Raw genomic sequence first — 57,671 nt, forward strand, 5'->3', positions numbered from 1 at the left:
CTCCAGTGCGGTCTAGGACTACGGTACTCTGCGTACCAGTATCTAAGCGATAACAAATCTTAGTTGTTGTATTCGCCTTAACCTGGCTATCTAAAATTTCTGTTGTTGGATATTGAGTTGAAAAAACTAAGTAAATCCCTAAAGATGCTGCTTCACATGCAATCATTTTCATCCAAGCCTTACATTGTTCATAGAGAAGTTTCGCTTGCTCAATATCTTTTTTAGTTTTTAACTCCATTCGTCTATAATCCAGATTACTTGCCTCGTCAATGATAATGTAATGCCTAGTCATTGGTTGCTTTATATCCTGAATTTTTTCAATTCCCAACTTTTTAAATAAAGCTTTTCGGCTTTTCATTTCTTGTAATACTTCTTTAAAACAGCTATGAGCGCTTGTTAAATCTTCAGCCATATTTATTACTTGTTTACAATCTTTATAGCGCTGGAAAGATAAACCCGACTTTAAATCAATTAAGCTAAACTCAACTTCATTAGGATGTAGATATATAAATGTATTGATCAGCAGATGCATAAAGGTTGTTTTGCCATATCTAGTGGTGCCAGCTACAACCGCATGACCATCATCCAATTGAATAAAATAAAGACCTTCCTTTGTTTCACCTATGGGAATATGCCACTTTTTACACTGCTCCCATACGGACTCTTTAAACGGCAGATACTTCGGCATTGCTCGATCATAAACTTTGATCTTAAGCATCCCATCAAAGCTCATTTCAATACTTTTACGGATTAATTGTTTTTCCCCGAATATACGTTTAAATTGCTCAGGCAACTCTTTGAGTGAATTGATTTTACGCAATTCTTTCCAATCAATCTTCTTTAAATCTTTAAAGCTTAGAAAATAGTTCGTTTGCTTATTGTTCAATCCATCTTCAAACTTCTTATGCTTTTCTTGAAAATCTTCTAAAGCCAAACCTAATGGAATTTGATAAACATACTCCGTGTAATGTTTGTTTTTAGGACGATATTTGCGATGGATACGAATGGACTGACCGTTCTTTTTCAATCCAACAGTATCAGCGATTTGTTTAATTTTCTTTGCGTCATCCCCTGGAGATCCTTCTTTTTTTAACTGAGCAACACCTAGAATACTGGCAGCTGTTAAGGAAGTTGCAATTTCGATTAACACACCCTCACCCCTTTTTTAAAGTATCCGTAAGGATAGTTCCTTTTAAAGCGAATAAGAAAAAATCCAATAAGCCTCATCGCTGCGCAATTCTCTTGTTCGTTTATGATGCATGTGTGCGGATTTTAATACGACTACCTTTAACGCACTTTATTTCGTACACTTAAAGGAATTTTGCTTCGCACGTTAAATAGTATTAGGTACCGAATGTCTCATATTCCAAAATCTTTTAGAGAGTTTTTTAAAAGAGTTGTGAAAGTTTTGTATTAGAATTGCGAAGGTTGGGGATGATAAGAATAAATCGAGTATATGAAAGGGATGTGTAAATAGTGGCTAAGACAAGAAGCTCACTAGGAAAGTGGTTAGATAAACGCGGAATAAGCCAAGAGTGGCTTGTAGAAAATGCGAAGGTATCTAGGAATACAATCAGCTCCATTTGTTCTGGAAGACGCACTCCTACCACTCCAACACTGAGTAAACTCATGAAGGCTATTCGTAAAGTAGATCCTAATGCTAAAGTAGAAGATTTTTTTGATATATAACCCTCCTATCCAATTAGAAAGGAGGGTTATATGTACTTCGTTTTAATTTCAAATGCTCCAATGGTAACTAGTATGATAATAATTCTCCGTTTGTCTATTGTATGTAAAAGAAGAACATTGCCACATATTAATTTTTTCTTCTTGTCCAATAAAATTCTTTTTAGTTACAAATTTAACATCATCATTTAAGTTATTATAAACATATTCTGAGATACATATCTGACGTGGTGATTTAGCTAAATCACTAATTTTAACTGATTTATTTACAGCATTTCCTGCCCAAAATAAACCTTTATTATTTGAATCTCCACCAATACCTATTTTAGTACAAAGTACCTTACCATCATCTAATCCAATGCCAAAATCAATCGCAGAATATTTTTTTAATGATTTATTGATCCCACTTTCTTCATCAATAATCATGTATTTCATGTTCATAGCTGCTTTGACTGCTTGGCTTAAAGTTGTTTTCGTTGTTCCAGGAAAAAAAACCAACATGCTATCCCCATTGAAACTCCTTACATAACCTCCTAGAAAACCAGCAATTTTTACAATGGTATGAAAATAAGCCATATGAATCTTGGCTACAATTGCTCTATTATGACTGTTTAATATTTTAGTAGACCCTCTCATATCAATATGCAATACAGTAGCTTCAAATCTCAAGCCCTTATTACCAAAAGTAAGTTTAGAATCAGCGATGTCCGGAACATAAGCTATGTCTTCTACTTCGAACTTGTTATCCATAATTTCATTAACTTTTTTTATAATGTCTTCTTTTCTCCCCATTTATAACCCTCTTTTTTATACAATTTCTGAAAATAATATAAATATTAGTAAACCAATTATAGTATACGGCAAACACCTCATAGTTTTCTCTAAGTAATTTGATTTCTGTTCCATTATCTTAGAGACCTCAAATACTTGTTCTAATACCTCTTTAGTAAGTTCCTTATCTTCCATATCCTCAAATTTCTGTACAAAATTCGATTTCCCCATTTCAGAGATATGCCCATAGTACATCACTGACAAATGCTGAGGATTATAATGCATAGATTTTCTAGGTTTTAAAATAAATACAACAATTAAATACAACTGGTATGCCATATAAAAAATTAAAACTGTTCCAATCAAAAAGGTAATGCTTGATAGAATGATTTCTCCGAAACTATCCAATTCAAGCAAATTAACAAATTTAAGCCTTTTTGAGAACTCTACAAATATAGTAATTATAAATCCATATACTACAAATAAGGCTCCAGCTTTCTGGTCCATAAATTTAATTAAATCCTGTATATTCCTAAGATTCTCAAAGGCCGCTGTGGTTCTATCCATAATTCTCTCCTTTTTTCAAATTGTGAAAAATATGTATTTTATTATAAATGATAACAAACAAAAAGACCTAATTTTTTTAGGTCTTTTTGTTTATATATTCTTTTTCATTCCACAATTCGTACATTCACGTAGAAACTTGCCGCCACCTACGCTGCTTTTGAATTTAACACTGCCGCAGTAATCACATCGGCCCGCGATTTTATCCGGTAAATCTTTGTATTCATAAATCTTGTTTAAATCAATATTTGCATACTTGTCTTCTGTAGTTTCCATTACTGATACCTCACATTCTTATCTATAGTACCATTATAGACAAATAAAAAAGACCCCACTCATATGAGTAAGGGTCTCACCTTTTCTGCCATCACACAGAAAAGGATTTGCAAAGGGGATTGTTTGTTATCTGGGGGATAACAAAGGGTCTCGACAACATTACATTGTCAAACAGTAAAGTAATGATAGTGAAATAACTATCATTGTAAAGTGTACTCCTGTAAAATACACCTGTCCACAATTCTGCTTCAGATAATTGTTTCGCTGTTAGATTCTGATTGGAAGAAGGTTCGCTTTTATTAACAGTAAAAATATTGAAGTTCGATCCGATATAACAAGTGTAATAAAATGCACATATTTTTTGGAGGGGTTAACGTGATTACTTCGTTATCAGAACTAGAACGTGTAAAAAAGGAAGCTAAAAAAATGGTAAAAAAAAGAGCTTCTCTTTCAAGTGTAGCAGCAGCTATACCTTTGCCAGGAGTTGATATTAGTGCTGATGTAGCAATAATGTTCGAATTGATAAACTCAATTAATAAAAAATTTGGTTTGACCCCAGAACAAATTGATGAGTTAGATTTAGAAACTCAACGTATATTGATAGTTATTATTACCTCATTAGGGAGTGAGTTAGCAGGTAAGGTTATTACAAAACAATTAGTAGCTCAACTGTTAAAAAAAGTGGGCGCCAAAGTCGCTACTAAATCAATAGCTAAATTCGTTCCTATCGTTGGACAGGCTGCAGCTGCAGGAATTAGCTTTGCCTCTATGAAATACTTGGGAGACTCTCACATAGAAGAATGTTATGCAATCTCTAAGAAGTTTATTAACAATCGAAATGCAAAAGAAAAAGTAAATATTTAAAGCATATAAAAGCCCTTATGTTAATCATAAGGGCTTTTATATGCTTTAAATATTTTTTTTATTTCACAATTTGTACATTCACGTAGAAGCTTACCTCCACCTACGCTACTTTTAAACTTTACGCTGCCGCAGTTATCACAGCGACCAGAAATTTTATCCGGTAAATCTTTGTATTCATAAACTTTTGTTACATCTATATTTGCGTATTTGTCATCTGTAGCTTCCATGACGAAATCCTTTTAATTAAAATTATTCAGAAGGTTGATATAGACCCGAAACGAACGGTGTTTCTTCAGTCAATGTATCATCAAAAACAGAGAAGCGAAACCTTTTACATTCAGGACACTCAGCTATTCGAGCAGACGATCGTGGAGATTTTATTTCTAAATCCGTGCCATTTCCTCCTATGTCTGCGGACATACCTACAGGGTTGGATTCCATGCCTTCCGTATCGTAGTTAATAGCATAAGTTTGGTTCTTTTGCTCACCATTTTTTAAATAACTAATTAAAATTTCCCCTTCCCATTCATTAATTATGCTAAATTCCACAGAATAATCTTTTATTTCATCCAGGGAAGTAACCGGGCCAGATTCAAAATCCTGATCTTCTTCAGCTTCAACTAATATCCATTTTTTCCCGAATTTTGCTGTAACAGGGTCGACTGCTCTCCTAAATTGTTCAGCTTCATTTTTTTCGTATTGCTCTATATCATATTGTTGTTGCTCTTGGATAGACTCTCTATAGGCCTCATGGCTTTTCTTTTCCATCTGAATAAATATAAGTAATGCAACGCCTCCTACGACACCAAAGATAAGTACCTTCTTACCTAACTTTTTAGAAATCCCTCTTATTAATTCACTCGTAAAATCATTTTTGCCAAAGATCAATCTAATCAATACTAGAACTAATAATATTCCTATAACCATTAATAATCCCACAACATTTTACCTCTTCCAATTTTATGAGTCTATAATACTAACATTTTACATATTTTTTCAAAGATAAACAATAGGTTTTAAATAGTTATGAAAAACAGCATGACATTAATGAAAAATGCCCTTCTTCGTTTTTTCTAGTACGTTTTACATCCGTGGGAAAAATAGTGATCATTTAATATCAATAAACTTGAGATTTCAAAACAGCTTGTAATTTACTTATTTCTTAGTAAACTTCACATATTTCGTTGCAGCTGTGATGTATGTGCCACTAATTAAATGGTACATATAAGCGGTATTTACTTTGATTTTATTAACAACTGTGAATACATCACCCTTTTTAACTTTCCCTACCTTTGCGTTCCAGTCAGGCTTGTTGTAGTACCATAGATCATCGACTAGTACTTTGACTGTACCAATAGCCTCCGATTTTGCTGGTAACTGAACAGATGTTGGTGTTTTTTGGGGTACTGATTTACTTGGTAAATTAAGAAATTTAGCAACACCAATTGCATGTGCCTGCCCTACTGCTTTTAAAAATTGTTCATTTTTTAAATACATAGAGTCAGATGAATCGATATATAAATTTTCTGTTAATACAGCAGGTGCATTTGTATTACGTAATACTGAATAGTTAGCCTCTCTGACCATGTCTCCACCATGCGCTTTGATATTCCCAAAATTACGCATTGCACTTAATATTGCATTATTTAAATAGTTTTGAAGAGAAATAGATGCTTTGCTTGCTTTAGTAGTATGAACATAACTTTCATATCCACTTCCTCCACCAGCATTAATATGCACACTAACAAAAACATCTGCATTCCAATCATTTGCCATTCTGGCACGCTCTGTTAAGGATGGATATGTGTCACCTGTACGGCTTGTCTTTTGTATAAAACCTGTGTAGTTAGATGAGAGAAAATCCATGGCATATTCAACAATTTCGTGTGTAAGCTGTTTTTCCTCCAGTCCATTTCCTACTGCTCCTGAATCTTGTCCTCCGTGCCCTTTATCCCAAAAAATGCGTTTTGTCATTGTCTTTTCCTCCTTATATTAACTAAGCTATGAAATCCTATTAAATTTGCAACTGATAATTGCCTACTTAATAGTGTTTTAGACTTTCTATAAAAAAGTACAGTTCTAAAAACTAGTTACAATTCATTGCAAAAGTTTTATACTGCAAATTATTTCAATAGGTGAAATTGACTAATTAGAAGCAAGGGTAATTTGAAAAAGGAATTGTTAATTAGCACAATAGATTTTGGCTTGTTTTTAGCGGGATGCGAAAAAGAGAAATGTTAGATACAGCAAGAAATAATTCATTTAATATTGTTCAACAGAGAATATATTTACATAAGAACCATTATGAGGTATATTTACCTAAGTCTATTTAAGGAGGAAAGTATTTGCAACGTTACAAAAACAACTTAGCAGAAGAAAATCGACAGAAAATTGTAGGACAACTAGAGGAGGCAATGAATCGTTTAAAAAGATTGCAACAAGAAGAGAAAACCATAAAGGACATAAATCAAAAAATTGCTGAAGAGAGAAACAAACTCGTTGGGGCTAACTGGGAGAAAGAAAAAAAGAAACAGCAACCTACACTCTTCAGCCGTCTAGTTATTAATAAGGAAGGTAGAATAAACCCTGTAACCATACCAGGTGTTATTGGGTTGTTTATAGTGAATTCATTCCCTACAGGGTATAATTTGTTCGAGAATTTTATTGTATGGGTAGCAGTGTCTTTTGTCTTTGGATTTGCTATTTGTTATCCAATTCTTTACCTAATCATTAGTATGCCGATTTCGAAAAATTTGGAGAAAAAAGAACAGAAACGTTATTATCAAGAAGTTGAGGTTCCAGTTAATAATCTTAAGGCACAATATCCAATTCTATTTAACAAGAGTCAAGATTCAAGAGAACAAATAGCGGCAGACTTTAGGAGGATTTTACCTTATGATTTAAGTGTTTATCAACTTGATAAATGTCTTGAAAGTATGTATAGATCCTTTTTTAAATATAAGGTAACTTCTCTTGAAAAAGCTCATGAAAGATGGAATCATGGCCAATTAATAGCAGCAGGGTATTCTCCTTATACATTTGAACCGTATGACGATTCTTCAGATGAATATGAGTCTAATAAAGACACTTTAGTAAAAGAGAACACATACACAAATACATATAATAGTTTTACAAGTAATGATAGCTTTTCTAGGCATAGAACAGATGATGACGAAGAAATCGTTGACCCTTACTCAGCAGAGGGAAGGCGTAAAAAATGGGAAGAAGAACAGGTGAGGCAACAAAAAGAATTTGCAGAGGCTGTTGCTCATAGTGCACGCAAATTTGGTGAAAGTAGAGATAAAGTTAACTACTACGATGATTTGTTAGGAAGAAGCGCTGAAGAAAGAAAATTAGAAGACCGTCAATGGGATTATCATAAAGATAAAGATAAAATAAGAGATCCCATAGGATAAGTCTATAGCTATCAATACGATATGAATATTTTTAAGAAATGAATATAAACTAAAATTTTGAAAGCATCAAAGCATATTGTGGAAATAAGCTTTGATGCTTTTACCTATTTATAAAGCTCTATACTTTTTAGAAATACTAACGATTTTCTGCTGGGCTTACACAAGTAATTTATTAAATGTATTTCTTCCAGCAATTCCATCTGTAGAAATACCGCTATTCTTCTGGAATGCTTCAACCGCTTTCGTTGTTCCGTTGCCAAATACGCCATCTACACCTTTTGTGTCATAGCCCAAAGCATAAAGAGTAGCTTGCAGGATCCACGTGATATTTCCACGAGCACCGTGACTTACATTTACAACGGCCGCTGCAGTGCCACTTCCAAAAATACCATCCACAGCTAACTTAGCTCCATATTGCTTATTTAGTTCTGTTTGTAACCCTTTTACTAGGGCTTTCTTTGTGGCAGGACCATATAAGCCGTCTACAGCTAAACCAGCAGCATAGCGTGTGTTTAGTGTGACTTGAATAGACTTCATACCGCTGTCACCTGTAGCTTTTGGCTTTTCAATAATTACGCTGTCTACTTTTTCTGCAGGCGCTTCAACTACAACTGGCTTTGGTTCAGCAGGATCATTTGCTCCGTCTTTCTTGCTTAATCCTAAGAATTTAGCAACTCCAACGGCATGTGCATGGCCCACAGCTTTTAAAAACTCTTCATTCTGTAAATAAACATGGTCAGATGAATCGATATATAGGTTTTCAGTTAACACGCCAGGGATAGGATAAGAGTTGCGTAAAACAGATAAGTTAGCCTCACGTTCCATATCTCCTCCATGCGCTTTAATACCACCAAACTTTCGCATAGCTGCTAGAATTTCAGTGTTTAAAGAGTCTTGGAGTTCTCTCGATTCCTTAGTTACTTTTTTGTTATATACATAGCTTTCATAGCCGTTTCCTTTGCCACTAGCTGCATTAATATGAACACTTACAAATACATCAGCATCAAAATCTTTTGCCATTTTAGCTCGTTCAGGCAAAGTGGGATATGTGTCACCTGTACGACTTGTCTTTTGTACAAAGCCTGTATAATAAGCCAATAAAAAAGCCATCGCATATTCTACAATCTTGTGTACCAATACTTTCTCTTGCAGTCCATTATCAGTTGCACCTGGATCTTTACTGCCGTGTCCTTTGTCCCAAAAAATACGTTTCAATTTAGCCATGCTAATTACCTCCGATATTTTAAAAATGTGTATATAAAAAAGCCGCTATCTAAGTAGCGGCTTGAGTTTTATTCAGCTCTTGATGTGTCGTTTTTTAATTCTGTAGAAATTAATGGGTTTTCAGGAGTTTCTATTGGCGCTACAGGGGTAGCAGGCGTTAATGAAGGTGATTCTATTGAGTTAGGGCTAATCGCTTCTCTACGACCCTCTGAGCGTGTAATCTTAGCCTCTATTTCAGATGCTACAGCTTGAAGCATCTTATTTGGAATCCATTTTTCAAAACCAGCTCTAGCAAAGTTAGCTGTCATACTCATAAAGTTGTGATAAATTAAGCCCCCTGTAATAAATAAAAAAGCCACATTTGGAGTACCAATAACTAAATCCATTAAGCGACCAATTACAGGGAGGACTAAAATAACAACTGTGCGAATAACGCCAACTTTTCCATATTCGCTAGAATAGGTGCCATCTTTAATAGCAGCTGCAATAGCCCCAGCCCAATCTAAACCTACGATAGAAAATAACAACAAAGCTGCCATAACATTAATTGTGTTATCACCATAAATCATTCCTAATACGACTCCTACAGATCCACCTGTAATGCCAGCGAAACTAACCGCTGGTGTAGCTAAATCCTTTAAATCAAATACTTCTGCTGATAGTTTCATAATCAGCCTCCTTTTTTGCAGAGAAAAAGAGGGCCTAAGCCCCCTTATCTATGAATGGAATATACTATTTGTGCTGCCCATGCAACCACTTGATCCAAATCCACTTTACTATCACAATAATAAAGTGTATTACCACGCAACGTTCGTAAACTTTCAAACCTTTTAATACCTAGTTCTTTATAATCTAACTCTGTATTAGTGTTCAAAACACTTGAGTCCAAAATGAATTGCCTTTTAGATTTTGTGGCCCAATCATCTAATTTAGCATCAAAGTGTTCATAAGCATTTCTTACCTTCCTTAAACCTTCAGGTGGTTTTTCAGGAAGATTTGGCCACTTATCGCGAATTAGAGCTACTCGTTTCTTTACACGGGACACCTCGTGATCTCTTGCACCAATTGCATTTTTATCGGTAATACGGTCCATGACAACTGCATTGCTAATTAAATCCATAGCTTCTTTTATTATAAGTTGTTCATTATTTTTACCGTTTTTACGCAATGAGGAAATATGTTCATGTGCTTGAATAACCCAACAAGCACGGATATTTAATTCTTCTTTAAATCTATTTAATACAAACTCTTTTTGTTCTTCATCTTCATACCATTTAATTTTACTCAAATTAACTTCCCCCTTATATTTTTAATTATAAAGGGGGAAGTAATTTATTCCCATAAAAAACAACGCCTATTCAGCGTTTACCACAGGTTGTTCATCAGTTGTCTGTTCTTCTGTAGGTGTTTCTTCTGGGTATACACCCACTTTTTCAGGATATCCAGCGGCCACTACCTCCGCTTTCACTTGCTCTTTATAAATAGATGGCACGCGGTCAAATGAAAAGTCACGTAAAATAATGCATGTTGTGTAGAATGTAATCATTGTTTCATTGCCTCCAATTCTGCTTTTAGTTCTTGATTATCTGCTTTTAATTGCTCCATATCCATTAATAACGAACCAACCATTTCAGCTACAGCTTGGCTATCTTCCATGTTGATAGCTACCATTTCGCCAATATTACTCATATCCTGTGTAGGTGCGCTATCGTCTTGAATTTCTGCTATCATTTGTTTTTCTTGAGCCTCTGTAATTCCTAGCTTTTGACGATAATACACAAGCAGTTCATCAACACTCATCATAGGTGCATTCATACTTTACACACTCCATCCATTTGCCTTAGCAGCAAGTAGTAATTTATATAAATAGCGGTCATGGACACTTGCTAATGTTTTAACATCAGCAAGCTGCTCATTCATTTGATTCACTGTTGAGCGGATGCTTGTGTTATAAGTAGCAAGTACATTGACCGGATTTGTTGTAACCGTTTCTTTTTCCTGTATCAAGTAAGTAATGTAATAATCAGCAGTTGGATCATAATTGCCTTTGTGAATAGAAATACGATACTTGCCATAGGCATACTTATCACTCCACTTATTAAATAAAAGAAATGGAATACCATTTTCATATACAGCTAATATATTTTTAGCCTTATTTTTTAATTTTGCATCTGGGATAGTAGGGTGATTAAAAAAGTTAAATTCAAAGTAATCTCCGTTTATAGTAGGAGTAACTTTTTCTCGAATAACAACACCGCTATCTGTAGAGATTTGAACTTGGCCACTCACACTCAGTGCCCCCTCAATTTTATCTGTCACATCAATTACTCCTGGAGAAGCAAGTTGATAGAGAAGGCGATAACCTGTATAACCAGGTGCCTTATTTATTTTCACATAATCAAGGGCTTGGGTTGGCGCATCTGTTCCATCTACTACTGAAATCCATCCTGTAGGTTTATTGTTCCCATCAACTGTTTTAACTTTCCAACCGTTAAAATAGGCAGCAACCTCTAATCCTGTAGGTGTATAAGCAGAATTAAATCCTGTATCAACGTCTGAAAGTGTTAGATAAAGCAGCCCACCACTCATATAACTCTGATCCTTATCAAAACCTGGATAAGCATGATTGATTTTCTTACCGAATGGATTAATCACAATTTCTGTATCTTTCTTTTCATTCCAGACTGTAGAACGAACTGTTTTGTATCCTTGATGATTTTCTGCAAAGTCCCAACTTTTTGATCCATCTAAAATATCTTCCTTGCAGTTGTTTAAAACCTTCCACCGGCCGTCCGCTTGATACAACAAATCATTAACGCCATTAAAACCACGAAGAGTGGTTTCTGTATACAAATAAGCGGGATTACGTGGGACAAATGCTTTTTCTTTATCACCTAATGTAAGCATTGGCTCTGAAAAGATAATCTTACCGTTAGGAACAGTAATGTCGTTTGTAATCCGAACACTCGCGTATTTGGCATTTGAAGGTGTTGTAAACCCACCAGTTATAGGAGCAGCGTTATACAAGATATCGCCCTCTAAATAAATATGCACACGAAAAGGCATCGCAATATCAATATTAGGCTCTAGATTTCCGGTGTAAAAATACTTTTGGTTAGGTAATAAAGGAATAATAATTTCTGTGAACTGGTCACGTTCTGTCGCGTTTAACTCTAACTCATAGCTTCCTGTTACCTTTGAGGTTTGACTTGGGTGAAGTGCCCATTCAGATAAAGGAGGTAGTAAGTTTTCTCCTTCAATTGAAACAACAGGATTTTGCAAGGACTGAATACCTTCTACTGACGGATAACGCTTTTTAACAGCGGCTGCATCCCAATCAACTAAAATCTTATCGTACTCTGTTTGGGGTACCTCATATAAAGGAATACGTGATGTTTTAAAGGTAGCTGATGGTTTTAATTTAATATCAAAATCTACGTAATTCGTATTGACTGTAGACGATTTGATTCCATCCGATGCTTGTGAATAGGCAAGAAAACTAAGGATACCTTCGTTGTTAATTCCATTAATTAAATTAATGCCATATAAAACAACTGGCATTTTCGCTGTTTCTGAAGCTAAATGACCAGACCACGGAGTCGTCCAAGAGGATAAAACATCATTCCAAGGAACAATATCTACTCTGTATCCTTTATATGACTCGCCATATCCCCACCAATTAAAACTGACTTCCTCAACATAGTCTTTTAACCATTGAACCTTATCGGGTAGCGATTCTTTAGGGATAATACCCATTTTCCGCTCCACTTCGGCAAGTAAGTTAAGTTGACCCAATTGCTGAGCAATTTCGCCGTTACCACTTCTTCCACCGGCATTTACCAAATTGTCATCTAATTTAGCAACGTTACCATAGCCATCCCACGAACTACTTTTAGTTAGCTCTTGAAAATCAGGGTGATTGGGGGGAGCTAGTTCTGACATTCCTACAGACAACCATTTAAAGACATGCGGACTTTCGTAAAAATTCCCATCTGCTTTATCTTTAAAATTGGCTGTTCGAATAATTGTTGGCTTCGTATTTTTGCTTTCAAACTTTGATACACCTTGATAGGTCGTTCCGTCTACAATAGCAGTGTATTGCGGATCTGATAGAACATATTTTTTTCCACCTTCAAGCGGGCTATTTCCTAGACTTATTAAAGTTTGTCCCTGAATCTCAATATCTAGCGGTGATCCGTCAGGCGAATTCAGTACATTTAACCCACAAGATAGCAAAAAGGTTTCTTTTTCTTGCTCTGTTAGTAGCTCATGAGCAGCAGCAATTCCGTTTTCCATATTATTTAAATGACCTGCAGAAACTGGTGTGCCTTCTTGTATGATGTTGCCTTGAGAGTCTCGTATTCTATCTTTCCAAAAAGTTTTTTGATATGTCATAGAGTGTCAGGCCTCCTAAATCTTTTTTAAGGTATATTGAAATTCAATTAACAACCCGCGTATTTCCGGCTTTGAAATGTTATCTGGAGTGTCATCAAATGTATCTCCATCTTTATCTAATAGCTCAAAACGTGTTAGATTACCCACAACCGTTTCGTCTAGATATAAATAAAATTTGATTACATCACCTATTAGCTCTACTTTATACAGCGGTGTTTTGTATTGCACACCGTTCAAGGTATAACGCCCTTCTTTTACTAGCGTTTTAATAAAATTCTTTGTCTTCGAGTGTCCAATCGTTGTAATAGCCATTTATCTCACTCCTTCCGCATTAGTTTCTCCGCAAATAGGATAAGGTTGATCCAACGCAAAATAACCACGCTGACAATCAATGCCTGCCTGGTACTGTGTTGCTTGATTTTCTTCTAATCCACCGCAAAGTTGATAATCATTTTGTGTAGCAGCATAGAAACGACTCAAAGTGAGATCCTGCCCTACAAATAAGGCTATATTGTCACCCATAATCGTATTTTCACTAGCAATCACATACTCATTAAACGCGGCTACATAAGAGCTGCTTATACCTAACGACTGCTGATAAAGTCTGTTTTGGTTTGGAATAACTTCTTCCGTACCAGCTACCATTTGACCAGTAAAGTTTTCGTAGGGGAATACCCACCGCTTATAGGAACGTTCTGTTAATAACGCACGTTCAAATACATAATTCCATGTCGTTCCTATCCCGTCCCCTACAATGCGGGATGTATGTTCAAAAGGTATACCGTTTAAGTTCCCATCACCTTTTACCGTGATAAATAGCATAGCCGCTTGTCCGTCAAAAGGTGTCCCTTCTAACTGCCAGCCTTCCTCTACACTAACGAACTGATCACCTAAATAAATACGAAGCAGTTGATTAACGGATTCAATATCGCCTACAGATAAGTTAGAAAAGATTTTCGTTTTAATCAGCAAGCGAAATTGTTCATCAGAAGAGTTGTCACGCATCTGCCCAACATTTTCACCAATAAGGTCTAGTGTGGTTCCTTCTGCATCGTCAATATCACGCCATTGCTCCGTCTTTTCTAGAGTTGCTTGAACCTGTTCTAATTCATCAGAGAATACCCGTATGATTTTACCGATGTTACTATTCTCATTTTTCGTGAATAGATCCGTTAGCTTAGAAATCATGTCTTTAAATAACGTCACGTGACCACAACCTTGTCTAGACTTGTGCGCGCCACTGAATCTGTTCCTATCGCAATGTTTTGAACGTTATAGCTGATTCCATCCGTTGAAAGAACAATTTCTAAGTCGTCAATGCCCTCTATTGTCGAAGTGATACGAATAAGCTTTGATAACACTACATCATCACCAATCGACAAGTTAGATAAGTAATCAACTATGGTTTGTTGTAGTAAAGACTTTCCGTTTGAAGGGAAGGCAGCGCCTGGTGTGACTTTTACTTTTACATAGATATCAACAAAAATAGGTCGGCTAAAGCCAATTGAATGAATAATCCCTTGAGAATCTGTTATATCTACAATCGTTGTCCCAAAAGATTGGATTCCTCCGGCTTTTTTTCGAAAGATAGCAGCAGCCACATCTAAATCATTTCCACCAAAAACAAAGGGCGCAATCGCATGAGGAGGTATTCCGTTGTGCTCAGTTGCATAAACGTTTTGGTTAATTAATGCATAACGTACTCCTGGCACTTCAAGAACTTCATCAATTAAAGATGTACCTTGAGAACCGGATTGAAAATATCTTTTCCTAAATTCTGAGTCAGTTTCCTCTTCTTCACCGCCAAATGTAGCTTCTAAATTAGTTACCGCTTCTACTTTATCGCTTGGATTTACAATAACGATAATTTCATTAGACCCTACATTCCCAATTCCGCCCGCTACAGTGCATTCTATCGGTCCTATACCAAACGTATCTGAACCAATTTCAACGTTGTCAGTGAGGTCAAACACTACGTCTCGTTCCGTCTTAAACTGATTCCCCGCTTCTACTACATGTCCAGGAGTTCCTTTTATGCGAATTTCACCATAGGCTCGCGTAGATCCATTCCTTGAAATACCTATATACGGTCCTAATCGGTCTAATTGAACGCCTGTAGCCTTGCTTACAAATGCTGAATTGTAGACACGTTCAGCTAATTCCCAAACAAGAGATAAAAACCATGCAAAAATCATAAGTAAAATGCCTAGTGGACTCCTAGCGGAAAGATTAATGTCTGCTCCAAATCCTTCTTTGAATTTCTCTTCCATATCACTTTTTAACTCTTGATAGGTCTTTCGTTTAAAACCGTTTTTATCTAGAATCGAACTCACCTCCATCTAAAGAAAGCTGTGTCCCGTTTGTTTTCTCAATTGATAGGCTAACACTCCGCTTTCGCTTGGCTTTATCATCGTCAAATACGACAGAGGGAATAGAAGCCACGCGCTCTTCCTGCATCAATGCCTCAATGATATCGTCTCGCGCTAAATTTTGATTAGCAGGCTTCCCTATTACATTGTCATGAGAAAGACCATGAGTAGAATCTAAAAAGAACTCGCCCTTCCGTGTGCCTAAAATGGCTTGTACGGATTGAACAAGTTCTTCATCACCATCAATCATGACTAATTCGCCATTTTCAATGATTAAGTCACCGTTTAGTAATTTAGGAGCTTTTGGCATGAGTCACACTCCTTTATAAATTATAGATACCTACAATCACAGCGTCATTTATGCTATGCCTTCTTGTAAGCTGCGGATCAAATGGCTTTTTACTTAAGTAGTCTAATGCACGGTCGGTAAAGTTTACGTGTACAATATCGCCTTTTGCTACTGCACCTACATGCTTCAAGATGAGCGCATCTAAGATAACCGCATGTTCTACTCCATCTTCTTTAAATAGAGGCTTAATATCTGCTGTTTTACCATGTACAGCTACGACTTGAGCAGGAGCACACACTGAAATTTGAGCACCGATATGTTCCATTAACTTTTTAAAGAAAGCTGTATCACGCGCCATCAAATCACCGTCATTTCTGTTTTGAAATCTGTGCCAGAAGCAACATGCTTCCCTTTCTTGGCTCTAAATTTACCAGTTGCTGTTTTGCTCTTAATTTCGATAATAGAAGCGGTAGAAATACGATGCTGCAGCAAACAATTAGCCGTATATCCCTTATAATCATCTTCCTCAAATCGATCAGGTGAAGCTAATAAGCCAGTTGCCTCTTCCAGTACAAACTGCTCGTCTGTCCCTTCTTTAATGGAACGTATAATCAGCGTTCCTTTTCGATAATAAAGAGCTGCTCCACAGTCTTTTACTACTTCTTCAAGGTTATTAAGAATATTGCCCGTAACGGTATAACTGCTTGGATATGAAATATTCTTAGGTAGCTTCATCTCACCAAGTCGTATACCTAAAGCACTCACAAGACGCTTAATAATTGCATCTGCCTTTGTTCTTTTTGCAAAAGCAATCTTTAAACTCTTCTTATCCGTACTCGTAGCGGCTTTTACCTTTACTCCTGAGTAATCTTGTCCTTCTGTCATATACATAGTCGTAATTTTATTTACTCCATCATGCTTAGTTAAGACACTAGAAATTTTGCCTTGTGACAAAATACCATAATCCGATTTATAACCAGCTTGAAGAATCAATGTATTACCTTTTTTAATGTGGTTGATGGAGGCACTTGATAAATTAAAAATAGATACTGTCACTTGATTAGGTGTTGCATCATCATCAAAAGGTACTTCAAACTCAATGTGAAAATCCTCGTTTGAAAAATCCGCTTTATAATCACCTTCAATATGCACTTTGATTACACGGCCAAATAACTGACTAGTCATCCATCTTCTCCTAATATAGGGGCTTCTTCTACAAGAGCTACGTCATCAATATAAAGAAAGGTTGTTACCATGAAGTTTTCATAAGTAATCCGCTTTTCCTTATCCGACTCATCTAAAACAACTAAGCTAGGAGCTGGCAGTCTTGAATCAATTGAATCCTGCCAGAGCGGTTCATTTAAAACAAGCTTTTCTCCTAGAATAATAGGCTTTCTTGTTACATCGTATAAATCAATAGTAAAGAAATCACCTGTTTGATTATATCTGACTTCAAACACAAAAATTTCATCCGCTAACTCAACTTCAAATTGCTCAGGTAATGCACCTTTACTAATAGGGATGTAATCACGCATTTCTTCACCTCAATTTATTTGACTCTTAATTTTACGCCGATGGGAATTCTACGATCGGGGTACTTATTCCATGCTCTCAATTGTGGAATGCTAGTACCATACCATTTCCAACAATCCCAGTATGTATCATTCTTCTTTACAAGATGATAAACAGGCGTATTGGCTGGTTTTGTAGTGACAGGCTTCTGTTTTCCACTATTTTGTACTTTCACCCATGGTGTGTTTGCTATCCTTATTTCCTGTAGCTTAATAGAAATAGCGGTACCATTTGCAATATTTGCGTCTACATCACCATCTATACTGGTAATGATGACGTTTTTCGCAACATTGCGCCCTACATAAGTAAACATGGTACCTTTATTCATTTCGTTTTGTAGGTACTCTTTATCCGCTTTATAATTAGGACCAATAATATACCCGGAAAGCGATAGCTCTCCGGGCTTCTTTTCAACGTGATCCGTCATCGCTACACCTTTCTCCACTGGATAAGATGTAGCTTCAATAGACTTAAAATCACTTTCTTTTTCGATTAAAAGCTGAACTTTTCCTAAACGTGCCATGAGGACACCTCCTAATCATCTAATAAAAGCTCCTCTATTTTTTTATAGTGCTCATCAAGCATCTGCTTAAATTTAGCTTCAACGTCTTGTGCATCGTCTTTCCCAGTTACTTGAATTGTAATAATTGGGCTATATACAACACTCTTCTGTGAAGAAGAAATAGAAGGCGTATCATTAAATTCACTTACAGGAGGTGAATCACTACCGGGTGGCCCGTGATCTGTACCTTCATCACCTTTACCTTTTGGTTTAGGGAACGGATTGTATTGTTTAAAGAAATCCGTAAAGCTTGACCATACCATTGTACCTTTAGGTAAATCAGGGAATAATGTAGGAATATTAGGACTTAATCCAAGTTGTCCATTTGGAAGCATAAACGGCTCATTTTTTCCTCCGTCTCCTAAAACAGCAGGCCCGTTTTGCGGATGGCCACCGATACCAGTCCCATCTTTATACCAGTTATGGCTTCTCCACCATTTCATTGCACCACCAATGCCCTTGTAGCGGCCCTGAATATATTTAATCCCCCAATAGATGTTGTTAGCAGGATTAAATGGATCACCTTCATAGTTAAAATGCTTCAGCTGCATTAAACCTTTTGCTGTACCGTCAGACGTAGGAGCACCGACTGCTCTAGGATTACCTGAAGATTCTTTTTGAATAATCCAGTTTAATCCTGTACGCCAAGCATCACCAGATACACCAGCTCTAGCCATACCTGCAGAAATCCATTGTGCAAGGTTTCCAGAAGGAGCGGCACCAAATGAGCCTCCTCCATCTCCCGCTTTTCCTTGTAAATAGGATAGCGGATTGATATAAGCGCCATTACGCTTAATTTTCAAATCAAGGTGAGGTCCTGTAGAGAAGCCGGTTGATCCGACTCGGCCAAGTAATTGCCCTTCTTTTACATGTTGCCCTTGTTTAACGAAAGGAGCGCTCATCATATGGATATAAGATAATAAATCTGAACCGCTTTGAATACGCACACCATTACCAGCGGTACTAGATCCTATAAGGACTTGTTTAACAATACCATCTGTTAAAGACTTAATTGGCGTACCTTGAGGGGCTGCCAAATCAAGACCGTGGTGGACACCGCCCTTATGAACCTTATCATTCTTATTTCCACCCGGTGTGAATCTTGTTGTAATACGGAATGGATTACCTAAATAGTAGCTACCAATACCAGTACCAGAAGCACCGTCCCCACCAAACATAGACATATACTCATTCATTTTTTTGCCTACAAATTGAATAGCACCGTCTTTTACTTTCTTTACAGAACTAGAAGCAATTTGACCAAAGAAACCTGAGATATTAGGAAGCTTGAGATTTAAGCTATCAAATATCTTGTTCATAAGCTTGCTAGGTTCTGAAGCATAATCCCATACATCGAATGCAAGGTCTTTTGCTTTTCCAGCTACATCCTTTGTCTTATTAAAAACTGAATTAGTCACCTCTTTACCTGTATTAATCGCTTTGTTTGCCCCGCCCTTAATTGAATCTAGGGCACCGGATGCAAAGTTCTTAATATCAGAATTCCCATTCTCGTAAAACGGTAAATTAGGCATTACCTTACGTGTATTCGTAGCAGATAGCACTTGTGTACCTTTAGGTAAGTTCATTAATGTATCAGTAGCAGGACTTAAACCCATTCGTCCGTCAGGGGTACGGTAAAGTTCAGGGCCTGCATTAGATCCTCGTCCGTCTCCACAGTTATGTTATCGTAAAGGAATTTAACCTTCACTTCTATACGTTTCCGCATAGCTCAGACTATATCTTCACCTACAACCTTACTTGTTTAGGTGGTGGGCGCTCGTGGAAGGATTATTGGTTTCAATGTCCTCACCTTCTAGTCGTTGCACCTTCAGTAGTACACTAAAAAATTGATTCCTACTGCTTGGCTCAGAGTTACCATGGAATCAACGGTTATAAAATGGCACATAAAAAAACTACTCATAAATGAGCAGCTAATATTTTTTCTATATTTTCAAATTCGGTATATGGTATACGCAACAAATTGATATTGTTATTCTTACAGTAATCATTTTTAATTGCATCTCGTATTTTATTTTTTTCGTAATATTCTTTTCCTCCGTAATATTCAGAAGGTTCAAAGTGCTGCCTGCCATCATATTCAATTAAACTAACAAGATTGTTTAATTTATCAAAAATAGCAAAGTCAAAGCGTAAAGGAAGTTTTAATCTACAATCCTCAAATGTGTATTCTTCTTCATATCTAATATTATTCGATATCAAAAACTCCCTAACTCTTCTCTCACCCTTTGATTCATTGCATCTAGGGCATCTTTGACCTGCATTAATAAATTTATAAGGAGTTACTTTATACTCGTATCCGCACACATTGTGAACTACTTTCATTTTAGTATCCACACCGCTGAATTCCCCGAAGAAAGTATATTCAACACCAGTTGCACTGAAAACCTCTTCTAAAAACTCTTCATTTGTCCTTTTGTACACACCTGAACATTTAGCACACCTTTTACCAAAGCTAAAATCCGCCCAAGCCATCTCAAAGGTATGATTTTTGCTACATTTCCATTTCAGTTTAGGTGAATTTCCTCGATACTCAGATGACAATAATTGAAACCCTTTTCCTTCATCTCTTAAATATTTCCCTATATTTTCGATAGTGTAAGGATTAAATACAGAAAATGCAGATGGTTTATCCCCTCTTCTTTTCAACTTATCAATGCAAGCTTGGACCTTGTAGCCTTCTTTATTTACAGCGGTTAATTTTTCTTTAGCTTTAACTGTTCCTTCAAACTCCTCAAACAAAGGAGTTAAATTGTGTTCTAAAAAAAGTTCAATTGTTCTTTTGTAGTCCCACTTAGTAGGTGTTTTTATATTCCGTCTTATCTTCACGTTTTTAGCACACTCTTTGCATTCTTTCCTAAAAGTGTTAGAGTCTTTTCGGAAGTAAAAAAAATCACTCGTTTCAGATTTTTCAACACCACATATACTACATGTTCTTAGATTCATTATTAACAACCTCCCCAGATTGTTCCCCTAAAATAAAAAGGAACAGGGAAGTGGGTGCTTCCTTTTCGCCTGTACGGGGCTAGTTCCTAATACCATTATACCGTATATGCCATTTTATAACCGTTTATTCTGTAGGTTTCCTCTGAATTCACCCACTTTTTTATGCTGCCGATTTCTCGACAGTGTGGCTGTACAATTCAACCACTGCTAATCCTCCTGGGTGCCGACCTGTACCGTGAGCATAACCAGGAATATTTAGTCTAGGAATAAGGTGATCCGTAACCCCTAACTTTTTCAATACTCCGTCGTTAATACCATCTTGAGTAATTTTATTAACAATATTTTCTAGACCGGTAGCAAGTTTACTTCCAAGGGCATGTACTCCATCCATTGCTTTACTAGCCATCGACTTGATACCTTGACCTATTTTTCCTGGTAAAGCCTTTGCCCCGTCAACAATGTTGTTAAAGGTTGTGGTTATATGATTTTTCATATTGTTAAAAATTTCAACTGTTTTATCCTTGGCTGTAGTCCACCCAGAGCGGATTTTCCCAACAATATTTGAAACAAAACCAGCTATACCATTAAAAATAGTAAGCCATAAATTACGCAAAAAGCTCCAAACTGCATTAAAAATTGAGCTTGTCACACTAGATACCGTAGTCCAGCTTGAGCGGATTGTAGAAACTATAATGGAGACTCTTCTAGCTATCTCATTATAAATCCACAAAAAAACTGATTTTAGGAAGTTCCAAATGGCATTAAATACGGAAGTCGTTACGCTAGACACTGTATTCCATGCTGTACGAAGTGCTGAAAGTACCGCTGATGCTTTTGCAGCTATCTCGTTATAAATCCAAAGAAAGACCGATTTCAAGAAGCTCCAAACTGCGTTAAATACTGTCGTTGTCACGTTTTGCACTGTAATCCAAGCTGAGCGCAAGGCTGTCAGAACTGCGGTTGCTCGCATAGATAATTCATTATAAATCCATAGGAAAATAGATTTTAAGAAATTCCAGACCGCATTAAAGACCGTACTCGTTACACTCTGTGCCGTGGTCCAAGCTGAACGCAGAGCTGTTAGAACCTCTGATGCTTTTCCTGCTATATAGCTGTAAATGGATAGAAAAATTGACTTCAAGAAATTCCAAATCGCCGTAAAAATTGTCGTTGTCACAGAAGATACAACTGACCAAGCCGCTTTAAGTACCGAAACGATAAGGTCTAGGGCTAACTTCAGGACTGAAGCAATAATATTCCAAATTGACTTCAGAATACCAAGGACCGCTGACCACATTCCTGACCAGTTTCCAGTAAAAAGAGCGACAAAAAACTTCAGGACATTAATGACAATATTAAGCGCATTTTGAATAACTGAAACAACTACTGGAAAGACCATTTGTACAATTTTTAGAATGATTTTTATCGCTGGAATGAGTACAGTCGTTATAATACCTGTTACTAATTTCAGTAATCCTACAACTATAGGGATGACAGATTGGATAATCCCTAGAATTAAAGGGAACACCAACTGCACAGCCGATAGAATTAAAGGAATAATTGTCGTTGCCAACTTCAGAATAATTGGTACTAGCGTTTGGATCAGCGTAATGACAACAGGAAGTACAGACTGCACAATTTTTAGTACCAGAGGAAATGCTAACTGAACCGCTTGTAAAATGAGCGGGATAATCATTTGAGCAATTTTAATCACTACTGGTATTAAAGAAGTCAGAAGCCCTGTTACAATAGGTAAGACAGTTTGTATGATTTTTAGAATCATAGGGAATATCTGTCCTACTGCTTTTACAAGCATCGGCAGAACTGTCATTGCAACAGATAGTACCACTTTTAAGATACTTGACTGAACTTCAAACCAAGCTTTAATAAACTGTCCTAGTAGCGGAATAATAGTTGCTATAACACTACCAATAGCCTTAAACAACTGTCCTGCAAGTGGCGCCAGTTGAGATAAAACTTGCACATAGGCTTTACCTAATTCTTTAAATACTTGACCTAGCTCAATAAAAGTAGGTTTTAAAGAAGATAGGCTTTGTGAAATTATGCTGCCTGTTTTTTGGAACTCTGGACCTAATGCCTGAGCTGTTTCCTTAAACGACTGCACAAATACATCAAATATCGGTTTTAAGGCTCCGAAAATGGAAGACAATACATTTTGGAATCCTGACCAAATTGAAATGAGTGTATTTCGCACATCTTCATTTGTTTTAGACAAACGGTATAAGTAACCAATGAATCCAACAACCGCTGCAATTGCTAATCCTACAGGACCAGATACACCTAAGAAGCTTAAGCCAATAGCTGTAATCGTTGGGGCTAATAAAGAAACAATACCCCCCGCACTAGAAAATCCAGTTTTCAACTGATCAATAAAACCATGTATAGCACCACTAGCTTTATCCTTCAGGCCTTGACCGAAAAGCCCAGCAATATTGCTTCCGATATTAGCAAAGAAAGATCCCGCTTGTTGGACAGCATTTTGAAATCCTTGTGCAATCGCTGGACCTAGCTCACTAATAACCTTTACTACATTTGCTCTGAAGCCTTCCGTAGATTCCAGTGCCTTATTCCACATTGTAGAAGTAACGTTAGCAATAACACTCACAGCCGTTAGTACAGCATTTTTTACGACTAACCACGTATTGTTAACTACATTACGGAATTTTTCAGATCGGTCATAAGCTAATACCAGCGCAACACCAATACCCACAATAGCGGCTGCGATAGCTATATAAGGATTAGCAAGTAAGCTGAGATTTAACGCTCGTTGTGCTACCGTCCATGCTTTCGTTAAAACAGTCATTATTTTTGTTTGAATAGCAGCCATTTTTTGTGCATTGGTGAATAGCTCTATAGCTGCTGTTGTAACAGCAATAATTTTTAACGTAGCAAAGGCAGCAGCTAAGCCTAAAATAACAGGAGAAAGAAATTCCCACCCAGCAATAGCACTGACTACGCTTTTAGCTAGATCCGCTACAGGCTTTAGAACAGAAGAAACTCCATTAAACGCACCCGTAATAATGCCTCTAAATGTTTCTGAATGCTTCCATGTATCTTGTAGAGCAACACCAACAACTACTAATGCTCCAGCTAATAACATGGCACTTCCAGCTACTGAAGCAAAACCAACTACAAACGGTCCAATAATCGGCCATAATGCAGCAAATGCCGCTCTTACACCTCCTGCATAACCAATACCAATAGCAAGCGGAGATAAAAGCATAGTGAAAGTTAATGTTAAATACGCAAACATGCCAATCATCTTTGTAATGTTTGGACTGATTGAGTTTAATGTATTAACGAAATCTCCTACAGCTGTACCAATTTTTACGATCACAGCCGCTATTTGTCCCCATGTATTAACGAATGGCGCTAATGCAGAAGCCCAGGTTCCTTTGAAGTCCTCAAAAGCAAGACCTAAAGGCTTTAACTCACCTTGCAGCTCTTTCACTTTCTGCTGAGTTTCCTGTTTGAGCTTTTCTAATTCTGTTACAGCCGCTTTCCTCGCTAGTTGATGCTTTTCTTTCCATAAACCAACGTACTTATCTAGTTCTGGACGAGACATTTTATTTAGTGCTGCGATTTGACCGGCTGCTTCTGGTCCCATTTCACGTAAACTACTAATAAAACCTTCATCTAAGCCTTTTGCTGCCAACTGACTAAGGTTTTTCGACCAGTCCCTCATTATCTTTACTTGGCCTTGCAAGTTAGAGAGTAGCTTTTGAGGACTTGTCTTTTCTATTTGAGCTTTTTCAAATAAGCTCCAGGTATTCATAATTTCCTGCGTTCGTTTTTGAACAGCATCTCTATAGTCAGTCCAAGCTTGGGCTTGAGCATCGAGGTTATCAGATACATCTGCACCCATCGCTGAATGAGCTACAATGGCCGTAAATCCAACCCACGCAGCACCTGCAGCTAATAAAACAGACTGTTGACGCATAATCCCTTGGGTAATAACACCAATCATATCCTGAAGGTCTTTCATCTTCGCATTAGGGCCAAGCATTTCAAGAGCAATTTGGGCGGCGCTTCCTTGGCGTGCCATACGTTCTAACCCGCTTGTGATATTTAATAGCGGCTTGTTGGCTCGTGTTAAAGAATTACCGAACTTATCATAGTTCTTAGAGATTTTTTCACTTTGACCACTCATTGCACTCATAACAGCAACCTGTTGGATAATACTTTGTCGTCCCGCTATATTGGAGTTAATCATGGCATCTGTGACTTTCTTGTGCTCTTTCCCTAGTTTGTATATCTCATCCATGAACTCACCTGTCGTACCGGTGTAATTCCCCATTTGATTACCAAGCTTGAACATGTTCATTTCAACATCCATCAAATCCCGCTTGTGTTTCATTAGATTATTATGGTTTGAAATTAAGGCTTGGCGCATTTCTACAGACATATAAGACCACTCTTCAGCTAAATGAGTAGCTGATGTTCCCATAGTGCTGGATAGCTTACGCGCAACATCACTTTGACGACTTATGTAGTCTGTAAAAGCTTTCGATTCGTCAATCATCCTACGCATAGCCTTCTGGTGTTCAGTACTCATTCTTCGACCTTCAGCGGCCATTGATTGTGTCGTATTGCGGTATTGATTGTTCATACGCTGTGATTCACTCTGAATGGTATTAGACTGTTCACGGAACGTTTCGCCCATCGCTTCAAACCCTTGAGTTGTAGAACGGCTATTGTTCTGCATTTCACGAGACATTCTCTGTACGTCGTTACTGGCAGATCTAGTCTCTCTGGCTACTGTGCCGCTCATTCTTTGTACATCACTAGCGGCTGACTGGCTATACTGCCTTGATGCCTGCCCCATTCGCTGCACTTCACTAGTAGCGGATTGAGTATAGAAGCTAAATGTACGACCTAGATTTTGGATTTCTCTAGCTGTAGTTTGAGCTTCCCGCTTAAACTCATTCATCGTGTCTGTGACTTCTCTTATGGGACTATCATCTGCAGAGAGATCAATAGATACGGAGAGATTACGAACATCTTCCACATGTTTTCCTCCTTTCCTCAAAAATTAACTATCAGACATAAAAAAGAACACCGCTTTACTTCGTTTTGGTAGCGGCGTTCTCTTTATCTGTTTGTACATCAATAGCAGCATTCACCATATATAACTGTAATTCTGTCATTTCAATTGCTTCTGTATAGGAAATAACCTTAGCCACAATAGGCCTCCAGAAATTCCAATCTTTTTTTACTAATTGCTTATAGAAATTAAGATTCTGTTGTGGTCTTTCCTGTTCTAAGAAAGGTAGAAGCCTCTTTAATTAACTCTTCATAACCTTCATGCGCTTCAATTCCCTTGTCTTCGTTGCCATCGAAATAGTCCCAGCTTACTTTTGGATCAACTACAACATGCTTAAAGATTTCTTCAGAGAATTTCTCACTAGAAAAACGACCTTCACTCATTTGGCAGCGGTCTTGAATTTGAGTAAATCCGCGTTGTCCAGGGTGTTGCAGTGTATATGTTACGCCTTCGATTTCAACTTGTTTTTGAGTTCCTAATTTAGTAGCCATTTTAAAAATCTCTCCCTTGTAATGTAAATACAAAGAAGCGGCATAATTGGACCGCTTCGTTGTATTATTATTTTTTTGTTTTTTATGATTGTTTGATTGATTCTTAATCATTAAGCCTCAGTATAATCAAACACCTGGAACTCGTACTCACGAGATCCTGACTCTTCTTCATATTCTTTACTTGGTGCCTTCTTAATAAGGGCTTGTGTACCACCAGATTTCTCAGTTCCTCCTTGACCATTAGGAGCTGTTACCCAAATAGGGAATGGAGTTAAAGACTTAGCCTTTTGTTTCAAGAAATTATTCGATGGTGATTCCTGTTGTACAGTAAGTGTAATTGTTCCAAGTGGATTGTTTGTTTTAGAGATAGCTACATCTCCTTGAGCACCAACCTTTGAAGAAAAAGACTCCTCATCCTTTTCTGAGCTCACAAAAGAACCATCAGCAAAGCCCGTAATAAAACGACCATCTACAGTAACAGTAACCAATTTAGCATCATACATGTTGTTCTATTCCTCCTTCTTAACCAGCAATTTGCCCTTTAATTTTTGCTTCATGAATAGCTCCTGCTAACTCTAATGAGAAAGAGAGACCATTGTACACACGAGCAGCACGATCTTCTGCAGGTGTTTCAGTTCTTGATACAGTTTCTACTGTATAAATTGGATTATCGTCGTCATCAACTGCGATAATCCCCTGCTTAAATCCCTTTTGAAGTACTGTTGTTACGGCACCGTTTAATAACGCAATTCCTCGACTATCAAATGATACTTTTCCGTTATTTGCAAAGGCTTGCTGCACACTATTTTCAATGTTTACTTTAAGCCATGATTTGCCGTGAATAACGTCAATGTACTCGCCGCTTGCTGTAAGCCCTTCGCTGGTCTGAGGCGTTCCGGCCTTCGTTACGTATGTGTTACCACCCGCTTCATGAATAGCTTCTAATTCATCCGCGGTCATAGCAACAGGTGTAATTCCAGCTAATGTTTTAAATTTCCATGTAATAGAACCAACCTCAAGGCTGCCTAAAGCACCTACAGCGGCTGCTTCTAATTGATCCGTAGGGTGATAGAAAACAAATACATATGCATAGTTCTTCACCTTGAATGCATTTAAATCATCAACATCCGTTACTTTTGCTGCGTAGAACTTTACTTTCTTTCCTTCTACATAATCAGCAACAGCAATTTCATCTTCAAGCTCTACACCAGCAGTTAAGACAAAGAACCAATCATTATCAAAATACTTTCCTACTGCATCCACGGCACTCTTAACTGCTGTATCAGCTGGATCATACGTAGCGATAGCAATAGAGGCTGGACGGTTTTCTTGTCCTAAGATAGCGGCAGCTTTTTTATATGCCTCTGTTGTGGCAGCAAAGTCAGGCTTCACATCTTCAATATCGCTGTAGTTCTTAATCGTACTAGCACCGGTCTTTTGTGTAATGATAAGCGGCTTTCCTAGCCCTACTAGACCAGATGGCTTTGATAATTCAATACTTACGGTTACGTCTTGTAACGCCATATTTCATACCTCCTATATAGGTGGGATTTGAATAGAATCAATGTAATCAATTTCTTGACTAAACTGCTCCGCTACACGGATTTTCACATCAAACCCTTGTTTGTAGTCATAACTCTCTAATAAGAAAGTCGTTCGATCTTCAATATTTCCTACCTTTAACACAACAATTTGCTGCTCTTGTAAGAATGTTCGGCCAAAAAAAATAAACCATTGATGAATGGTTTTTGCGTAATTTAAAGCCGCTTCTTCATTTTCAGCAAATATATTAAAGGAGAGAACTTGCTTATATCGCTCATCCCTTACTTGATAGGACTTTGACTGAATATCTTGTATATATTCAATTCCTTGCCCTTCTCCATCCCTGATCATGGAGGAAATGAGCTTAATTGTGCCATATGGTAGTTCAGGTATTGCCTTAGTAGTATCAGCAGGAATAAGTAAAAACTGCGTATCTTTTAAAATCCGCTTCCTTAATGTCTCAATTACACTCATGCTTCACTACCTCCCTTATCACGCCATGCAGCATAGTAAATATAAACATCAGCATAATCACTGTAGTCTTTAAAACTTTGAATAACGTAGCGGTCTGACTTATACTCAATCTCTTGATTAAGCTCCATTGGCTCCAGTACATACAACTTTTTGGACTTCTCGCTATACGTGCCTTGGGGAGCATACTTTAAATCATCTTCACTAAGTGGAAGTATAATCCCAACCGTTTGCACCGGTATAATTATACTTTCAACATATTCGCCGCTTTCACGGTCCCAGCCACTTTCTCCAGATGAAGTAAAGGCGGTAAACTCAACTTGAAATTCTTCTATAAAATCAGCAAACTCAAATTGCTTGCTCATTACTCCACGACCTCATGACGAATAGCGCCAACTAATCTACCTGTATCAATAAGTGGATTAGATGAACGTTTTACTGTCTGAGTAGTTGGGCTATTGGCTGGATCACTAATAGAGCGGAGTTTCTTTTGAATCTTACCCGCAAGCTCTAAGCCCACCATATCAGCAAATGCATCAAATGGAACGTTACCAGCAATGACTTGAGGCACCAAATCCGCTACCTTATTGCTAATGGCATCTATATTTTCATCATAGCCAGCACGGATAAATGACCGCTCTGGAATGGTTACAGAATGCATAAGTACAAATAATACTTCCATATCGTCTTTTCCTTTAGGGATGGCTAATACCTTTGTTCCTTTTGGATTAAAAAGAGTAGGGAAATCAGCCGGACGCTTTCCTTTTGCTTTAGGGCTTACTGGAATCGCAAGCATTTTAGCTTTCTTAGGCCTAATTGTCATACCGTACTCATGTACACTAGCAATTTTCACTAATTCAGCATTATCGCTGCCGAAGACACCCACTTTAATAGATGTTTTGTTCAGCCGCTTTAAATTCTTGCTTAATTGATCCATATTATTTGTATCTTTAATGGTCATCTTCATAAAAATCTCACCTTTTTCTTTACATAAGGCTTTAACAAACGCGTAACCTCGTTCATTGTTCCACCTTCAAAAAAGGACTTACGCATATCTCCAAGGGACTGTGATTGAACATTGCTATTCTCTTGGTATGCCTTCACAAGCTTTGTAATAGCCTGCTTAACACCACCTGGTAACTTTAGTTCATCAGTATCTGAATCAATAAAGCTATCATTGCAATGCTTTTGCACATCCTCAATGGCATCATCTAAGGCAACTGTTAAGTATGCATCTTGCTTTGTATCTTCAGCGGGAATTTTAAGCCTAACTTTTAATTCATCAAGCTTCATTTACTTCTGTTACATCCTCATCCGCTGCTTCTTCTGCAGCACCCTTAGCGGCTGTACCAGTTGATTTAATGCCTTTATATCCCGCTTTTTTCAAACCCTCAATGATACGTTTGTCAGTTGTTTCAATAAAGCCATCTTTGAAGCGACAGAGCGCTTTATTTGCTTTTTGGTCCCATACTACTCCGCGACCTTCAAACCTCATTATGCGCCAGCTCCTTCAAGCGTCTCGACTCGCTTAATTAAGTCAATAATGATTTCTTTTACCTCTGGTTGAATACCTACCATTTGCTCTACTTGTTCAGCAGTCATTATACACGCCTCCTTTAAAATGTAATAAAAAAGAGCAAACAATTAAGTTTACTCTGTTGCTAGTCCTGTAATTGAACCATGTAAGAATGCAGGGCCATGATCAAGACCAATTTCACCATAGATTTGACCTGATTCCGCTGCACCCGTTTTAGCTAGTTCTTCATAAAAAAGAACACCTTTTTGCGGTACGTTTTGGAATACAGGAGCTACATATTCAAGATCTGCTAGCAAGATACCATTAGCAGGAACAAAGCGGTCATATACAATACCAATTCTTCCAAAATCCGTTTCAATCTGTTGGATATTTGCGCCGCCAACATTACGATCCTGTGGAGCGTAAGCATAATTTTCAGTAATAAGCTGCTTATTTAATGCATTTGCATATAAAACCATGTTAGAAAACAAGGCTCCGTTTGTGGCCATTTCACGTAAAAGCTCTTGCATTAATCCTTTGTTGAACCGGGCACCGTTAGCTTTCACTGTATTTCCTTGCTCACATAATTCAAACATACCACGTGTTTGATCTGCTTCCGCTTCTGTTGTAGCTAAATTGTAATTACCATTTAAAAATGTATGTTCAACATCACGGGCAATCTTAGTTAAGGAACGTGTAATTTGAAAATCTTTCTCGCTCGGCGCATTATTACTTTGACCTGCAGTATTGATACCACTTAAACGACCGCTGTTAGACATCTTTCGGTACGTGATAGAAACTTGTTCTTGAAAGATTTGTGTTACGTTCTTCTCTTGGCTACGTGTATAAGTACGAGCCGCAGGCGCAACTGTTGAGGCTTGTTCGCTAATTGCTGGTTGGCTTGGATTTGGGTAGTTATAAAGGCTTGATGTCGAGAATTCTTTATTAGATGTTTCTAAACCACCTGTAAGACCACCAATCATTCGTAAAAATGGAGTAATTTCTGCATCAGCAGTATATAGTTCTCCAGAGTAGTTGGGTAGATTATAAGAAGTACCTGTTGGCATAGATTTTGCCTCCTAAAATTCGTATTTTATTTGTTTTTCAATGCAAAGATTTTGTTTTTTACAGTAATTGCCTCAAGCGTTTTACCTTCACTAATTGCTTTTTGATATTGTTGTTCTAGCTGCTCAATCTCAGAAAGGTTAGCACCGCCACCAAGTAATTGTTTTTTGCCTTTCAGCACATCGGAAACTTCATTTTGTACCGCTTCTTTATGAATTTCTTTATACAACTTGATGTTTTCATGTGTATTATCAGCATTTTCGCCAATTAAAAAAGGAGCAAGGCGAGTATCCAACTTCTCTTCTGAAAGAATCTTTTCAGTTTGAAGAAAAAGTTTTTCACGCTCAAATTTCACTTTTTCTTGTTCGAGAGCGGATTTTTCTTCATCTAACTTTAATTTAGCTTTCTCCTGTTCCACTTTAGCGCGTTCTTCAGCAGATAACTTTGCAAGCTCTTCTGCTTCTTTACGCTCTTTTTTAATCGTTTCTTCTAACTCTTTACGCATTGTTTCTTTTTGTTTTTCTAGCTCTGTAGCAAGACGTTTAGCTGTATCTTCTTGCAGCTTTTTATCATATTCCTCTTGCGTAAAAGAAAGCTTATCTCCGCCTCCATCACCTCCTTCAGTTCCAGTGCCAGCTGCACCACCTTCACCAGCCGCTCCATTACCTATGTCTCCACCTTCTCCACCGGCACCACCTGGATCAGAGAAAAATTGAAGGTTAGAACGTAAAAGATATGGAGTAGTTAATGCACTGGCAAAATGTTTCTTATTTTCGTAATAAGCTTGTAATTTCATAGTGTCCTCCTATAAAAATGTTTTATATGCTGTTCTTTAAAGCCTACAAACATAAAAAAAGGCATTAAAAAAACACCTGTTAAAGGTGTAATATCTTTGTTTAGTATTTTTCTACTGTTTGGTGTATCCTATAAAAGCAAGTCAAATTCCAATTTCTGAAAGGATGGAAACTAATGAGTTCGTTTCTTGATTTACAAGCTCAAACAATTGCTAATGTAAAAGAGTTTGAAAAAAGCCATGCTGGTAAGGTAGCGGTACTTGAAAATGACATTATTGACATTAACGAGGAAGCAATATCTTTATCAGAACACGTTTCTGTTTTTTTTAAAGATGATCCAATTACTAAAGATAAGTTACAAAGCGATATAAAAAGAATTTCAAAAGCAACTACAGGTCGTACTGTTAGAAAAACTCATGGCATGGAACAAAAAGCACCCGAAGACCTAATTTAACCTACTTTTTAAAGTAGGTTTTTATTTTCCACAAAACAATTAACACCTTCAAAGATCTTATTACAAACTGATTTCATTTCATTAAAAAGATATTAATCATTTATACACCTTGTAGAAAAATCTCCTATTTGTCATCACCTTAAGTAAAGATTAAAACTATAAATATTAATTAAATACTTTACCATTTATACAACTATATATTTTTCACTAAGCAGATAATCTTATTCTCACCCGTTCCCCATAAGTTAAATTACAGTTACTTAACATACTGACGGTGTTACCGATAATTTATTAGACAACTAATAGATGAAAGTAGGACAAATACTTGGAACACCTCTTTAGATTAATAGTAGAAATTATAGGAAGTTTACTTGGCATTCCTGCAATACTAATTCCTGTAGCACTCTTGGGATTGTTATTATTAATGCCTTTTTTAGCTGTAGCATTAGGTATATTGGGTTTACTTTTAAAGATGATACTATGGTTACTAGAGAAATTGGGTTGTTTTGGTTTTATTATTTTGTTAGGAATACTTTACATGGTTTTTATCTCACTAGTGATCCACTTCACTTCAGGACAACCGACAAAACCAGCACATAGTAACATACAAACTGTAGACCCATATGAGTGAGAAGTCTATTATATAGCTAATCTTGTTTTTATCCACTCTTCATAAGTAAGCTTAGCTAACTCTTCATGTGTCTTAGCTTCAATACGTTCAATCTCATAAGTAAGAAAGCACCGGCAATTAATATCATGTGCAGCAGTACCCATCATGCCAGGGCCGTCACCTTCTCCTAAACCTTGCTTAAACTTTTCATGCACAAAGATTTTCTTTCTATTAAGTATACGGTGATTGGCTTTATGCTTCTGGCGCACGCGTTCATCCTCTGAGCTATTCCATTCTTTAACCATAATTACGCCGCTTTTATTCGCATGCTCAACAGATTCATGTTTGGCACTTTCAATTAAGCGGTGGGACTCAGTACGGACAATTCTATTCGCTTTTCCAGCACTAACGCCCATATCCTTCTGTACAGCTCTAGACATCGTTTGAATACTTTGCCCTTCATGAAGCCCTTTTGTCACTGTTTCGCGTAATCTGAGAATGATTTCTTTCCGCTGTTTCTCTAATATGTCGTTTAAAGTGAGGCCCGTAAAGTTATGCTCAATAGACTTCTCTAATACATCTGTAGGAACTATACGATAACCAAGTTTGACTTTAGACATGGTTTCAATAATCCAAGATGAGCGGTAATAACCTTGCAGCCTAACAGCACGGAGGTGCTCATAGATAGTAGCACCAACATCTTTATTAAGCATGGTAAGCAGCTGAATCATTTTCTTCTCAAATTTCTTTAAACGATTCTGTTTAATCATCGCTTCGAAGGTTAAAATGCCGTCTGTCTGGTACTGCTTATATTGCTTATGCAAAAGAGCATACATTTCATTGAAGCATTTCTTATACATATTGACGATTAACTTCTCTTTAGCGGTAGTCATCCCATCTAAGAGCTTATTTATCGCCTTGAAGCGCTTCTTCATCTTGCTCATCGTCTATATTCACCTCTTTTGGTTTATTTAGATCGATATAATCCTCATTTTCTTGCTGCACCTTTTCCGCTTCATGTGCTGGATCTTCAATAATACCAATAGCAGCACGAGAACTGTCTTTACTCAGAATATTTGACCCTACAAGGTTTATTATGTCTGCAATGGTTAAATCTGCTTTAGGTAAGTTAGCTGTAAAGTTAGGAACGATATTACGCCAGTCAAAATTATTTCTTAAGTAGTTTAGGATATTTGTGATAAGACGAATACGCCGCTGAAGAGCTGGCTTAAATTCCCTCTCTTTAGAAGCGCGATTATCCTCAAATGCCTTTAACTTATACTTCATCGCTTCTCCTGTTTGAGTACCACCAAATGAGCTATCAGATAGGTTAGGAGTAGCGGAAATCGTATAGATATCATTCTTTAAGCGTGTTTTTAAGTTTTCCTTCCACGTATCATTTAGGTTTTTAATGAGCCATTCAACACCTGCACCCTCAGAAGCATCATCCAATTGAATAACCCGCTTCTCTTTCATTTTTTGAATATCTTCATCCTCAGCAATCATGCCTTTTATTAATAAAAAAGCGTCATTTGTATATTCACTTTCATTAATATCATCGGATTGCAAAATATTGTACGCATCATTTAATGTAACGATATCCTCAAAATCACTGATATTATCGCGGTTGTAATAAACATTAATAGGAACTTCACGAAAGTAGTGAGGTTCTTCATCTACTAAGTTCATTCCATTCTCGCCCTCTTTAAAGTGATAGATAGAATCTGCAGTATATACATAAGCTTCTTTATTCGTTTGATCTGTTAGTACATCTTTATACGAATAATGACGTATAGCCATAATCAAGTTTTTCTCAACAGATCGGTCATATACTAAGAGAACGTCTTGCTCCTCTAAATCTAAAAAAGCGAACCTGATTTCAAGTTCACCTGTAATTGATTGACTTGTATAGAGGACTTCAACGCCATATCCATACACACTAGCGGATTTAGCAAGATCAGCATTTACTTTCTGCTCATTATTTAAGTCAAAAACCTCTTGTAGCCGCTCCATATAACCTTTATTGTCTTTAGTCGTACTATAGCTGACAGGCTTACCGATGAAATAACCCACACTTACATTTGTAATTCGTTTGCATTCGTTTGTAACAACTTTGTTATTAGGCTTTGTTTCATCATCAAACTTGCGATTTACAATGTCATGCTCGCCTTTATAATACTTCAAAAGCCGCTTTTCACGTTCTGTACTATGCTTTTCAAGTAACTTCTGTACAAGTTCTGGTGTTACTTCAAAATCACTATCCATCCGAATCATATACGTTCACCTCCTACAAACCAAATTGAGATTTACTCAGTGTACCCATTTTCTTTTTACCAAACAGAATTGTATTAACAAAATAGCGGTCACCGTCCATCTGGTGATCATTGTGTTTAACTACGGCATCTTCACCGCGGTCAGCCGCTTTCTCATCCCATACGTATGAAGCAAACTCTCGGAACGTTTCAATGCATGTATTATTGTATTTTATAAGGTTATTGACTAAGGCATTTGCTACGTTACGAATGCCTTCAATTACATCATTCTTTGCTTTAATAACCTTAATACGATTCTTTTTCAATAAAGCAATAAAGGAGGCAGCAGATGGATCCACTATAGCGCCTTTGAACCCTTTTATATCTCCAATAAACTCCCTCAAGTCCTCTAAATATTCCTGGTCTGTCTTTTGCTTGTTGTTTTTCCGACCATCATAGTGATATTCCTTCACCTTGTACCAAACACCAGCAAAAAGACCCCACAAACCAAATGTTGTCGGGTTTTGAGTACCATAATCGCATGATACATAATACTGCGTATAGGCTCTTTCTAGTGGTTTAACCGTATGCTTATCTTTATCAAACATATCGTATACAACACCTTCAGCTAGTACCCATAAACCTAAGATATATCGCTTATAGAATACTCCGCTATACGTGTTGTAATAACGTTTCTTGATAGCTTCTGAAAGAGATAGGTTATCGTTCATCGTAAAATGAACATGCAGCAAGTTCTTCTCTTTTTTTCTATCAATCCAGTTTGTCTTAAACCAATGATAAGGACCAGCCGGGTTACAGTTAAACCAGTACTTTGAACCCTCTACCGAACAACGGCCTGTTGCCTGGTTAACAAAACTCTCAGGCATTAGAGCCACTTCATCAAAGAACATCCCAGATAATGTGATACCTTGGATTAAGTCCTGAGAGGCTTCATCTTTACCACCGAATATACAGAAAAGGTTAGTTACACCATTTTTAGTAACAGATAACATATTATCTGAGCGGTGGTCACGTACCTTATATTTACGTGATTTAAGCATTTTCTTCAGCGGTGTAATAACATTACGTCTTAAAGAACCAATGGTCTTACCAGCCATGCCAAAGTTCATATCATCAAAGCTTTCCATAGCCCACATAACGTAGGATAAGGCCATAGATACGGTTTTTCCAGCACGGATAGAACCATCACATATGATTCCATCTTTGCCCTTCACGGGGGAATCTTTACGCCACCACGTTAAAACTTTAATTTGTTTATCAGAAAAAGGCTTGAATGTGAAGGGAGCGGGTTTGAGCTTCTTAGGTCTAGACATTAGAATAGTTTGAAATGATTTCTGATCAACTGTCTTTGTTTTCGTTATCATCGTTCCACACCTCAGCCGTCTTACCGTTTAATGCAGCAATAAATCCATCATCTTCATACTCTTCCTCATCTCCAATAATACGGATCTTATCAAGCTCAAGTTTTTGTTTAGAGATATTAAGCTTTTCTTCTTCAATCTTACGTTTAAAGCTGTCAGGAAATAAATCGAAGTATAATGACAATTTATCCAATGCTTTTAATCGGTCTGCTAATTTAATAGACACGCCATCTTTTCCCTGCTTTACTTCAGATATAATAGTGCCATCTACTGTAGCTCCTTCTTTTAGATCAACATAATTGACTGTTTCCATAACAGGCTTATTTTTGTCTATTTTCCCGTTCTTATCTTTTTCATATAAAGGACCATACATAGTGATGACTTGTTGCTGCCTTCGCCCAAATGTAAGAAAATCATTAATGTCTGCAAATGCAATCGCTATATACTTGGCTAGTACATCCTGAGCGTCTAAAAAGAGGTTTTCAGTCAGTGTTTGTTTAAGCTCTCTTATATAAGCAGAAACCCTAACATTTCCTAACAGCCGTGGACCTTGCACATGAGCGGTATCTGCCGAATAACCAGCCTTTGTCGCAGACATAGTAGCATTAAACGTTTTTACATAATATAAACAAAAAAGCCGTTGTCTTTCTGTAAGTTCAATAGTTTCGTTATCATTTTCAGTTGAAGGTTTCTTAGTTGAAGCTCGTGTTTTTTGAGAAGATTTTTTGTTTGTAGTACTACATTCATCTTTTTGCAGTACTGCATTCCATTTATCACGACTTTTCCACGCACTAATTGTCTTTTCTGGAATGTCCAACTGTTCTGCTATAAGTCGATTGGTTATTTCTCCATTATGTTGTTTCCATATCTCAAAGGCTTCGTCACGGCGCGGATCTCTTTTTCTAGCCATTTTACATTTGCACTCCCTCCTTCTATTCTTATAAAATAAAAAGTCGCTCATAAGAGAGCGACTTTAAATCCTATAAATATAACGACATTTATTACTTCTCCAATATTAAAGAAGGTCATTAAAAATGTTTTATGCTGAAACTATAGATCTAACTAATTAATTTTCATTCAGTCTTTCCATTCTCTCTACAATACGTTCTATTTCATTTTCACTATAAAGGTCAATATTAAGGCATTTCGGACCGTCACCATTATATTCTAATTCATAGATTAAATCTTGATTTTGAACTTTATAATAACTATCCGCCCATCCCATATATCCCTCTCTACTATCATTAGCTTTTTTTTGAAGCTTATCTAGCAAAATACTTATCTCCCCTTCAGATACCTTTTTATTTAACGCACTGTTAACATTAAAGACCAGTCTCTTTACTTCATTTGAATTGACTTGATTATCACTACTAGGTAATAGAATATAGAAAGCATATACATGGCCATCAAATAAAGGTCTTTCGTTGTGACTCGTAGACACCATTGACATTCCAGTAATTGAAAGATTATTTAATTTGTAATTAGCAAATTTGATAACGTCATCCTTTTGTTTAAGGGTTAACGGATCAATAAGCTTTATTCTGCTATCCATTTTTAATAAATTATTATGAAATTCATCATAAGTTGGAGATAACCGATTATTTATAAAATATTCAACTTTCTCTTTATCTTCGTTTCTTTGGAGCTTCTCTTCTTTCTGATTCGTTAGGTTCGTATAGGTATTAAGTAATAAAAACACTATACTAAACAAAGTAAATAAGAAGAATACCCCGCCAAAAACAAAGCTTCCTCTATTTCTCCTGCTGTTTCTTTGCCTTTTTCTTGTTGCCATTTTCCACTTCCTAATTTTGTTATGTTATATGCAGCCTTATAAAAAATCATCGGCTAAAATTAGAAAATTTTAATATAGAGGGTTCAGATTTTTAAATATTTTTGAGGGAAAATAATTTCTTTCATTAACCATCTTTCATACTTCCCCTTAGCCATTTACATCATCACCGCCTCCATTAGTTAAAGTTTAAAAATACTTTATTTACAAAAAAATGCATCAATAAAGATGCATTTTTTTAGATTTATTAAGGTACATTTACATAAAGACCTTTGCCTCGATTTTCAGGAAATACCCCTAATTCGTTCCATGATTTCAAAATAAGATTATTTAAACTATCAAACACATAGATGTCTTTCCAATTTGGGTAAGACTGATATAAGTTTTCCAATGTCTCATGGAGCTCATTCCAGATTGGGAATATAAAAGTGCCTTCTAATCCTTTATTAATAACTTCAGATAATTTAGTGTCGTTATAGTTTAACCCATGAAGATTGCCAATAACAGTAGCTGCAATCTTTAAAGTTAAAGAAGTTAATTCTTGTATGTTTTTAAAAAGTAAAGAGATATCACCCTGGGTTCTATAATCATCTATGTCTTTTTTGACTTTATTTTCGGTATCCTTAATTAAATCTAATAAAAACAAGTAAGATAAGTCACTATCTTTTGGTAATGTAGAACAGGACAATCTAGGGGCTATATACTCATCCCATACACATGATGAATGTTTTTTTAATAAATCAAATAATAAATCACCCGTATCTTTATAATAACCTTCATTAAATTTTTCCATCTGAAGATTATTATATTGATCATGCACATGACATAATTCATGATGAATTATATTAGCTGCCTCCTGTGCAAACTCTTTATTAAATATTGATAAAAACACCCCGCTTTGGATAAAAATAACTACTCTAGTTTCTCCATCTCGTTCAAAGGGAAGATTCTTACCTCCCGCAACACCCATTTCATTGCTTGTATATCCAACTTGTAAATTATGTTCCTTCTGAAACTTAGTCACAGCTTCCCCAAAATCGTTTGGGATAATTATCTTATCTAATATGGACAAATTTAGATCCTCGATAAATTCTTTGAAATCTCCATTTATCCATTTTCTAAAGCTAGATTTCATTCCTTCTAATGTTGCTGTATCTACGCCTGTGATTTCTTCTATTATAATTTCCATAAAACCCCTCCTTTCTTTTGATTATAATAGATAAAAAATTCTTAGCCAGTATCTCTTTATATTTTTAGTTCAACTTTGGCTCACTCCTATAAGCTAACTATAAGTTGAACTATTACCTAATAAAAAAGCATTCCCGTGTAGGAATGCTTTTTTATTATCTTTATTAAGTATTCTCTTACATACTTCTACACTGATCTTGTCGGAATTTTTTTTGAAAGTACATAGTATTTTAAGAATGTATCATTAATTTGACTAGAAGCACCAAACACTCTATCTAAGTGGAATAGAAAACCACCTAAAGTGTCAGCTCCCCATTCTTCAAAAAACCAGCCAGCCTGCTCTTCAGTGGTAAGTCTTGTAGTATTGAATGGATATAATTCCTGATATTTAAAATTCACTAAAATTCCTTTGTCATTAATTATCAATGCGTCTATTTGATCAACAATTGGCACTTTATGTTCCTCATAATAAGCTTTGATTTCTTGTATAGTATCATTGATATTATTTTTAGATTTCATACTGAAAATAAAAAAAGGAATCTGTCTAGATAGCTCTTGAATATACTCTGGATGATTACTTTTGACCAGTAATGGACTGTTACGCCGACGTAATTTTTTCACTGAAATCCCTTGAACCAAACCTCTATAAAGCTCTTGTCGATTAGCTACATCGGGTTTAACTTCTATCGCTACATCCAAACCGTCAGCAATAATCAAGCTATGTTTTCCCGCATGATTTACTGTATGAGGGTGATTAGGATTCAGTATAAGACAATCTATCGAGTCTGACCTTGTTCCATAACTATCATATATTCCCCCTTTACTTATTTGATAAGGAAAGGGATAATATCGCCTTACAAATTGTTGAACGGCTTGTTCTCGAAAATCTGATACCTCTTGAGAAGTGCTTTTTCCTTCTATACTGCTTTTCTCAAATTGTATTTTTAATTCCTTTGCGTTAAATCTCAATACTTCTAAGAACTCCTCCATATCTTTGCCTCCTTGCCTACCAATACGGCAAGATAAGACAAAATACCTTCTTATATTCCATTTTACTAGTCACATTTCCTAGAAATAAAAAGCACCCGTGGAGTAAGGTGCTTTCACAAGTGATGATACATTTACCATGTGTGTACCTTGTTCGACTAGTACTAATGCTAATCATTATTCACAATATGCCCTTACAAACATTTCTTATACTAATTATTTAACACCCCATTACGCTAATTGCTTAAGTAAATTAAACCCGTTTTCTCTCAATCACTCGGGAGGCGGCCAGGATTGTAGTAACGGTTGCTGTACATAGAACGACAGACAATAGTTTCGTGAAGGACTTGCACACTTCACTCCCCCGTGGCTATCGTACGCAATACAGCTAGACTCCAGTTGTTCCCCCGTAATTTCAGCCGGCAACCTTCATAGTCATTCGATACACCCGAGTACGTCTTGATAAGGGAAAGGCGCTTCTCCCACAAGCAAATTGCTATTGCTTATAAGAAAATCTTACCTGTCATGGAAAAATAAATAGTCCCCTATTTTGTCCCCCTTTTTTCTGATTTTTTTCGGTGTTTTTTCTGCAAAAGGAAAAAGCACTTAGATTATCCCAAGTGCTGTAGCTATGCGATTCAACGCTCTGTTTCTCATTGCGTAATAAGTATCTTTTTTCACTCCAATTTCAAGATAAATTTCAATGTCTTTCGTTTGTTTGGATGTAAGGTATGCTTTTTCAATGATTAAGAGCTCTTCTTGATCCAGGCTGTTTTTTAATGCCCTATTAATTTGTTTGACCTTTAATTCGTTAATATCATAAGAATTACGAATAGATGGGAACAATTCAAGACCTGCATGTTCGCACTCTTCTTTATTTTCCACCTGGACCTTTAGAGCTCTATATTCTTTTAATTCTTTAATTACAGTTTTCCGCACTAATTTTTCATCCACTGGCTCAAGTAATGTTAACTGTTCGACTCCCATCATTTAACCTCCTTTTTAACTGGCTTATCTGCTACAAACCCATATCCCTTAACACAGCGTTGGAACATGCATAATCCGTTTTGCTGCCATACACACCGTTTACAATAATTCTTCTCCACTTTAACCTTCACTGTAAATCCCCCTTTATGAAATAAAAAAGAGGACATCAATCAAAACACAATTTCCTGTGTAAAGATTAATGTCCTCCAGTTAGCTGGTAGCACGGTATTATTAAGTTTCCTATATTATTACTTAATAATTTAAATTAGTTTTTTAATCAAATTTCATTGCAATATTAAGTTAATTGATAGAAAGAAGGCACTAATTAAAATGATTTAAATTAGTGCCCATTAGCAATCTAGTAGAACTTATGGGTTACATGCAACTTAATATTGTACATATTTAGTAAAATTATAGATACTATGACCATCTACAACAGCTTGTTGTTTTCTATCACACCAGTTATAGTAATACCCTACATCAAAAAGTAAGGAATTGGGTTTATAACCCAGAGTTGAATAACTTTTAATACCTGTATTAATACCTCCCTTAGTACCAAAATAATTTATTTCTGCAGAGTGCATATCATAGACGCCATTTAGCCATTCATTTTCAATATAAAGGTTTTTGATGTCTTGGTTATAAACCCCATTTTTATTTGCATCCCATTGCGTTTGAGGAAGATGCTGGCCCTTACGTATAGGTAATGGATTAAACGTATAAACCCCGTTAATTGTCTTTTTACCAATAGGTCCACCATATTTATACTTTGAAGTTGTAGGGATAACCCAATTGGCTGCACGAATGTCTAAATACAACTTTGTTGCCAACCAACCACCTAGAGAGTGACCCGTGAAATACCATTTGTAACCTTGATATTGAGAGAAATTCTTATAAATATAATTTGCATAAAGTTGTGCTTGATATAGTTGTCCAGGGATATCATCTTCCATAATATTCTTCGCAGTATTGTAATCACTGAAGCTCTGTGAACCACTGAACGCAATATATAGTTTCTTACTTCCCTCAATTACTACTGTCATGGCCTGAAAGCCAGTCTTGTCTAAGGGTAGTATTTTCCCTGAAGAGGAAGAAGTTCCAGCCTTATGATAATTTTGTTCATTAACATCAATAGTATCAATTACCTTAAACTTCCCTTTACCAAGTTTACTGTTTAGTGCTGACTCTATGCTAGAATGAGAGCCATCTCCCTTAACATTGTAGACTTGTCTTGACAATTCATAATAAACTCCATTTGGGTTTTCAGTATAGCTTGCCTGTACCGCTGGTAAATACGAGAGAGTAAACATAACAATAGCCATAGATACTAAACTAATTTTTTTGATTAATGTTTTCCCCATTTTATTTCTCCTATTCAATTTATTGGATATAACGGAATTAATATAGCATTATATAGTGCTTTAAGTCTAGTTTTTTTCCAAATAATTAATTTGTTATTATTAATTATTTAAAAAGGACACTAATCGAAACACGGTATTCTGTGTTTCGATTAGTGTCCCCCGGTGAGCTGGTAGAACTTTATTGATTTTTTAACTGTTAATGTAATGCTAAATTACTTCTTTTTTTGGTCAGGTTTTATTGTAATGCCAGACCAGTCAATAGTGATATAATATCCATCTAAATGATGATGGTTAACTGTTTGACTTACTCCATTTTTTCTAATTAAGTAATACTGATAAACAATAAAATCAAAGTGGTTTGGTATATAAGGTTGTAACATCTTACCAAGAAGGTACTCTGCCATTGGTTTTTGTATATCTTTATCAGTTGACCCTAATTTAGAATTATCGATACCAAAGGTCATAATCTTTTCTTTTGTATCAATATAGGATCCTAAACTAACTCCCGGTGCAGTAAGTGTTCCATTTGCACGTCCAATTTCAGTATTTTGCCCTTGATCTGTAAAATCAACATTAAGCCCTGTACCACTCGAATAAACATCCACATTATAAGGTAAAGAAAGAGATGCTCCTAGTGCCTCATATTCTTTTTGCTTTATAAACCGATCCCAAGAATTAGTCATAGTTACAGCTTCTGATTTTTTAGGGTTTACAGCATAAACTTGTACTCCCCGTGTTGTTGTATAAGCTTCTGTAGCTGCGGGTACATCAAGAACCGGTGGATAATAAGGTGCATCATCCTCAGGGTTAACCTCCGGAATTGGAGGTGTCTGATATGGCGGCTTAGGCGTAGTCGTTTGCGTTGTGTTAGTTTCTGGCTTAGTTGTTGTATTAGTATCTGGTTTCGCTGGATTTGTTACTTGGGCTGAAACATTTATATAGCTCGACGATACCCAGCCCGTATATTTTCCTGAAGTAATACGATACCAACCATTTTTTGTCTCATTAATAGTTACAGTAGTCCCTTTGGATAGTGTAGTCACCTTTTTGGCAGCCGTACTTGCTGCTTGGCGCACATTTAAGTTTGACGTAGTAGTTCCTGTTTTTACTGTTGTATTACCTGTTGCCGATTTGCTAGGACTGCTTGTAGATTCTTGAATAACTTTTATGTAACTTGATGATACCCAGCCTGTGTACTTCCCAGAAGTAATACGGTACCAGCCACTTTTTGTTTCATTAATAGTTACAGTAGCTCCTTTTGATAATGTAGTCACCTTCTTAGCACTCGTACTTGCTGTTTGACGTACATTTAAGCTAGATGTAGTGATACCCTTTTTTACTACTAAATTACTAGTAGTTGGCGTAGATTTACTAGTATTACTTGCCGATTGCTGAACCACTTTTACGTAACTTGATGATACCCACCCTGTATATTTCCCTACGGTAACAAGATACCAACCGCTCTTTGCTTCATTAATAGTTACAGTGGTCCCTTTTGGTAATGTAGTTACCTTCCTAGCAGTCGTACTTGCTGTTTGGCGCACATTTAAGTTTGACGTAGTTGTCCCTGTTTGAACGACTGCGGCTTCAGCTTTGTTAGAATAGCCAAAAGTCGTTGTCTCACCAACTGCTGTAAAAGCCATTGTCAGAACTGTAAAAGGAATAATAATTTTTTTGTTCAATGTAATGCCCCCAATTTTTATAATACTTGGACATTATAGTACAATATTCCTTTCTAATCTACGACTTTTTTCTTTATTATGTTCATTAATTTACCATATTAAAACCCTAAAATGCTTTTATGGTTTCATTAACAAAAAGGAAATTTGTTAATAAAAAGGACACCAATCAAAACACAGTTTTCTGTGCGAAGATTAATGTCCTTCAGTTAGCTGATAGAACTATCTTTTATTTGTTTTTTTCAGCCTAAACCATATTGTCACTATTAAAGATGTAGTATAATGCCAAACATTTAGCATATACTGAATCTCTCTTTGATTTGGAATTATTCCTTTTAACATTCTATCTCTAATAACTTTCATTTTTAATTCAGTATTATTACTCATTTTATTATAATTAATTAAACTCTTAGATCCGTGACGAGAGAGGAAGCCTAGTAATTCCGAGTTATTAAATAAGCCAAAATAAAATTCTCTTCTTGTTTTTGAAACCAGTTTAATCAAATTCTGCAAGAACGGAAGTTCTCCTATCTGTGTATTAAATGTGTTTATATTCTTACCAAGGTCTTTTTCTATAAACTCTAATATATTACTTACATTATTGATAAAATCTGAATTGTTATATGAGTTTAACTTTCTCCAAGTATGCATTACCATTCCTACTTCATTAACTTTGAGCATTTTATAGGTCAATAAGGAGAAATTATTTGTTTTTTGTTCATCTAATGTAAAAGTACGATTAGGATAATAAGATATCCCTTGACTTGTTAAAAGCTTTTCCATATTCATTGCCCAAAAGAGCTCTTGTAGATTATTATGAGAAAAAGAGTAACTATTAAGTACTCTGTCACCGTGTCTATCATATAATCCAAGAAATGTTTCATAATCCAGTGATGAGTAATTAAAGTCATCAATGTTATATCCTTGAGCTTGCCCTTCAATATCTTCAAAAGAAATATCAGCTAAATCTTTTCCTGACCTATACCTTGCAGTAAAAGTAAAAAGCATGTACGCTGCATCATAATAGGAAAGTAGAACTCTCGAAAAAAGAAATGTTTGCTCTGCTCCTAACCTTTCAATGAATTCATCCCATTGTGGATGCCTTGGAAAAAAAACTCTATATGGGAGGCGTGCTACACCTTCTTCAATGTTAGTGCCCTCAATATCATCAAAGGAAAAATATTCATTAAATGTTCCTGGTAAAGTACAATGACTATGGTTTACTACAAGTGCAATAGAACGTGAATTCAAAATTCTCCCCCCTCATCGAATAATGCCATAGAAAAAGCAAATCATATTACTTTGTAATCTAAAATAATATCTTGCTTTTAACATGGTCCTTGTATATTGAAAAAGCTGCACTATACATTATACAAACATAGTTCAGTTAAAAACCTAAATAATTTTTCACTTTTTTATAAATGGATTTAATATTCTTTTTTTCATATATACTTACTGACCAATTTTCCACTTTGGTTGGACTGATAAAAATTTCAATAGCTACTGACTGATCAGTTTTTTCCAAAAAGAAATAACTGCTGTTTTTTTCATTATCTTCTAAACACGTAAATCTAGACCTTGCTTTTAGAATGAAATCTGAATTATGGATTGTATAATTCATTTCATTATTATTGATATACGGGAGGCTATTTAAATGTGTCTGGTATTTCTTTAAGCAGGTATCTTTATTAAAAGAACCTCTCGATTTGATTTCCTCAATAAGGTCTGGAATCTCATCTATTGGAAAACCAAATCCATGTTCTTCTGGATAAGAAAGATAACTTCCTAATAAATGAACTACCTCATAAAAAGTATATCGAGTATTTTTCACATGCTTACTTAGTTCCTCCACTCGACTTATAGAAGCAACATCATCAAACAAAAAATAATCATTTAACGCACTCTTAGCTGATTTCTGATGAGAATTAATAAAATATTTTTCGACTATTTCAGGATGCTTAATTATTAAGCTTTTGAGTTCTGCGCCACTTATAGCATAAATTTTGGTTGGGACTGTGTGATCTACTTCTTCTATGTAGTCTTTTGCCTGAGTGGTTAGGTGAGTTGATGTTATTATTACTAACTTATCTACTTTTCTAGCAATTGCCCAAGCTATTTTATCTAAAATTACTGTTAAAGGAACACCTCCTGTATAATACTTGCACTCAAAGAACCACTTTTCAGTTTTCTTCCCGACAAGGGGGTAATCGACGACTGTATAACCCTCTATATCTCTCCCTCCATCAAAACTACCTTCTCTCCAACCGACAGCATGGAAAGAACCTAAAGACCTAATTAAATCCACGCATACATTCTCAAAAACAACATCATCTGCAACAATACTAAAGTCTATATCCTCTTCTTTATACATTACATTGGCTCCTCATTTCCCTTGAAAATTAATCCAATTAAGGTATTATTTAAGCATCAATAACTATTATAAAGACATTCAATAAAAAAGTTTCTCTCAACAATAAAATAATTAACATTGCCTCACTTAATCTAATACATTAAACATTAAAACTTTTTATATCAACGTTTCCGGTCCTAATCTGTTGTAACTCAACAAAATGTTTATCTTTGACAACCTAGAAATCGAAATTTTACTACTCTTTTCTTAGATCTATAAAGCCTTTTTGAAAATTCAAAACTCTTCCCCCTCATCAAACTTAACGCGTTTTACCTTACCTTGATGAGTTATAATTTTCGTCTCACCATGATGCGGTAATTTGGTTAATTTAGCCTGCCCATCGCATACAACTACAGCAAAGCTTTCTTTTTGCTTCATTATATCAATTTCCAATTTCATTGTATCGACATTTATTTTAATTTCTTGAAGTCTCACCAGAAAATACCTCCTCTTGTTATAATTTCATTAGGTTACTGGGAAGATGTTCCTGGTCTTTTTTTGCTCCACCTAGTGTATAATGAAACTACCTTTTATAAAATTATTTTACCTGTAAGGACGCTCTTGGCTGAGCGTCTTTTTTATTTTTACTAAACCGACATTCGGCTCTCCCTTCTGTTAAACTTCCTTTAAATTAAATATTTAGTTTGTAAAACTCACCATTTTAAGTAATAATTAGTCTATCTAATATAGAAGAGGTGATGAGAATGGTAATAGTAACGAAAGGTTTAACTCCATCTGCTTTAGTTAAAGACTTAATTGCTTTACCCACACCTTGTAATGACGTTGTCTACTATCCTGCTAACTTAGCTGCCTTAGGAACTCAAGGGAAATATTCTGTTTTCCAAACTTTAAGTCGTAAAAGTGGACTAGCTTATATAGCTCTCACCCACCCTGATGGAGCTCGATTTAAATTAGCCGGTTCTAGAAATTCCATGTGTGAAGTATATGAAGCTATTCCTTGGCCTGAATTTGAACTAACGTATGAAGACAACACTTTTTATTACAAAACAGTCCCATCTTTACAGGAAATAGAAAATTATTTTAATAATCTCAAAAAACAATAATTTATTTTATGGATAGCTCTTTTTTTCAATAAGGGCTATCTTTTTATTTAATTGGCTTAATCGACTTCAAAGCCTCAAATATATTCTCTTTCACACCATCTACATGCATCAAGATTAATTGCATCACTACCTTTGATTTCCTTCTCTATGAGAGAGTTAAAAGCTCCATCAAGAGTGTTGTAGTAACCAATTTGTAAACTTCACATACTGTTTAAAATCCTTTGATTTCTTTAGATCATACATTTTAACGAAACCGCCTCGAGTACTTGCTCTTGGACGGCCCTGTGCGACTGGCTCCCCGTATACTGTGAATTCAATCATTTCATCATTCCCCTTCTTGTAATTGCTTTCCGAAAGTAGATTTCACCTGAACATGAACTTGCTCTAACTCTGTTAGACTTAACTCATATAACTGCCTGCCGTTAGAGGTTTTAAAATATCCGTACCGTACTAATTCATTGATTAAATAACTTTGACGTTGCCGAACAGCTTTAGCCAGTAGCGCCATGCCTTCTCACCTCGCTGTCTAAGTATTGGTCGAACATTAAAATACCTAATGTTGCTTCTTGAGCTGACACAGTGCCTGAAAACTGTGATTGGAACACATGAGGATCCATAACCTTTCCTGTTTGACTGTAATATTTTTTCATTTCTTGAAACACCTGATTTTTATCCAATTAACTCAGCCTCCATCTTGGCCTCTAGCTGTTTTGACAAGTTGAGGAACTGGCCGTATTCTTTTCTAAATAACGTTTGTACGGTACCTACTGGACCATTACGCTGCTTCCCTAAGATGATTTCTGTAATGCCTGGATTTTCTGAATCCTTGTTGTAGTAATCATCGCGATATAAAAAGCTGATAACATCCGCATCCTGTTCAATGCTTCCTGATTCACGAATATCGGACATCATTGGACGTTTATCTTGGCGTTGTTCTACACCCCTGGAAAGCTGTGACAAAGCAATAACAGGTACATTAAACTCACGGGCTATTTTCTTTAACATCCCTGAGATATGACCGATTTCTAAATCCTTACGTTCAAACTTCCCTACAGATGAAATGAGCTGCAGGTAATCAATGATGACTAAGTGCTTTTTATCTGGATGTTCCTTAAATGATTCTTTGATTTTTGAACGGATATCGTAAACTGTTTGGGTAGGTTCATCATGAATGTTGATATCCCATTTTTCATAATGGCCAATGGCATTTGCCATATTTTCATGATCTTCATTGGTGAATTCTTCAAAGGGATTAGACCATTTCTTGCCGTTCACTCGTCCAAGACCGGACAACATCCGCTTAACTAGCTGTGTATCAGACATTTCAAGTGAGAAGATATCGGACACGCCGCCTTTTTCACAATTTGCCTGGGCTAAACTCAAAGCAAATGCTGTTTTACCCATTGAAGGTCTTGCAGCAACGATAATCAAATCTCCACCTTGCCAACCACCAGTCATACGATTTAAGTCATCTAAGCCAGTGTCTATACCTGTGAGCCCTTGCGTTGGAGTACTCATATCAGAGAAGATATCTGCGAGAACATCGCTTTTCGTACGATTCTTTTTTCGTTTGATATCCTGTAATTCACCTAATGATTGAAGAATATTTGGTACCTCTTCTTCACTTGTGACAGTTGCTAATTTGGCTCCTAATTTCCGTGCTTCTCTGACTCGATAGGATTCTAAAATCATTTGTTCATAAGTTTTGAAGTTCGCTGTAGTTGGAACCGCGTTTGTTAAATCACTTAGATAGGAAACTCCTCCTACCTGCTCAATAGCTTCTCCTAGCTGTGTTACAATCGTTACTATATCTACTTGTTTATTTGCTTCTTGAACCTCTCTCATCGCCTTAAAAATGACTCTGTGTGAAGCTTTTGAAAATTGCTGTGTTTGTAAAATCGATTCATCTAATAAATCCGATTCAAGAAAAATTGAACCTAAGACAGCTTGTTCTGCTTCAATATTTTCTACCCCTAATTGATACTCCACGTTTTCACCCTCACTTCCTTAAAAAGGAACCGTACTTTTTCTTTAATTCTGGTGGCAGATGATCAACAAACGTTTTATGATTACCTGCCTGTTTCTCTTGCTTGACTTGTTCTCTCCATCGAGATTGCTCATTCAAGAAGTCATTGCTTGTTTGGACCTTAACCGAAACTTCTGCGATAGTTGGTGGAAACTTTTCGTGTAAAATGTGTTGATTTACTCGCTCTAAAACTGGCTTATATGGCATTTTCATAAGGTGAGAAGACCAAACCTCAATTCGTCGTTCTCCGATTTCACCAGTTAAATCAAACTGTGTATAGGAAGCAGCTATTCTTTGTAGAATGTCTAGCGCTTCATGTATTTCCATCTTGTGTACCTCCTAAATTGACCCCGTGCTTTTGAGCAAACCTTGCTATGGCATCTATGCTGTTTTCCTTTTTTGGCTTCGGAAAAGGCGTAACGTTCGTTTTAGGCTGCTGTAGCTTTTGCTGTTGAGTCTTAATGGCTTCTTCGTAATATTTAAAGGCTCTAATCGTTCGACCGTTATTCCTTTTGATATAGTGCGCATAAATCGTATCCATCCACTCGAGAATCGTTTCTAATGGGATACCTAGACTTAACACCTCATTAATTGATTGGGCATCTGAGGCGCTTATATTGAGTCCTGAGCCTCTTTGTTGAATGAACTTATTTTCTATTTGATCAAAAGGACTGTTTTCACTTTCTACTAGTTGGACCAATTCTTTAGGAGGCTCTATCTTGGTCTCCTTGGACTTTTGATAGGTTTCTAGGCTTTGGTATTCGTCGTAGTTGATAATTGTCACGAGAATGCCTTTATTTTGTGGCAATGGCTCTTTTTTAATAAGACCGTCTTTCTCCAGTCTCGTAATAGAATTCCGAACCATATTTCTTGTTGTATGTAATTCTTCGGACAGCTCGCTCATTTTGAATTTAGCTTGACCGCGTTTTAAATAATCATTAGTAGCGAAGTTAGCTTCTTCCATAAAAATGCTGTATAGCGCTTGATCAAATCTATTTTTGAATGTCAATCGGGGCAGAATAACAAACCCCGTAGTAATGTGATTCATGCCCCGAATCCACTCCTTTACTACCTCTTACTTTTTAGTGCAAACCACGTAGTATTTTTCAATCCGCACCATTTTTAGATGCGGATGATATAGATTAAGAAAGCCTTGAATATAGCCTTCATACTGTTCTTTGTTCTTGGCTGAAAATTTGTAACAATGAGGGAATGCTATGCGTTCTTCTCTCATTTATCAAAAGGTAAATCCTCATCTTTGATATCGATTTCCTCTCCTCCAAAGTCAAAGGCGCTTGGCTTTTCTCCTGGTACTTCTTGCTGAGATTGGTTGTTTTCCATATCTTCCTCAACCTGATATTCAGCATCGATAAATCCATCACCAAATTGTCCTTCTTTGACCTTGCTAACGGAATTATCGTATTGTAAGCCTTCCATAACTGTTCTTGTCTCTTGCTGTTCAATGGAGATAGGAGCTGTTTTTAAAAGCTTGATAAGAACTGTTTTCTTGGCCATTTCAGTAAAGTGATCTTTCCAAGGACCAAACACATTTCCGTTCTTTTGACTTTTCGTAAAACGATCTCTGTGCTTCTCTACTTGCTTACGACTCATTACAATAAAATCAAAGGCCCCATCTTTTAATTTGTACACTGCGTAAAAATGAGTGATTTTACTTTCATCTTCTTCACCGATAGGCTTATGCTTTAAATCTTTATCTAAACCGTAGCTGTATTCGAACTCGTCACCTTCATAAACCTCATGAGCGTATACGCTTGTGATTTCACCTGTACGTCTAGCTAAATCAATAAGGCCTCGATATCCTAATTGAAATTGAGCTTCCATACGTTTTGTTGATCCGTTGAAAAAAGGAACGATGTAAGCATGTCCTAATAGATTAGGTTCAACACCAAGTACTGAACAGTTAACGACAGCCCCTACAATTGACTCTGGAGAGCATTCCATCAACTTAGGGTTACGGCTTGCTGCATTCATCCCGATACGTATTAACCGTTCAGGGGTAACGTGTTTAGGTGCAATAGAAGTGATTGCTTTAAATTGTTGCTTAAACATTGTAGCTAGCTGACCTTGAAAACCTGTGTCCTCCGTTTTTGCTACGTTGTTTTTTCGTTGTGCTAATTGATTTTTAACTGAATTGTTAGTTGCCAATTTTATGTCCTCCTTATTTAATTCCGAATCTACGAGATAACGAACTTGAAGCTACTTCTTCATACACCTCTGGATATTTTTCTTTTAATAACTTAGAGTTAACACGTGAGCTACTAATGGTTTTCCAAGTAACTAAACGATCACTTGCATATGCTGCTTCGCGTTCTCCCAGTAATGATTTCAATTTATTTTCAGCCTCTTTACGACGTTCAGAAGCTTCTTTTTCTTCTACTTTTGCTTGTTCATAGTTTGAAATTAAGTCAGATGCTTCAGGAGCTAATTCAACAGGCTCTAAGCTACGATCCCCTTCTGGATACATTGCTTTCAATAAATTAGTTGAAGCTTCCGAACCATCAAATGCGGGAGGGTTTTTCTTAAGAACGTGATTGTTCCAAAAATCAGATTCAATCTCAATCAGATAGTTAATAATTTCTTCATCACGCTCTATTTTTTTATGAACAAATTTATTTCCACCGATTAAAACGGCAATCCACCATGCTTCATAGCCAGTAACACCCATATAGTGCTGACATTGAATCAAGTATTGAGCTGGAATTTCTTCCTCTTCCCAATCGCCTTTCAAATATTCACTAGCTGTTTTACATTCCAACCCTTCTTTTTTACCAATGATTAACCGATCTACATTAGCTTGCATGAAGATATGTTTTGGATGTTGAAGTATCGCTTGACGTTTTCGAACTTTTAAACCTGTTCGCTTGGAAAATTCTTGTGCTACCACATCTTCAAGGACATGTCCAAAATAGGCTGCTTCACTGCTACTACTTTCAGAAGGTGATTCGCCGATTTTATCAAGATAAACTCCAATTGGTGATTTCCATTTACTTAATCCAGCAATGGCACCAGCATCTGATCCGCCAATGCCTTTTTGTCTATGTTCTAACCATTCAGCTTCACTCATGTTGGATGTAGGAATTAAGATTTCAGCTTGCATTGATCTCACCCTCCATTGCTTTTTATAAAGTTTTTTTATAAACTGTAAGTACCTTAAAATTCTTTAACATTTAAAGTCTGCACCTGGCCGTGCAGGCTTTTTTATTCTGCTGTTGTAAATTTGAAGCCGTACTCTTCTTCCAAGTACTTTTCCAAATCTTCTTTCAAGACCACTTCACCGGTGTTATCATCTGTTACGATTTCATCACCGATAAGAATTTCAGTTCCGAAATAATCAACTCCAGCATGTTCAGATTGAGCCACCATATTTACGTAGCCTGTACGATTTACTTGAGTAATTTCAGGATGTTCTACATGCATGTTATTCACCTACTTTCTGATGCTATCTATTCGCATCGTCATGACCAGGAAAATGAGTTGTGCCTTTACGGTTAAGGACCGATAGATAAAGGATTTTCCTGATCATGACGACAAGAACAATGCTTGTCGCCCACTTATGTAATGTGGTATAATTCAGATACACATTTTGTATTATGTTTAAGGCAGTTAGCTATCCAAATTAGCTGACTGTCTTTTTATTTGTCCACACATTTTGCCGAATTCTACGTTCTATATCTAAAAGCAAAACTGGCTTCCCTTTCAATGCTTTACACCACTTACTCACTTCACCGGCTTTCATCATTGGCAACTTATACATAGCTTGTCTCCTCCTTAAATTTGAGGTAACGCGGAACTATATCAACATCCAATCCCTTACTTTGCATATCCGCTACAATTCGTTCTACTCGACTTAGTGACTGCTTTTGGATCTTCCTAGATGTAAGAACTGTGTCAAATGCTTCTTCTTGTAACTCCTGCATATCAGCATTTAAATCAATCGATTCAATGACTGCCCATCCAGCCTCTTCTAAATCTCTTGCTCGCTCATAGATGTTTAAAGCTTGTATACTCACTTAACTAACCCCCTTGATCTAAAGGTCATTTCCAGCTGTTGATCAATTTGCTTTAAAGAGAAGCCGTACCTTTCACAAACAACAGCGAGTAGATTGAATTCAGCTGCAAGCTTTTCTGAATACTCTTTTATGAACTGCCTAACCTCCTCGCGTTCAATCTCATTAGCGAACTCAGGAGGTATGTGCCAGAAATCTTTTTTCCAGTACTCTTCTGCTTCTTTTCGCTCCTTTTCAACAAGCATTCGCATTGAAGCAATATCCCTGTGTATTCGATCTCCGTTCATGTAAGGTGTTAATGAAATACCTGCCGTTTCTTTCATAGTACCGATGTAGTATTTAAAACTATCAAGACCTCTTGCTAAAATAGGTTTTGCCTCCTTTGCGATAGTCCGGCTACCGTTGGCCCATTTAGAAATAGTGGATTGATCATAGCCAATTTCATTCGCAAATTCCGTTTGCGTCTTCCCTTGCTCTTTCAAAATTTCTCCTAGGTTTGCTTTTGTTTTCATAATTATCTCTCCCTGCCATATTTAATTGTCAGTTTCTGATATTGCAGCCATATTTCGTGCCTGTTTTTATGGCTTGTTTGCATGTTACCCTTATACTAGAAGCTCTTATTAAATAGCTTTTGGAGCAGAAAAATTTGTGTTTTTTTCAAGCCATTCAGTGTGGCTTTCTATCCAACGAATAAATAAATGTTTTGGGATTTTAGTGCCCGCCAGTCTGAAAACCGGAAAATCTTCACGGTTCAACAATTCAGATGCTTTTGTGCGTTTGATGCCTAAAATCTCCATTAGATCAGATATTGTTAGCATGTTTGGATATTCATCTAACCAAGATTTCTGTGAGGATTGTATAATCCGCTCCTCAAGCTTATTTAATCGTTCCATAAGCGGCGCCATGTCGATGGACACACTGATTGAATTATCCATTTGCGAATACCACCTTTTCGTTTGATTGATTCAATCGTTATTTGAATTACATAAATGCTTAACCCTAAAACAAAGACGTTGAATGTTGTGATAACGAACCAATATGTGAGCAACTCTTGCCAGGTCATAATTCTTTTCCTTCAGGCCAAGCGCATCCAAATAGTAAGAGATCAATTTCAACTTCTAGTGCCTTTGCTACTTTGAAAAAATTTTTACTTTTTGGGTTATAAGGCTTACCGCCTTCCAACTGTTGAACAACTGAAAGGGAAACGGATGCTTTAGTTGCCAGTTGCTTCTGAGTGAGACCAAGCTCTTTTCTTCTGCTTCTAACAGAATCGAATTTGTTCACTTGATGACCTCCTAGGTTAAATTATTTTACCTTTTGGTAAATTGTTTTCGTAAGAAAATACTTCTTCAAAACTTAAGTCGCTAAAATTTTTTAATACACCAGCTATAAATTTACTACCTGGGTTTCTTTTTCCATTTAGAACCCGATTAACTGTACTATGAGCAACCCCTATGATTTCTGCGAATCTACTTTCTGAAAGCTCTTTTTGAGAAAGATAGTCCCTTAAGAAATCAACCTTTACAACGATGTCTGTTGTGTTTTCCAAGTCGTGCACCTCCTGTTTACCTTTTGGTAATTACCTTATGGTAATAATATATCAACTATTTTACCAAAAGGCAACACTTTTTATGAAATTTATTCTAAATTAATTGCCTTTTGGTAACAAACCCTCTTATCATTAGGTTACAAATGCAATAAATAATGATGGAATGGATGATTTTATGAGCGATTTCGGTAGTTACATCAAAAAGATAAGAGAGTCAAAAAACTTAACTCTCAATCAAGTTGCTCTTTATTCAGAAATAAGCGCTGCTCAATTGTCAAGAATTGAAAATGGCAAGCGTGGTGTTCCGAAAGCGACTACAATAAAAAAACTTTCCGAAGCACTTAAAGAGGACTATGAGTCATTAATGAGAGTCGCGGGTTATATGGCGGACGGTAACAACCTTTTGAAAGAGACCTCTTCTCAATTAACAGATAAAGACGAAAAAGACATTGCTAAGCGTGTAGAAAAGATCAAAGAAGATCTATCCACTGATGATGGGTACATGCTTATGGGTGAACCGATGAGTGAGGAAGCAAAAGAATCTATTCTTGACGCGATGGAATATGCAATTAGGCAAGCTACACGCATTAACAAAAAGTATATTCCGAAAAAACATCGTGACAATCAGGAGTGACATCTAATGCAGACACTTATCTCTTCAGTTGTTAGAAGCCTCATCGAGAAATACAGAACCAATGACCCTCTCTTAATTGCTGAAGAAATGGGCGTTCAGGTTGTTCCCTGGGATTTCCCTGATGAAGTTCAAGGTATGTACAAATATGAAAGACGAAATCAATTTATTTTCGTTAATGATGACCTTTCTGAGAAGGAGCGTAATTTTGTTTTAGCTCATGAATTAGGACATGCTATTTTGCACCCTACACATAATACCTCTTTCCTACGGAATAATACTCTCTTCTCAGTTAACAAGTTTGAAAGACAGGCAAATACTTTCGCTGTTGAGTTATTACTTCCAGATGAGATTATACATAGTTATCAAGATACACGTCTAACTAAACAAGATATTATGCGAATGCAAGGTGTTCCTACTCACCTTGCGCACCTTAAAAGATTTTAGAAAATTCTTGACTCTAGAATATTTTTCTTTTATAATCACGCGCGCATATTCTTCTTCTAGTTATTAATGTTGTTATAATGCTGTTATTAATATAAGTTAGTTATCCGATGGTTGTTCGCTGGTTCCCCGTTGGTTATCTAAACTTTTTTATAACCTTCCACCCTTAGAGCTACAAGGGGTTTGAGAATTGTTCCGTTGGTTGTCTGATGGTTATTGGTTGGTTTCTCGTTGGTTCTTTTTTTTAGCTTTTCAACTGTAAAAAAGTCTTAAATTTATATTTTTTTGAGATTAAAATGGTTATATTTAACTATTATAATAAATTCATTTAATTACTATTATTTTCAATGTTAAAGGCTTTTTGCCTATAAGCATAAATATTTTATAAAAAGGGAGTAAGACGTATGAAGAAATTTTTTAAAATGGGCTGTCTGGGGTTCATCGGACTTATAGTCCTAATTATTGTTATTGGCGTTGCTACAAGCGGTGGTAATGAAGACAAAAAAGAGACATCTAAAACAGCAAGTACAGAACCTGCCAAAAAAGAAACAACTAATTCTAGCAATGCTACTGAGGCAACAAATAGCGAAAAAGAAACAACTAAATCAACAGATGATGGAGTGTTAACTAAAGAGAAATTTGAACAGATTAAAGACGGTATGACTTATGAAGAAGTTGTAAAAATCATTGGAAGCAAAGGAGAACTTCTTTCAGAGTCTGGAGAAAAAGGAACTTCTTTATATACAGTAATGTATTCATTCAAAGCTGATGGGTCTTTTGGTGCGAACTCTTCAATGATGTTCCAAGGCAACAAGTTAATGAATAAATCACAATTCGGTTTGGGTGGTAACTCTGATGTTACAATCACGAAAAGTGAATTCGATAAAATACAGAATAATATGAGTTACGAAGAAGTTTCGAAAATTGTTGGTGG

The 57,671-nt window shown here is 36.4% G+C and carries 69 protein-coding genes and 1 pseudogene (2 of these 70 cut by a window edge); 8 read left to right on the top strand and 62 right to left on the bottom strand.

The features are described 5' to 3' along the window. A protein-coding gene (locus NST66_RS11010; protein WP_275037479.1) for an FtsK/SpoIIIE domain-containing protein crosses the window boundary here: on the bottom strand, positions 1-1,150 show its 5' portion. The gene continues 218 nt to the left of window position 1, outside the view; only the first 1,150 of its 1,368 coding nucleotides appear in the window; its start codon is at positions 1,148-1,150; its stop codon lies off the left edge, out of view. A 326-nt stretch (positions 1,151-1,476) separates the two neighbouring features. Between NST66_RS11010 and NST66_RS11015 the strand changes: the two genes are divergently transcribed. Then, on the top strand, positions 1,477-1,689 hold the full coding sequence (locus NST66_RS11015) for a helix-turn-helix transcriptional regulator (RefSeq protein ID WP_233335399.1): 213 nt from the start codon (positions 1,477-1,479) through the stop codon (positions 1,687-1,689). 48 nt (positions 1,690-1,737) lie between these two features. Here NST66_RS11015 and NST66_RS11020 read toward each other — a convergent pair whose 3' ends face one another. The 3 genes from NST66_RS11020 to NST66_RS11030 form a co-directional block, all read right to left on the bottom strand. After that, positions 1,738-2,478, bottom strand: coding sequence for an adenylate/guanylate cyclase domain-containing protein (locus NST66_RS11020; RefSeq protein ID WP_340843319.1), 741 nt, complete (start codon positions 2,476-2,478; stop codon positions 1,738-1,740). A gap of 15 nt (positions 2,479-2,493) precedes the next feature. Beyond that, a complete protein-coding gene (locus tag NST66_RS11025) occupies positions 2,494-3,024 on the bottom strand; it encodes a Pycsar system effector family protein (protein WP_340843320.1) in 531 nt (176 codons plus the stop codon). Between the two features lie 90 nt (positions 3,025-3,114). Next, on the bottom strand, positions 3,115-3,297 hold the full coding sequence (locus NST66_RS11030) for a hypothetical protein (RefSeq protein WP_114895449.1): 183 nt from the start codon (positions 3,295-3,297) through the stop codon (positions 3,115-3,117). Positions 3,298-3,672: 375 nt separating this feature from the next. On the opposite strand from NST66_RS11030, the gene NST66_RS11035 reads away from it, so the two are divergent. Continuing rightward, entirely contained in the window at positions 3,673-4,161 is a 489-nt protein-coding gene (locus NST66_RS11035; RefSeq protein WP_275037482.1) for a DUF697 domain-containing protein, read from the top strand. A gap of 20 nt (positions 4,162-4,181) precedes the next feature. Here the strand turns inward: NST66_RS11035 and NST66_RS11040 are convergent, their stop codons facing one another. The 3 genes from NST66_RS11040 to NST66_RS11050 form a co-directional block, all read right to left on the bottom strand. Then, positions 4,182-4,388, bottom strand: coding sequence for a hypothetical protein (locus tag NST66_RS11040; protein ID WP_340843321.1), 207 nt, complete (start codon positions 4,386-4,388; stop codon positions 4,182-4,184). Positions 4,389-4,410: 22 nt separating this feature from the next. Further along, entirely contained in the window at positions 4,411-5,100 is a 690-nt protein-coding gene (locus NST66_RS11045) for a hypothetical protein (RefSeq protein WP_340843322.1), read from the bottom strand. A gap of 216 nt (positions 5,101-5,316) precedes the next feature. Beyond that, positions 5,317-6,135: an N-acetylmuramoyl-L-alanine amidase gene (locus tag NST66_RS11050; protein ID WP_340843323.1), complete on the bottom strand. Its 819-nt coding sequence runs from the start codon at positions 6,133-6,135 to the stop codon at positions 5,317-5,319. A 371-nt stretch (positions 6,136-6,506) separates the two neighbouring features. Between NST66_RS11050 and NST66_RS11055 the strand changes: the two genes are divergently transcribed. Continuing rightward, positions 6,507-7,577, top strand: a complete 1,071-nt coding sequence (locus NST66_RS11055) for a hypothetical protein (RefSeq protein ID WP_340843324.1) — start codon at positions 6,507-6,509, stop codon at positions 7,575-7,577. 156 nt (positions 7,578-7,733) lie between these two features. Here NST66_RS11055 and NST66_RS11060 read toward each other — a convergent pair whose 3' ends face one another. From NST66_RS11060 to NST66_RS11190, 27 genes are all read right to left on the bottom strand, one after another. After that, entirely contained in the window at positions 7,734-8,801 is a 1,068-nt protein-coding gene (locus NST66_RS11060; RefSeq protein ID WP_340843325.1) for an N-acetylmuramoyl-L-alanine amidase, read from the bottom strand. Between the two features lie 68 nt (positions 8,802-8,869). After that, positions 8,870-9,469 (bottom strand): phage holin family protein, encoded by a 600-nt coding sequence (locus tag NST66_RS11065; protein ID WP_340843326.1) that lies wholly within the window; start codon positions 9,467-9,469, stop codon positions 8,870-8,872. 44 nt (positions 9,470-9,513) lie between these two features. Continuing rightward, positions 9,514-10,089 carry a hypothetical protein gene (locus NST66_RS11070; protein ID WP_340843327.1) on the bottom strand — a complete coding sequence of 192 codons (576 nt, stop codon included), beginning with the start codon at positions 10,087-10,089 and terminating at the stop codon, positions 9,514-9,516. 66 nt (positions 10,090-10,155) lie between these two features. After that, positions 10,156-10,347 carry a hypothetical protein gene (locus NST66_RS11075; RefSeq protein ID WP_340843328.1) on the bottom strand — a complete coding sequence of 64 codons (192 nt, stop codon included), beginning with the start codon at positions 10,345-10,347 and terminating at the stop codon, positions 10,156-10,158. Next, complete coding sequence (locus tag NST66_RS11080; RefSeq protein WP_281998690.1) at positions 10,344-10,616, bottom strand: hypothetical protein; 273 nt, start codon at positions 10,614-10,616, stop codon at positions 10,344-10,346. Before NST66_RS11080 ends, NST66_RS11075 begins: the two co-directional genes overlap by 4 nt. Before the next feature lie 3 nt (positions 10,617-10,619). After that, complete coding sequence (locus NST66_RS11085; RefSeq protein WP_340843329.1) at positions 10,620-13,196, bottom strand: hypothetical protein; 2,577 nt, start codon at positions 13,194-13,196, stop codon at positions 10,620-10,622. Positions 13,197-13,211: 15 nt separating this feature from the next. Beyond that, the gene (locus tag NST66_RS11090) at positions 13,212-13,508 is read right to left on the bottom strand and encodes a hypothetical protein (protein ID WP_281998688.1); all 297 of its coding nucleotides are present in this window, start codon (positions 13,506-13,508) and stop codon (positions 13,212-13,214) included. Next, positions 13,509-14,402: a hypothetical protein gene (locus NST66_RS11095; RefSeq protein WP_340843330.1), complete on the bottom strand. Its 894-nt coding sequence runs from the start codon at positions 14,400-14,402 to the stop codon at positions 13,509-13,511. After that, positions 14,399-15,529: a baseplate J/gp47 family protein gene (locus tag NST66_RS11100; protein ID WP_340843331.1), complete on the bottom strand. Its 1,131-nt coding sequence runs from the start codon at positions 15,527-15,529 to the stop codon at positions 14,399-14,401. The genes NST66_RS11095 and NST66_RS11100 overlap by 4 nt, the downstream gene beginning before the upstream one ends. After that, complete coding sequence (locus NST66_RS11105) at positions 15,510-15,875, bottom strand: DUF2634 domain-containing protein (protein ID WP_340843332.1); 366 nt, start codon at positions 15,873-15,875, stop codon at positions 15,510-15,512. The genes NST66_RS11100 and NST66_RS11105 overlap by 20 nt, the downstream gene beginning before the upstream one ends. A 13-nt stretch (positions 15,876-15,888) precedes the next feature. Further along, the gene (locus NST66_RS11110) at positions 15,889-16,212 is read right to left on the bottom strand and encodes a hypothetical protein (RefSeq protein WP_340843333.1); all 324 of its coding nucleotides are present in this window, start codon (positions 16,210-16,212) and stop codon (positions 15,889-15,891) included. After that, positions 16,212-17,039, bottom strand: coding sequence for a phage protein (locus NST66_RS11115; RefSeq protein ID WP_340843334.1), 828 nt, complete (start codon positions 17,037-17,039; stop codon positions 16,212-16,214). Before NST66_RS11115 ends, NST66_RS11110 begins: the two co-directional genes overlap by 1 nt. After that, a complete protein-coding gene (locus tag NST66_RS11120) occupies positions 17,036-17,389 on the bottom strand; it encodes a phage baseplate plug family protein (RefSeq protein ID WP_340843335.1) in 354 nt (117 codons plus the stop codon). Before NST66_RS11120 ends, NST66_RS11115 begins: the two co-directional genes overlap by 4 nt. Before the next feature lie 14 nt (positions 17,390-17,403). Then, entirely contained in the window at positions 17,404-17,949 is a 546-nt protein-coding gene (locus NST66_RS11125) for a phage baseplate protein (RefSeq protein WP_340843336.1), read from the bottom strand. Between the two features lie 11 nt (positions 17,950-17,960). Next, positions 17,961-19,604 carry a M23 family metallopeptidase gene (locus NST66_RS11130; RefSeq protein WP_340843337.1) on the bottom strand — a complete coding sequence of 548 codons (1,644 nt, stop codon included), beginning with the start codon at positions 19,602-19,604 and terminating at the stop codon, positions 17,961-17,963. 301 nt (positions 19,605-19,905) lie between these two features. Beyond that, entirely contained in the window at positions 19,906-20,952 is a 1,047-nt protein-coding gene (locus NST66_RS11135) for a hypothetical protein (protein WP_340843338.1), read from the bottom strand. A gap of 160 nt (positions 20,953-21,112) precedes the next feature. Further along, complete coding sequence (locus NST66_RS11140; protein ID WP_340843339.1) at positions 21,113-25,981, bottom strand: phage tail protein; 4,869 nt, start codon at positions 25,979-25,981, stop codon at positions 21,113-21,115. A gap of 224 nt (positions 25,982-26,205) precedes the next feature. Beyond that, entirely contained in the window at positions 26,206-26,508 is a 303-nt protein-coding gene (locus NST66_RS11145; protein ID WP_275037503.1) for a hypothetical protein, read from the bottom strand. Between the two features lie 110 nt (positions 26,509-26,618). Then, on the bottom strand, positions 26,619-27,011 hold the full coding sequence (locus tag NST66_RS11150) for a phage structural protein (RefSeq protein WP_281998679.1): 393 nt from the start codon (positions 27,009-27,011) through the stop codon (positions 26,619-26,621). A gap of 19 nt (positions 27,012-27,030) precedes the next feature. Beyond that, complete coding sequence (locus tag NST66_RS11155; RefSeq protein ID WP_340843340.1) at positions 27,031-28,032, bottom strand: DUF3383 family protein; 1,002 nt, start codon at positions 28,030-28,032, stop codon at positions 27,031-27,033. Positions 28,033-28,044: 12 nt separating this feature from the next. After that, positions 28,045-28,524, bottom strand: coding sequence for a phage neck terminator protein (locus NST66_RS11160; protein ID WP_290099631.1), 480 nt, complete (start codon positions 28,522-28,524; stop codon positions 28,045-28,047). Then, a complete protein-coding gene (locus tag NST66_RS11165) occupies positions 28,521-28,886 on the bottom strand; it encodes a hypothetical protein (protein ID WP_340843341.1) in 366 nt (121 codons plus the stop codon). Before NST66_RS11165 ends, NST66_RS11160 begins: the two co-directional genes overlap by 4 nt. Further along, positions 28,886-29,488, bottom strand: coding sequence for a hypothetical protein (locus NST66_RS11170; protein ID WP_340843342.1), 603 nt, complete (start codon positions 29,486-29,488; stop codon positions 28,886-28,888). Before NST66_RS11170 ends, NST66_RS11165 begins: the two co-directional genes overlap by 1 nt. Then, complete coding sequence (locus NST66_RS11175; protein WP_340843343.1) at positions 29,485-29,814, bottom strand: head-tail connector protein; 330 nt, start codon at positions 29,812-29,814, stop codon at positions 29,485-29,487. Before NST66_RS11175 ends, NST66_RS11170 begins: the two co-directional genes overlap by 4 nt. Beyond that, entirely contained in the window at positions 29,804-30,016 is a 213-nt protein-coding gene (locus NST66_RS11180; RefSeq protein ID WP_340843344.1) for a hypothetical protein, read from the bottom strand. The genes NST66_RS11175 and NST66_RS11180 overlap by 11 nt, the downstream gene beginning before the upstream one ends. Positions 30,017-30,171: 155 nt before the next feature. Further along, positions 30,172-31,104: an SU10 major capsid protein gene (locus NST66_RS11185; RefSeq protein WP_340843345.1), complete on the bottom strand. Its 933-nt coding sequence runs from the start codon at positions 31,102-31,104 to the stop codon at positions 30,172-30,174. 26 nt (positions 31,105-31,130) lie between these two features. Next, entirely contained in the window at positions 31,131-31,898 is a 768-nt protein-coding gene (locus NST66_RS11190; protein WP_340843346.1) for a DUF4355 domain-containing protein, read from the bottom strand. A 173-nt stretch (positions 31,899-32,071) separates the two neighbouring features. Between NST66_RS11190 and NST66_RS11195 the strand changes: the two genes are divergently transcribed. Beyond that, entirely contained in the window at positions 32,072-32,350 is a 279-nt protein-coding gene (locus tag NST66_RS11195; protein WP_340843347.1) for a hypothetical protein, read from the top strand. A gap of 639 nt (positions 32,351-32,989) precedes the next feature. Here the strand turns inward: NST66_RS11195 and NST66_RS11200 are convergent. The 13 genes from NST66_RS11200 to NST66_RS11260 all read right to left on the bottom strand — a co-directional run bounded on the left by NST66_RS11200 (position 32,990) and on the right by NST66_RS11260 (position 47,430). Continuing rightward, complete coding sequence (locus NST66_RS11200) at positions 32,990-33,904, bottom strand: phage minor head protein (protein ID WP_340843348.1); 915 nt, start codon at positions 33,902-33,904, stop codon at positions 32,990-32,992. After that, entirely contained in the window at positions 33,867-35,234 is a 1,368-nt protein-coding gene (locus tag NST66_RS11205; protein WP_340843349.1) for a phage portal protein, read from the bottom strand. Before NST66_RS11205 ends, NST66_RS11200 begins: the two co-directional genes overlap by 38 nt. 13 nt (positions 35,235-35,247) lie before the next feature. Continuing rightward, positions 35,248-36,546: a PBSX family phage terminase large subunit gene (locus tag NST66_RS11210; protein WP_340843766.1), complete on the bottom strand. Its 1,299-nt coding sequence runs from the start codon at positions 36,544-36,546 to the stop codon at positions 35,248-35,250. Positions 36,547-36,571: 25 nt separating this feature from the next. Beyond that, positions 36,572-37,504, bottom strand: a complete 933-nt coding sequence (locus tag NST66_RS11215; protein WP_340843350.1) for a terminase small subunit — start codon at positions 37,502-37,504, stop codon at positions 36,572-36,574. Positions 37,505-37,660: 156 nt separating this feature from the next. Beyond that, the gene (locus NST66_RS11220) at positions 37,661-38,386 is read right to left on the bottom strand and encodes a hypothetical protein (RefSeq protein WP_340843351.1); all 726 of its coding nucleotides are present in this window, start codon (positions 38,384-38,386) and stop codon (positions 37,661-37,663) included. 244 nt (positions 38,387-38,630) lie between these two features. Further along, a complete protein-coding gene (locus tag NST66_RS11225) occupies positions 38,631-39,572 on the bottom strand; it encodes a hypothetical protein (protein WP_340843352.1) in 942 nt (313 codons plus the stop codon). A 185-nt stretch (positions 39,573-39,757) separates the two neighbouring features. Next, complete coding sequence (locus NST66_RS11230; RefSeq protein WP_340843353.1) at positions 39,758-40,561, bottom strand: DUF6602 domain-containing protein; 804 nt, start codon at positions 40,559-40,561, stop codon at positions 39,758-39,760. Between the two features lie 603 nt (positions 40,562-41,164). Further along, the gene (locus tag NST66_RS11235) at positions 41,165-41,545 is read right to left on the bottom strand and encodes an ArpU family phage packaging/lysis transcriptional regulator (protein WP_340843354.1); all 381 of its coding nucleotides are present in this window, start codon (positions 41,543-41,545) and stop codon (positions 41,165-41,167) included. Positions 41,546-41,931: 386 nt separating this feature from the next. Next, positions 41,932-42,906: a hypothetical protein gene (locus NST66_RS11240; RefSeq protein WP_340843355.1), complete on the bottom strand. Its 975-nt coding sequence runs from the start codon at positions 42,904-42,906 to the stop codon at positions 41,932-41,934. A 212-nt stretch (positions 42,907-43,118) separates the two neighbouring features. Beyond that, entirely contained in the window at positions 43,119-44,588 is a 1,470-nt protein-coding gene (locus NST66_RS11245) for an SH3 domain-containing protein (RefSeq protein WP_340843356.1), read from the bottom strand. Between the two features lie 219 nt (positions 44,589-44,807). Then, complete coding sequence (locus tag NST66_RS11250; protein ID WP_241097248.1) at positions 44,808-45,836, bottom strand: hypothetical protein; 1,029 nt, start codon at positions 45,834-45,836, stop codon at positions 44,808-44,810. 136 nt (positions 45,837-45,972) lie between these two features. Next, on the bottom strand, positions 45,973-46,956 hold the full coding sequence (locus NST66_RS11255; RefSeq protein ID WP_241097249.1) for a restriction endonuclease: 984 nt from the start codon (positions 46,954-46,956) through the stop codon (positions 45,973-45,975). A gap of 273 nt (positions 46,957-47,229) precedes the next feature. Continuing rightward, the gene (locus NST66_RS11260) at positions 47,230-47,430 is read right to left on the bottom strand and encodes an XtrA/YqaO family protein (protein WP_241097250.1); all 201 of its coding nucleotides are present in this window, start codon (positions 47,428-47,430) and stop codon (positions 47,230-47,232) included. A 269-nt stretch (positions 47,431-47,699) separates the two neighbouring features. On the opposite strand from NST66_RS11260, the gene NST66_RS11265 reads away from it, so the two are divergent. Next, positions 47,700-48,059, top strand: coding sequence for a hypothetical protein (locus NST66_RS11265; RefSeq protein WP_241097251.1), 360 nt, complete (start codon positions 47,700-47,702; stop codon positions 48,057-48,059). A gap of 198 nt (positions 48,060-48,257) precedes the next feature. On the opposite strand, the pseudogene NST66_RS11270 reads toward NST66_RS11265, so the two are convergent. The 15 genes and pseudogenes from NST66_RS11270 to NST66_RS11340 all read right to left on the bottom strand — a co-directional run. Next, a pseudogene (locus NST66_RS11270) lies at positions 48,258-48,380 on the bottom strand (RusA family crossover junction endodeoxyribonuclease); the annotation flags it as partial. A 4-nt stretch (positions 48,381-48,384) separates the two neighbouring features. Beyond that, positions 48,385-48,567 (bottom strand): Fur-regulated basic protein FbpA, encoded by a 183-nt coding sequence (locus NST66_RS11275; protein WP_275037534.1) that lies wholly within the window; start codon positions 48,565-48,567, stop codon positions 48,385-48,387. Next, on the bottom strand, positions 48,551-48,736 hold the full coding sequence (locus NST66_RS11280; RefSeq protein ID WP_340843357.1) for a hypothetical protein: 186 nt from the start codon (positions 48,734-48,736) through the stop codon (positions 48,551-48,553). The genes NST66_RS11275 and NST66_RS11280 overlap by 17 nt, the downstream gene beginning before the upstream one ends. Then, entirely contained in the window at positions 48,729-50,048 is a 1,320-nt protein-coding gene (gene dnaB, locus NST66_RS11285; protein WP_340843358.1) for a replicative DNA helicase, read from the bottom strand. The genes NST66_RS11280 and dnaB overlap by 8 nt, the downstream gene beginning before the upstream one ends. 10 nt (positions 50,049-50,058) lie before the next feature. Next, positions 50,059-50,412 carry a replicative helicase loader/inhibitor gene (locus NST66_RS11290; RefSeq protein ID WP_221787476.1) on the bottom strand — a complete coding sequence of 118 codons (354 nt, stop codon included), beginning with the start codon at positions 50,410-50,412 and terminating at the stop codon, positions 50,059-50,061. After that, positions 50,399-51,133, bottom strand: coding sequence for a hypothetical protein (locus NST66_RS11295; protein ID WP_340843359.1), 735 nt, complete (start codon positions 51,131-51,133; stop codon positions 50,399-50,401). Before NST66_RS11295 ends, NST66_RS11290 begins: the two co-directional genes overlap by 14 nt. 182 nt (positions 51,134-51,315) lie before the next feature. Continuing rightward, positions 51,316-52,251, bottom strand: coding sequence for a recombinase RecT (locus NST66_RS11300; protein WP_340843360.1), 936 nt, complete (start codon positions 52,249-52,251; stop codon positions 51,316-51,318). Between the two features lie 13 nt (positions 52,252-52,264). Beyond that, positions 52,265-53,203 (bottom strand): YqaJ viral recombinase family nuclease, encoded by a 939-nt coding sequence (locus NST66_RS11305; protein WP_340843361.1) that lies wholly within the window; start codon positions 53,201-53,203, stop codon positions 52,265-52,267. A gap of 101 nt (positions 53,204-53,304) precedes the next feature. Next, on the bottom strand, positions 53,305-53,523 hold the full coding sequence (locus tag NST66_RS11310; protein WP_097813165.1) for a YqaI family protein: 219 nt from the start codon (positions 53,521-53,523) through the stop codon (positions 53,305-53,307). Positions 53,524-53,722: 199 nt separating this feature from the next. Further along, positions 53,723-53,860: a hypothetical protein gene (locus tag NST66_RS11315; protein WP_340843362.1), complete on the bottom strand. Its 138-nt coding sequence runs from the start codon at positions 53,858-53,860 to the stop codon at positions 53,723-53,725. Beyond that, complete coding sequence (locus tag NST66_RS11320) at positions 53,853-54,116, bottom strand: hypothetical protein (protein ID WP_340843363.1); 264 nt, start codon at positions 54,114-54,116, stop codon at positions 53,853-53,855. The genes NST66_RS11315 and NST66_RS11320 overlap by 8 nt, the downstream gene beginning before the upstream one ends. Continuing rightward, positions 54,113-54,625, bottom strand: a complete 513-nt coding sequence (locus NST66_RS11325; RefSeq protein WP_340843364.1) for a helix-turn-helix domain-containing protein — start codon at positions 54,623-54,625, stop codon at positions 54,113-54,115. Before NST66_RS11325 ends, NST66_RS11320 begins: the two co-directional genes overlap by 4 nt. A 108-nt stretch (positions 54,626-54,733) precedes the next feature. Next, positions 54,734-55,006: a helix-turn-helix domain-containing protein gene (locus tag NST66_RS11330; RefSeq protein WP_375154007.1), complete on the bottom strand. Its 273-nt coding sequence runs from the start codon at positions 55,004-55,006 to the stop codon at positions 54,734-54,736. A gap of 166 nt (positions 55,007-55,172) precedes the next feature. Next, positions 55,173-55,397, bottom strand: a complete 225-nt coding sequence (locus NST66_RS11335) for a helix-turn-helix domain-containing protein (protein WP_340843365.1) — start codon at positions 55,395-55,397, stop codon at positions 55,173-55,175. 16 nt (positions 55,398-55,413) lie between these two features. After that, the gene (locus NST66_RS11340; RefSeq protein WP_340843366.1) at positions 55,414-55,662 is read right to left on the bottom strand and encodes a helix-turn-helix transcriptional regulator; all 249 of its coding nucleotides are present in this window, start codon (positions 55,660-55,662) and stop codon (positions 55,414-55,416) included. Positions 55,663-55,837: 175 nt separating this feature from the next. On the opposite strand from NST66_RS11340, the gene NST66_RS11345 reads away from it, so the two are divergent. From NST66_RS11345 to NST66_RS11355, 3 genes are all read left to right on the top strand, one after another. Then, positions 55,838-56,296: a helix-turn-helix domain-containing protein gene (locus NST66_RS11345; RefSeq protein ID WP_340843367.1), complete on the top strand. Its 459-nt coding sequence runs from the start codon at positions 55,838-55,840 to the stop codon at positions 56,294-56,296. Positions 56,297-56,302: 6 nt separating this feature from the next. Then, entirely contained in the window at positions 56,303-56,740 is a 438-nt protein-coding gene (locus NST66_RS11350) for an ImmA/IrrE family metallo-endopeptidase (protein ID WP_340843368.1), read from the top strand. A gap of 401 nt (positions 56,741-57,141) precedes the next feature. Further along, on the top strand, positions 57,142-57,671 hold the 5' portion of the coding sequence (locus NST66_RS11355; RefSeq protein WP_340843369.1) for a DUF3862 domain-containing protein. 154 nt of this gene lie beyond the right edge of the window; only the first 530 of its 684 coding nucleotides appear in the window; the start codon lies at positions 57,142-57,144; its stop codon lies beyond the right edge, outside the window.

It is taken from the genome of Priestia sp. FSL W8-0524, from assembly GCF_038005965.1.
Lineage (GTDB): Bacteria > Bacillota > Bacilli > Bacillales > Bacillaceae_H > Priestia > Priestia zanthoxyli.

What these genes read in the sequence shown, in the direction of transcription:
- NST66_RS11020 (WP_340843319.1), bottom strand. Translation starts at nt 2,478, where the DNA reads ATGGGGAGAAAAGAAGACATTATAAAAAAAGTTAATGAAATTATGGAT.
- NST66_RS11025 (WP_340843320.1), bottom strand. Translation starts at nt 3,024, where the DNA reads ATGGATAGAACCACAGCGGCCTTTGAGAATCTTAGGAATATACAGGAT.
- NST66_RS11030 (WP_114895449.1), bottom strand. Translation starts at nt 3,297, where the DNA reads ATGGAAACTACAGAAGACAAGTATGCAAATATTGATTTAAACAAGATT.
- NST66_RS11040 (WP_340843321.1), bottom strand. Translation starts at nt 4,388, where the DNA reads ATGGAAGCTACAGATGACAAATACGCAAATATAGATGTAACAAAAGTT.
- NST66_RS11050 (WP_340843323.1), bottom strand. Translation starts at nt 6,135, where the DNA reads ATGACAAAACGCATTTTTTGGGATAAAGGGCACGGAGGACAAGATTCA.
- NST66_RS11060 (WP_340843325.1), bottom strand. Translation starts at nt 8,801, where the DNA reads ATGGCTAAATTGAAACGTATTTTTTGGGACAAAGGACACGGCAGTAAA.
- NST66_RS11065 (WP_340843326.1), bottom strand. Translation starts at nt 9,469, where the DNA reads ATGAAACTATCAGCAGAAGTATTTGATTTAAAGGATTTAGCTACACCA.
- NST66_RS11075 (WP_340843328.1), bottom strand. Translation starts at nt 10,347, where the DNA reads ATGATTACATTCTACACAACATGCATTATTTTACGTGACTTTTCATTT.
- NST66_RS11080 (WP_281998690.1), bottom strand. Translation starts at nt 10,616, where the DNA reads ATGAATGCACCTATGATGAGTGTTGATGAACTGCTTGTGTATTATCGT.
- NST66_RS11085 (WP_340843329.1), bottom strand. Translation starts at nt 13,196, where the DNA reads ATGACATATCAAAAAACTTTTTGGAAAGATAGAATACGAGACTCTCAA.
- NST66_RS11090 (WP_281998688.1), bottom strand. Translation starts at nt 13,508, where the DNA reads ATGGCTATTACAACGATTGGACACTCGAAGACAAAGAATTTTATTAAA.
- NST66_RS11105 (WP_340843332.1), bottom strand. Translation starts at nt 15,875, where the DNA reads ATGCCAAAAGCTCCTAAATTACTAAACGGTGACTTAATCATTGAAAAT.
- NST66_RS11110 (WP_340843333.1), bottom strand. Translation starts at nt 16,212, where the DNA reads ATGGCGCGTGATACAGCTTTCTTTAAAAAGTTAATGGAACATATCGGT.
- NST66_RS11115 (WP_340843334.1), bottom strand. Translation starts at nt 17,039, where the DNA reads ATGACTAGTCAGTTATTTGGCCGTGTAATCAAAGTGCATATTGAAGGT.
- NST66_RS11120 (WP_340843335.1), bottom strand. Translation starts at nt 17,389, where the DNA reads ATGCGTGATTACATCCCTATTAGTAAAGGTGCATTACCTGAGCAATTT.
- NST66_RS11125 (WP_340843336.1), bottom strand. Translation starts at nt 17,949, where the DNA reads ATGGCACGTTTAGGAAAAGTTCAGCTTTTAATCGAAAAAGAAAGTGAT.
- NST66_RS11130 (WP_340843337.1), bottom strand. Translation starts at nt 19,604, where the DNA reads ATGGGTTTAAGTCCTGCTACTGATACATTAATGAACTTACCTAAAGGT.
- NST66_RS11135 (WP_340843338.1), bottom strand. Translation starts at nt 20,952, where the DNA reads ATGAATCTAAGAACATGTAGTATATGTGGTGTTGAAAAATCTGAAACG.
- NST66_RS11145 (WP_275037503.1), bottom strand. Translation starts at nt 26,508, where the DNA reads ATGGCTACTAAATTAGGAACTCAAAAACAAGTTGAAATCGAAGGCGTA.
- NST66_RS11150 (WP_281998679.1), bottom strand. Translation starts at nt 27,011, where the DNA reads ATGTATGATGCTAAATTGGTTACTGTTACTGTAGATGGTCGTTTTATT.
- NST66_RS11155 (WP_340843340.1), bottom strand. Translation starts at nt 28,032, where the DNA reads ATGGCGTTACAAGACGTAACCGTAAGTATTGAATTATCAAAGCCATCT.
- NST66_RS11160 (WP_290099631.1), bottom strand. Translation starts at nt 28,524, where the DNA reads ATGAGTGTAATTGAGACATTAAGGAAGCGGATTTTAAAAGATACGCAG.
- NST66_RS11165 (WP_340843341.1), bottom strand. Translation starts at nt 28,886, where the DNA reads ATGAGCAAGCAATTTGAGTTTGCTGATTTTATAGAAGAATTTCAAGTT.
- NST66_RS11170 (WP_340843342.1), bottom strand. Translation starts at nt 29,488, where the DNA reads ATGAAGATGACCATTAAAGATACAAATAATATGGATCAATTAAGCAAG.
- NST66_RS11175 (WP_340843343.1), bottom strand. Translation starts at nt 29,814, where the DNA reads ATGAAGCTTGATGAATTAAAAGTTAGGCTTAAAATTCCCGCTGAAGAT.
- NST66_RS11180 (WP_340843344.1), bottom strand. Translation starts at nt 30,016, where the DNA reads ATGAGGTTTGAAGGTCGCGGAGTAGTATGGGACCAAAAAGCAAATAAA.
- NST66_RS11185 (WP_340843345.1), bottom strand. Translation starts at nt 31,104, where the DNA reads ATGCCAACAGGTACTTCTTATAATCTACCCAACTACTCTGGAGAACTA.
- NST66_RS11190 (WP_340843346.1), bottom strand. Translation starts at nt 31,898, where the DNA reads ATGAAATTACAAGCTTATTACGAAAATAAGAAACATTTTGCCAGTGCA.
- NST66_RS11195 (WP_340843347.1), top strand. Translation starts at nt 32,072, where the DNA reads ATGAGTTCGTTTCTTGATTTACAAGCTCAAACAATTGCTAATGTAAAA.
- NST66_RS11200 (WP_340843348.1), bottom strand. Translation starts at nt 33,904, where the DNA reads ATGAGCAAGATGAAGAAGCGCTTCAAGGCGATAAATAAGCTCTTAGAT.
- NST66_RS11205 (WP_340843349.1), bottom strand. Translation starts at nt 35,234, where the DNA reads ATGATTCGGATGGATAGTGATTTTGAAGTAACACCAGAACTTGTACAG.
- NST66_RS11210 (WP_340843766.1), bottom strand. Translation starts at nt 36,546, where the DNA reads ATGTCTAGACCTAAGAAGCTCAAACCCGCTCCCTTCACATTCAAGCCT.
- NST66_RS11215 (WP_340843350.1), bottom strand. Translation starts at nt 37,504, where the DNA reads ATGGCTAGAAAAAGAGATCCGCGCCGTGACGAAGCCTTTGAGATATGG.
- NST66_RS11220 (WP_340843351.1), bottom strand. Translation starts at nt 38,386, where the DNA reads ATGGCAACAAGAAAAAGGCAAAGAAACAGCAGGAGAAATAGAGGAAGC.
- NST66_RS11225 (WP_340843352.1), bottom strand. Translation starts at nt 39,572, where the DNA reads ATGGAAATTATAATAGAAGAAATCACAGGCGTAGATACAGCAACATTA.
- NST66_RS11230 (WP_340843353.1), bottom strand. Translation starts at nt 40,561, where the DNA reads ATGGAGGAGTTCTTAGAAGTATTGAGATTTAACGCAAAGGAATTAAAA.
- NST66_RS11235 (WP_340843354.1), bottom strand. Translation starts at nt 41,545, where the DNA reads ATGGGAGTCGAACAGTTAACATTACTTGAGCCAGTGGATGAAAAATTA.
- NST66_RS11240 (WP_340843355.1), bottom strand. Translation starts at nt 42,906, where the DNA reads ATGGGGAAAACATTAATCAAAAAAATTAGTTTAGTATCTATGGCTATT.
- NST66_RS11255 (WP_241097249.1), bottom strand. Translation starts at nt 46,956, where the DNA reads ATGTATAAAGAAGAGGATATAGACTTTAGTATTGTTGCAGATGATGTT.
- NST66_RS11265 (WP_241097251.1), top strand. Translation starts at nt 47,700, where the DNA reads ATGGTAATAGTAACGAAAGGTTTAACTCCATCTGCTTTAGTTAAAGAC.
- NST66_RS11275 (WP_275037534.1), bottom strand. Translation starts at nt 48,567, where the DNA reads ATGGCGCTACTGGCTAAAGCTGTTCGGCAACGTCAAAGTTATTTAATC.
- NST66_RS11290 (WP_221787476.1), bottom strand. Translation starts at nt 50,412, where the DNA reads ATGGAAATACATGAAGCGCTAGACATTCTACAAAGAATAGCTGCTTCC.
- NST66_RS11295 (WP_340843359.1), bottom strand. Translation starts at nt 51,133, where the DNA reads ATGAATCACATTACTACGGGGTTTGTTATTCTGCCCCGATTGACATTC.
- NST66_RS11305 (WP_340843361.1), bottom strand. Translation starts at nt 53,203, where the DNA reads ATGCAAGCTGAAATCTTAATTCCTACATCCAACATGAGTGAAGCTGAA.
- NST66_RS11310 (WP_097813165.1), bottom strand. Translation starts at nt 53,523, where the DNA reads ATGCATGTAGAACATCCTGAAATTACTCAAGTAAATCGTACAGGCTAC.
- NST66_RS11315 (WP_340843362.1), bottom strand. Translation starts at nt 53,860, where the DNA reads ATGTATAAGTTGCCAATGATGAAAGCCGGTGAAGTGAGTAAGTGGTGT.
- NST66_RS11325 (WP_340843364.1), bottom strand. Translation starts at nt 54,625, where the DNA reads ATGAAAACAAAAGCAAACCTAGGAGAAATTTTGAAAGAGCAAGGGAAG.
- NST66_RS11330 (WP_375154007.1), bottom strand. Translation starts at nt 55,006, where the DNA reads ATGGAACGATTAAATAAGCTTGAGGAGCGGATTATACAATCCTCACAG.
- NST66_RS11345 (WP_340843367.1), top strand. Translation starts at nt 55,838, where the DNA reads ATGAGCGATTTCGGTAGTTACATCAAAAAGATAAGAGAGTCAAAAAAC.
- NST66_RS11350 (WP_340843368.1), top strand. Translation starts at nt 56,303, where the DNA reads ATGCAGACACTTATCTCTTCAGTTGTTAGAAGCCTCATCGAGAAATAC.